Annotated in this window: 33 protein-coding genes and 7 tRNA genes; 18 read left to right on the top strand and 22 right to left on the bottom strand. The window is 58.5% G+C overall.

Features of this window, described 5'->3' with window-relative positions; all coding sequences use genetic code 11:
- Nucleotides 1–357: 357 nt before the first annotated feature.
- The 3 genes from JNM42_RS18075 to JNM42_RS18065 all read right to left on the bottom strand — a co-directional run bounded on the left by JNM42_RS18075 (nucleotide 358) and on the right by JNM42_RS18065 (nucleotide 4198).
- Entirely contained in the window at nucleotides 358–501 is a 144-nt protein-coding gene (locus JNM42_RS18075; protein ID WP_294273554.1) for a hypothetical protein, read from the bottom strand.
- 430 nt (nucleotides 502–931) lie between these two features.
- Nucleotides 932–2455, bottom strand: coding sequence for a DUF1254 domain-containing protein (locus JNM42_RS18070; protein ID WP_294273552.1), 1524 nt, complete (start codon nucleotides 2453–2455; stop codon nucleotides 932–934).
- A gap of 798 nt (nucleotides 2456–3253) precedes the next feature.
- On the bottom strand, nucleotides 3254–4198 hold the full coding sequence (locus JNM42_RS18065) for a helix-turn-helix domain-containing protein (protein WP_294273549.1): 945 nt from the start codon (nucleotides 4196–4198) through the stop codon (nucleotides 3254–3256).
- Nucleotides 4199–4454: 256 nt separating this feature from the next.
- Between JNM42_RS18065 and JNM42_RS18060 the strand changes: the two genes are divergently transcribed.
- Nucleotides 4455–6317, top strand: a complete 1863-nt coding sequence (locus JNM42_RS18060) for an arylsulfatase (protein WP_294273544.1) — start codon at nucleotides 4455–4457, stop codon at nucleotides 6315–6317.
- 228 nt (nucleotides 6318–6545) lie between these two features.
- A complete protein-coding gene (locus JNM42_RS18055) occupies nucleotides 6546–7778 on the top strand; it encodes a carbohydrate porin (protein ID WP_294273541.1) in 1233 nt (410 codons plus the stop codon).
- Between the two features lie 669 nt (nucleotides 7779–8447).
- Here the strand turns inward: JNM42_RS18055 and JNM42_RS18050 are convergent.
- Nucleotides 8448–8522 (bottom strand) — tRNA-Val (locus JNM42_RS18050).
- A gap of 95 nt (nucleotides 8523–8617) precedes the next feature.
- Here JNM42_RS18050 and gltX point away from each other — a divergent pair.
- The 5 genes from gltX (at nucleotide 8618) to JNM42_RS18025 (ending at nucleotide 12388) form a co-directional block, all read left to right on the top strand.
- The gene (gene gltX, locus JNM42_RS18045; RefSeq protein WP_294273540.1) at nucleotides 8618–10012 is read left to right on the top strand and encodes a glutamate--tRNA ligase; all 1395 of its coding nucleotides are present in this window, start codon (nucleotides 8618–8620) and stop codon (nucleotides 10010–10012) included.
- 81 nt (nucleotides 10013–10093) lie between these two features.
- Nucleotides 10094–10169 (top strand) — tRNA-Ala (locus JNM42_RS18040).
- 26 nt (nucleotides 10170–10195) lie between these two features.
- Nucleotides 10196–10271, top strand: a tRNA-Glu gene (locus JNM42_RS18035).
- A gap of 59 nt (nucleotides 10272–10330) precedes the next feature.
- Nucleotides 10331–10407 (top strand) — tRNA-Asp (locus tag JNM42_RS18030).
- A 214-nt stretch (nucleotides 10408–10621) separates the two neighbouring features.
- Entirely contained in the window at nucleotides 10622–12388 is a 1767-nt protein-coding gene (locus tag JNM42_RS18025) for a LysM peptidoglycan-binding domain-containing protein (RefSeq protein WP_294273537.1), read from the top strand.
- Between the two features lie 291 nt (nucleotides 12389–12679).
- Here JNM42_RS18025 and JNM42_RS18020 read toward each other — a convergent pair whose 3' ends face one another.
- The 4 genes from JNM42_RS18020 to JNM42_RS18005 form a co-directional block, all read right to left on the bottom strand.
- Nucleotides 12680–14713, bottom strand: coding sequence for an ABC transporter ATP-binding protein (locus JNM42_RS18020; RefSeq protein WP_294273534.1), 2034 nt, complete (start codon nucleotides 14711–14713; stop codon nucleotides 12680–12682).
- A complete protein-coding gene (locus JNM42_RS18015) occupies nucleotides 14710–16149 on the bottom strand; it encodes an ABC transporter permease (protein ID WP_294273531.1) in 1440 nt (479 codons plus the stop codon). The genes JNM42_RS18020 and JNM42_RS18015 overlap by 4 nt, the downstream gene beginning before the upstream one ends.
- A 164-nt stretch (nucleotides 16150–16313) precedes the next feature.
- Entirely contained in the window at nucleotides 16314–17291 is a 978-nt protein-coding gene (locus JNM42_RS18010; protein ID WP_294273528.1) for an ABC transporter permease, read from the bottom strand.
- Nucleotides 17292–17420: 129 nt separating this feature from the next.
- Entirely contained in the window at nucleotides 17421–19601 is a 2181-nt protein-coding gene (locus JNM42_RS18005; protein ID WP_294273525.1) for an ABC transporter substrate-binding protein, read from the bottom strand.
- A 193-nt stretch (nucleotides 19602–19794) separates the two neighbouring features.
- Here JNM42_RS18005 and fabI point away from each other — a divergent pair, with 193 nt between their 5' ends.
- Nucleotides 19795–20592 (top strand): enoyl-ACP reductase FabI, encoded by a 798-nt coding sequence (gene fabI / locus JNM42_RS18000; protein ID WP_294273522.1) that lies wholly within the window; start codon nucleotides 19795–19797, stop codon nucleotides 20590–20592.
- Nucleotides 20593–20661: 69 nt separating this feature from the next.
- Here fabI and JNM42_RS17995 read toward each other — a convergent pair whose 3' ends face one another.
- The 9 genes from JNM42_RS17995 to JNM42_RS17955 all read right to left on the bottom strand — a co-directional run bounded on the left by JNM42_RS17995 (nucleotide 20662) and on the right by JNM42_RS17955 (nucleotide 29279).
- On the bottom strand, nucleotides 20662–22566 hold the full coding sequence (locus JNM42_RS17995) for a SurA N-terminal domain-containing protein (RefSeq protein WP_294273519.1): 1905 nt from the start codon (nucleotides 22564–22566) through the stop codon (nucleotides 20662–20664).
- 69 nt (nucleotides 22567–22635) lie between these two features.
- Nucleotides 22636–22712, bottom strand: a tRNA-Asp gene (locus tag JNM42_RS17990).
- A gap of 53 nt (nucleotides 22713–22765) precedes the next feature.
- A tRNA-Val gene (locus JNM42_RS17985) sits at nucleotides 22766–22841 on the bottom strand.
- A 26-nt stretch (nucleotides 22842–22867) separates the two neighbouring features.
- Nucleotides 22868–23140: an HU family DNA-binding protein gene (locus JNM42_RS17980; RefSeq protein ID WP_294273513.1), complete on the bottom strand. Its 273-nt coding sequence runs from the start codon at nucleotides 23138–23140 to the stop codon at nucleotides 22868–22870.
- 158 nt (nucleotides 23141–23298) lie between these two features.
- Nucleotides 23299–25713, bottom strand: a complete 2415-nt coding sequence (gene lon / locus JNM42_RS17975; protein ID WP_294273508.1) for an endopeptidase La — start codon at nucleotides 25711–25713, stop codon at nucleotides 23299–23301.
- Nucleotides 25714–25806: 93 nt separating this feature from the next.
- Nucleotides 25807–27078 (bottom strand): ATP-dependent Clp protease ATP-binding subunit ClpX, encoded by a 1272-nt coding sequence (gene clpX, locus JNM42_RS17970; protein WP_294273505.1) that lies wholly within the window; start codon nucleotides 27076–27078, stop codon nucleotides 25807–25809.
- Between the two features lie 56 nt (nucleotides 27079–27134).
- Nucleotides 27135–27773, bottom strand: a complete 639-nt coding sequence (gene clpP, locus JNM42_RS17965; protein WP_294273502.1) for an ATP-dependent Clp endopeptidase proteolytic subunit ClpP — start codon at nucleotides 27771–27773, stop codon at nucleotides 27135–27137.
- A 24-nt stretch (nucleotides 27774–27797) separates the two neighbouring features.
- The gene (gene tig, locus JNM42_RS17960) at nucleotides 27798–29129 is read right to left on the bottom strand and encodes a trigger factor (protein WP_294273499.1); all 1332 of its coding nucleotides are present in this window, start codon (nucleotides 29127–29129) and stop codon (nucleotides 27798–27800) included.
- Nucleotides 29130–29194: 65 nt separating this feature from the next.
- A tRNA-Leu gene (locus JNM42_RS17955) sits at nucleotides 29195–29279 on the bottom strand.
- A 117-nt stretch (nucleotides 29280–29396) separates the two neighbouring features.
- Here JNM42_RS17955 and hpnC point away from each other — a divergent pair.
- From hpnC to hpnE, 3 genes are read left to right on the top strand one after another with little or no spacing between them, the layout of a single operon-like run.
- The gene (gene hpnC, locus JNM42_RS17950) at nucleotides 29397–30206 is read left to right on the top strand and encodes a squalene synthase HpnC (RefSeq protein WP_294273496.1); all 810 of its coding nucleotides are present in this window, start codon (nucleotides 29397–29399) and stop codon (nucleotides 30204–30206) included.
- Nucleotides 30207–30249: 43 nt separating this feature from the next.
- Nucleotides 30250–31083 (top strand): presqualene diphosphate synthase HpnD, encoded by an 834-nt coding sequence (gene hpnD / locus JNM42_RS17945; protein WP_294273493.1) that lies wholly within the window; start codon nucleotides 30250–30252, stop codon nucleotides 31081–31083.
- A 7-nt stretch (nucleotides 31084–31090) separates the two neighbouring features.
- Nucleotides 31091–32398, top strand: coding sequence for a hydroxysqualene dehydroxylase HpnE (gene hpnE / locus JNM42_RS17940; RefSeq protein ID WP_294273490.1), 1308 nt, complete (start codon nucleotides 31091–31093; stop codon nucleotides 32396–32398).
- A gap of 189 nt (nucleotides 32399–32587) precedes the next feature.
- On the opposite strand, the gene JNM42_RS17935 is transcribed toward hpnE, so the two are convergent.
- Both JNM42_RS17935 and JNM42_RS17930 read right to left on the bottom strand, forming a co-directional pair.
- Nucleotides 32588–33322, bottom strand: coding sequence for a hypothetical protein (locus tag JNM42_RS17935; RefSeq protein ID WP_294273488.1), 735 nt, complete (start codon nucleotides 33320–33322; stop codon nucleotides 32588–32590).
- Nucleotides 33323–33434: 112 nt separating this feature from the next.
- Complete coding sequence (locus tag JNM42_RS17930; protein ID WP_294273485.1) at nucleotides 33435–34121, bottom strand: ABC transporter ATP-binding protein; 687 nt, start codon at nucleotides 34119–34121, stop codon at nucleotides 33435–33437.
- On the opposite strand from JNM42_RS17930, the gene JNM42_RS17925 reads away from it, so the two are divergent.
- The 4 genes from JNM42_RS17925 (at nucleotide 34120) to JNM42_RS17910 (ending at nucleotide 39173) form a co-directional block, all read left to right on the top strand.
- On the top strand, nucleotides 34120–34737 hold the full coding sequence (locus tag JNM42_RS17925; RefSeq protein WP_294273483.1) for an arylesterase: 618 nt from the start codon (nucleotides 34120–34122) through the stop codon (nucleotides 34735–34737). The two genes, JNM42_RS17930 and JNM42_RS17925, sit on opposite strands and share 2 nt — an antisense overlap.
- A gap of 5 nt (nucleotides 34738–34742) precedes the next feature.
- On the top strand, nucleotides 34743–35807 hold the full coding sequence (gene mnmH, locus JNM42_RS17920) for a tRNA 2-selenouridine(34) synthase MnmH (protein ID WP_294273480.1): 1065 nt from the start codon (nucleotides 34743–34745) through the stop codon (nucleotides 35805–35807).
- A 6-nt stretch (nucleotides 35808–35813) separates the two neighbouring features.
- Nucleotides 35814–36248: an OsmC family protein gene (locus tag JNM42_RS17915; protein WP_294273477.1), complete on the top strand. Its 435-nt coding sequence runs from the start codon at nucleotides 35814–35816 to the stop codon at nucleotides 36246–36248.
- Nucleotides 36249–36479: 231 nt separating this feature from the next.
- Nucleotides 36480–39173 carry a bifunctional acetate--CoA ligase family protein/GNAT family N-acetyltransferase gene (locus JNM42_RS17910; protein WP_294273475.1) on the top strand — a complete coding sequence of 898 codons (2694 nt, stop codon included), beginning with the start codon at nucleotides 36480–36482 and terminating at the stop codon, nucleotides 39171–39173.
- A 66-nt stretch (nucleotides 39174–39239) separates the two neighbouring features.
- On the opposite strand, the gene JNM42_RS17905 is transcribed toward JNM42_RS17910, so the two are convergent.
- The 3 genes from JNM42_RS17905 to JNM42_RS17895 form a co-directional block, all read right to left on the bottom strand.
- Nucleotides 39240–39437, bottom strand: coding sequence for a DUF3460 family protein (locus tag JNM42_RS17905; protein WP_294273470.1), 198 nt, complete (start codon nucleotides 39435–39437; stop codon nucleotides 39240–39242).
- 72 nt (nucleotides 39438–39509) lie between these two features.
- Nucleotides 39510–39743: a DUF3567 family protein gene (locus JNM42_RS17900; protein WP_294273465.1), complete on the bottom strand. Its 234-nt coding sequence runs from the start codon at nucleotides 39741–39743 to the stop codon at nucleotides 39510–39512.
- Nucleotides 39744–39909: 166 nt separating this feature from the next.
- Nucleotides 39910–41142: an MFS transporter gene (locus JNM42_RS17895; RefSeq protein WP_294273463.1), complete on the bottom strand. Its 1233-nt coding sequence runs from the start codon at nucleotides 41140–41142 to the stop codon at nucleotides 39910–39912.
- A gap of 340 nt (nucleotides 41143–41482) precedes the next feature.
- On the opposite strand from JNM42_RS17895, the gene JNM42_RS17890 reads away from it, so the two are divergent.
- From JNM42_RS17890 to JNM42_RS17880, 3 genes are all read left to right on the top strand, one after another.
- Nucleotides 41483–41884: an Hsp20/alpha crystallin family protein gene (locus JNM42_RS17890; protein WP_294273461.1), complete on the top strand. Its 402-nt coding sequence runs from the start codon at nucleotides 41483–41485 to the stop codon at nucleotides 41882–41884.
- Between the two features lie 8 nt (nucleotides 41885–41892).
- Entirely contained in the window at nucleotides 41893–44301 is a 2409-nt protein-coding gene (lon, locus tag JNM42_RS17885) for an endopeptidase La (protein ID WP_294273455.1), read from the top strand.
- A gap of 511 nt (nucleotides 44302–44812) precedes the next feature.
- A complete protein-coding gene (locus JNM42_RS17880; RefSeq protein WP_294273453.1) occupies nucleotides 44813–45664 on the top strand; it encodes an amidohydrolase family protein in 852 nt (283 codons plus the stop codon).
- Nucleotides 45665–45990: the final 326 nt, after the last annotated feature.

Raw genomic sequence — 45990 nt, 5'->3', positions numbered from 1 at the left:
CGGGAACCGCCCGGGCGCGGGTGCCCGCCGCGCGCAGGCCACGGAAGGCGGCGAGGGCCGAGCGCCTGAGCAGGCGATCGGCAGGGACAGGAAGGGAAGGGGACAGCGGAATGGCTTTGGCTTTCATGATGAACTCCGGTGAATGAAGGAAACGATGGCAAGGCCATCGGCCAGTCATGGCACACGGGTTCTCGGCCGGGCCGCCTACGGCGGACCGAAACCCGGATCAGCAAATGGGGGGCTGTCCCCAAAAAACGAAAAACCGAAGTGGGGGTCCGGTTTGGGAGAACGGGGGGAGGGGGAGCCCGCCTGTCAGGGGCACAGGAATTTCAAAAAAAATTTGCAAAATTTTTAGCGTCACTTCGAGGGCGAGTGGATCACCTGATAGACGTCGTCGAGCGGGTGGAGATCGCCAAGGGGATCAACCTGGACGTCAGTTCCGTGCGGGAGCGGCTGCAAGGGCAGGGGTTGGCGTACGCGCTGGGAGCGCGGATGTGGCACCTTCGGTCCGCTGCGCAACGGTGAGGATCGTGCTTACGCGGCTCCAACTGAACGCTACTTGTCCTGGGGGCGGTTGACGGACTTCCGGGCATGCGCCGGGCGGGTGCGTCTTGGCTTGGGTGCGAAGCGATCAAGCCAACTCTTCTCGTGGGCTGATCTGCATCAGCCTGCCGGCCGGTTGAAGCGGTCAGATCTCCGAGCGCAGAGGGAGAGTCAGGTGTGCAGTGGTCAACTGACGCAGGCGCCAAACTGGGGTCGAACGTCAGCTTGCCAAGCTTGCGAACTCGCACTCCCGACCCGTTGCGGCCATTCAGACCTTTAGAAAGCGGTCGTTTGTTGAATAGCTGGATACGGCAGCTCCGGGAATGACAAAGGCGCCGTGAGACGCCTTTGTCGTTTGGGTTCTTCTTGAGCGGAAGATCTGGTGAGATTACTTGACCAACTCAATCTCGCCTGGCCGCCACGTCTTGTCAAACCACGGTTGTAGCGGACCATAGAGCCGTAGCAGCGTATTCCAGCCCTTGCCAGGGACAGTTTGCACCCAGTTACTTTCCTTGCCCTTCGGTGGAGTTGGCCCAAAATAGACATCCACCGAACCGTCCTGATTGACCATCAGTCCTTTGGTCTGGCTGCTCACCGCCGGCCAGTGCTGGTCGGTCTGGAGCATCGAGCGGGTCTGGTTGTCGTAGAGGATCACTGACCAGAAGTTGGCGACCGGGATATTGGGCGGCAGGTGGAGCCTGTAGTTCTTGCCGCCATCGAGCGGCTTGCCTTTGGAATCGACGAATGCCGCCATGTATTGCGACCCTTGCCCGACCATTTTTGAATCCATTGCCGGTGTTACACCGGTTGCATAGAACATGAAGCCCGCGTAGCCGTCCAGAAGGCGTGCACCGTTTTCCTCAAACTTGTAGCCGCCAATGAACCCCATGCGCCAAGCGCTCTTGGTGTCCGGATAGTAGTAGCCTTCCGGTGAGCGCCAGCGGTACATGGTGGCCCGCGCGGTGGCATCGCCGACCAGTGCAGCCTCGGTGAGGATCTTCTTCATCCGCGCATCGGGATTGAAGGGTTTGCCCTTCTGAATACCAATCGATGCCCAGAGGCCAAGTGTGGTTGGGTCGACCGACTCGGTCGGCTCCTCCTGAACCACCTGATTGAGATACTCCCAGAATGGATATTCAGCCGGGCCAACCGTATTGAAATCCCGTCCGGATACGTTAACAAAGTTCAGTTTCGGCGGATTGGCTTCCTGTCCCAGCGGGTAGATCTTGGTGTATTGCTTGACCCGATCCACACCGGGTTTCGGGTCGCCATTCTCGAGGAAGGTGCGCCATGCGATCCAGTTACTGAAGGTTGGCGAGCGCACCACGTGGTAGCCCTGTTGCGGAATTTCACCCTTGTAGTTGGGTGGGATGATCAGATACTTGCCGCCCTCACCCTTGTCCGGCCCGACCATGCCGATATCCGTAAGAAAGTGATACCACATGTCGTCGACCAGGCCGAGTACTTTGGGCGGCACCTCAACCACCAGCGGGCCATTTTTCAAGTCCAGCCAGAACCAGGTGTACGGCGTATTGTTGTTCGGGGTCAGGAAGAGCGAGCGGGCATTCATCATCGTTTCGAAGATCGGCACGGTGGTGTTGGCCGGCCCCACTTCGAGGATGCCCTTGCGGTTCGCCAACTGGCTTACTGGCGCCAGACCGAGCAGGTAGGCCTGCACGGCTCGCTGGAAGTCAAGATTGTCGTAAAGTTTTTCGACGGAGGCATCGTCAGGAAAACCGTCGAAGAATTTCAGGGTCCCCAAACGGGTGTCGATTTTGTCCGGCATTGCGATGCCAGCAGGGATTGCAGTCGTCATCTTCATCTTTGGCGGGTTTTCCGCCTGCGCGGTACCGGCAGCCAGCACGCAAACGAATACACCGGCGAACAATGCCGTCATGTGTTTAACGTTCATTCCTGTTTCCTGTCGAAATTTGGTGAGCAAAAGGAAGCGTCCTTTAAAACTACCAGCGGAACCCGACTCCGATCACGCTGCCATTCAAACGCCACATTATCAGCTTACACCTACCCCTCCTCAATGACTGGTTTTGGCTGATGTTATTAACGTCCGTTCATGGCCGATAGGGTGAGTAGGGCCCTGCGCCAGGAAGCCGACGTTCGCCGAAACCACGAATTTTTCAATGGCCGCAATGTGGCGCGTACCCCACTTAGTACTGTCGGCCACAACCCGCCGCTCGCCTGTTCTCTAAAGTTGTCATTCAAGTAACCGCTACACTCCGGAACCTGCCGGATGGCCTATACGTGCTAATCCGCCATTCCGGTTTTTCGCCCCAAGGTCAGCTACGCAGCGGTTGCTGCCGTTAGGCTAGACTGTGCGTCAGGCAAGTCCCGGCCAGGTTCGGCCGTTCGCTGTTTGCGCAGACCTACCGTTTGAAAGGCCGGTTTGCTTTAAAACCTGTCGGAGGAGCTACGCGAACTTGTCCGCGACAACGGCCGTTGGCCGAAGGCGCTCAATCGGGCAGCAATTAGGCTGCTTACCTGCCATTCACCCTTGAGCAGTCGCGGTCGGCAGCTTTCATACTTGGCGAAAGCGAACTCCGACCCAAAGTAGTCCTTTAGCGAACGCCTAAGCAGAACTTCGGGGTGCTCACACGACGGGCCACAAGGAGGTAGGTAGCGATTGGGCGTCTGATTGGTATTGCATTGCGCGTCCAACTACTGTTGATCAAATGGGTGCTTCGCCAATTTTTGGCTACTCTCTGTTTCGTTCGAGCGTTTCCGAAGGCAGTTCTCCAAAGCACTTTCTGAAGGCACGAGAGAATTCGCCGAGGTGCCAGAACCCCCAGCGTAGTGCTTCGTTTGCGACGGTGGTCGATCCCGAGGTTGCTGCTATCAGCGCCTGGCGAACCCGGTGCAGCCTAAGCTTTGCTAGGAAGGCGACCGGCGTCAATCCCATGACCTCCTTGAAGGCATACTCAAGGGCCCGCTCGCTGACGCCGGCAATTCGGCACAAGTCGGTCACGTAGAGGTTGGCACCGTTTTGCGCCAGGACATACTCCTCGGCAAGCTTCACGATGCGGCTCTGCCGCTGGCGAGTCCGGTCGCTCCGACTCGGCTTGAATACTTCGGCCACACCAATAGCGGCAAGTAGCTTCTCGAAAAATTCGATCTGTAGCGCAGCAAGCATCCTCTCACCGACATTGAACAATTCAGGCTGCTTTGCCGCAGTCTCCGCGAGTTGCCTACCCCAGGCGAAAAGTTTGTTCGCGACGTCAGGGGCGGCTGAGAGCATTACCGCCTCCCCCGGTGGGGGAAGCAAGCTGGAGCGTTTGCGGACGGACAGGTGCGCATCGAGATCCATTGCCGGTAAAAGAAATGTGATGCTTTCCCAGCCTGGCTCGACGACGAATCCGACCTCAGCCCCCAGCCCTGCGGACAGCAATTGGTCGGGTCTGACCGGCATTCCGTTGACCGTACCTGTAGAACTCGGCCCGAATACAACGTAGGCGACCAGTCCTTCACTGCATTTTGTACGCGTCCGCAAGCGGACATTGCTGGTATTAAGCGCTATAGCAGTTGTGCCGGCCCGTACAACCACGCGACGCGCCCTCAAGGAGCCTGCGTGGAGTTGCACCGCGTTCAGGTCGACCAGTTCGATTCCTTCGTTTGCCTCGGAAGGATCGGTGATTTCAATCACCGTAACGGCGGCTGTAGTTTCTTTGGCCAGGGAATTCACGATGGGGATTACTTGCGGAAATACGATAGACAGCGACTTTACTCAAGCGCAGACTTCCAACGGTCGCCTGTAAGGTCAACGGATGCCGTTGGCTGTTAGCCAGTTCATGAGTGTAACAGTAAAGAAGGATCCCTCTGCTGCTCCCCTACGCGAGTGCCGCGGTAACAGTATTTCGGGGGATGCCGTTGCGCATATGCAGCATGTACGGAGGAGCGAAATGATGAGGAAAATGGCCGCCCGGGGTTTGGGTAGAAGCACGCGCTTCGGATTCTGGCTCAGGGCTGGATTAAGCGCCCTCGGCTTCATGCTTGGCGCGCTTGCCTTGCCATCCACCGTTACAGCGGCGGACAACTCGCGCCGGCCCAATATTGTCGTCATTCTGGGTGACGATCTCGGCTATGCTGACCTGGGCGCCTTCGGCAGCGAAATCCGAACCCCGAATATGGATTCCCTTGCCAAACAAGGGGTGCGGTTCACGAATTTCTATACCAATCCGACATGTTCTCCGACACGGGCAACACTGCTGAGTGGCGTCGATACCCATCGCAATGGTCTGGGAAACATGGACGAGTGGACGGCACCCAACCAGCGCGGCGCTGTCGGTTATGAGGGCCATCTCAACGAGCGGGTCGCCACATTGCCGCAATTGTTGAAGGACGCGGGTTATCACACCTACATGGTGGGCAAGTGGCACCTCGGCAAGAGCCCGGACCAGATTCCCCGGGCGCGGGGCTTCGAGCGCGACTTCTCGCTGCTCGACGGTGCCGGCAGCTACTGGGACATGACCAACATGACCTCGGCCAGCCCCCTTTCGGTGTTCACCGAAGATGGTCGCTACCTGAAGGAACTGCCCAAGGATTATTACGCAACGCAGACATACACGGACAAGTTGATTCGCTTCATCGACGACCATCGTGGCGACGGGAAACCGTTTTTCGCCTATGTGGCCCATCAGGCACCGCACGATCCCTTCCATTTACCCGCCGACTGGCGCAATCGCTATGCCGGAGTGTATGAAAAGGGTTGGGACGCCGTACGAAAGGCACGCCTGAACCGGCAGATAGAACTCGGCATCATGCCAGCAGGAACGAAACTCGCCGAGCGCATGTGGTTCGTCCCCGACCCCATCGTGCTGGCGCCGGAAAAGCGGGCGTTGCTCGCCAAGAAGATGGAGCTTTATGCGGGCATGGTGGAAAATCTCGACCACCACGTCGGACGCCTCGTCGATCATCTCAAGAAAATAGGCGAATACGACAACACCATCTTCATCGTCTTTGGCGACAACGGTGCGGAAGGCACCGATCTCGCCGAATCGATTGCGGGAACCCCAGGCACGCGCGACGCACTTCACTTCGCGACAAAATGGCCGAATAACAAGCCCGAAAACTGGGGCGACCCGGGCTCGTATGTCGGCTATGGTCCGATGTGGGCACAGGTTTCGATGACCCCGTTCAGCCAGTATAAGGGCTGGGTTGCCGAAGGCGGCATCCGCAATGCCCTTGTCGTCAGCGGACCGATCATCCGTCGTCCGGCGGGCAGCATCAACCACGGGGTGATGCATGTTGCCGACATCATGCCAACCCTGTTGGAAGCCGCTGGAGTAACGTACCCAGCAAAGACTACCGCAGGCCAGCAACTACCACCACTGATGGGAAAATCCTGGGGGCCGATGCTTGCCGGGCGTGCGGAATCACCGCGCACGGCGCAGGATTATCTGGGCTGGGAGATTTTTGGTAACCGCGCGGTACGCCAGGGGGATTGGAAAATTCGTTGGCAGTACAAGCCATTCGGTAAAGGCGACTGGGAGCTTTTCAACCTGGCCAACGATCCGGCCGAACGGAGCAACCTCGCCACGGAATACCCCGAAAAGCTAGGGCACATGAAGGCGCTTTGGGTTGACTATGTCAAGGCCAACAACGTGATCCTGCCCAGCCGCTCACCTTTCGAGACGCTGGAGTTCAAGCTTCCACCACGGGTACCGGACGACGAAGGCTACCCGCCACTAATCTACAAACAGCAATTCGAGCCACCCAAAGATATGTGGGCCGATCCTGAGCCGAATCAAGGCCATTCCAGATAAGCAAAACGAAACTTGGCATTAGTTCACCACCAGCCGTGTGCTCAATGCATTGTCTGGTAAACAACGAGGTAATACATGAAATCGAAACTTCGGTTAGCCGCTTTGGCCACACTGTTCAGCGCCTCACTTCCTGCGCTTGCCATGCCAGAGGCCATTCCCGAAACCTGGGGTGGGGATTTGGCTACGCGTCCCAGGCTCACTGGCGACTGGGGTGGATTGCGAGATGAAATGGCCAAGAAAGGCATCGTGCTTGACGTTGATGCCTATTGGACACCACAAACCATCACGAGCGGCGGTCGGGATGCCGGCGGCAGTAACTGGGGCAACGCCATCGTTGCGCTGACGGTCGATACCGGGAAGTTGGGCCTGTGGCCGGGTGGCTATTTCAAGGTACAGACGATCAGCAGCTTCGGAAACAACCTGCTGTATGATTCCGGCGCCATGATTCCGGCAAACGAATTCTGGATGCTGCCGAACACCAAGCCCGATACCGGTATCCAGGAACTGACCTATACCCAGTTCTTCAGTCCGCAATTCGGCCTCCAGCTGGGCAAGATCAATACAATCGCCCCGACCAACCAGTTTCACGGCGACTATCGTACAGGGTTCCTGAATACCGCCCTCAATCTCCCGCTGGTAGCGGCACTGGTTCCGCTTTCGGCCTACGGCGCGTCTGTGCTGTACCTGCCCTCGCACGATATCACTGTAGCCGGGATGGTGCTTGATCCGAACGGCACCATTTTGGACGACAGTCTCAACAACGCCTTTAGCGATGGTGTCATGGCACTCTTGAGCGGCGATATCAAGATCAAGCCCTTCGGCCTGCCCGGCCACCAGAATCTGACATTTGCATGGAGCAACAAAGAGCGCCCCTCGCTGATCCAGGACCCGAGCAATATCGCGCGCTCATTGCTGACGGCGCGCTATCCCCGCCTGGGAAATCCCGGGCCAGTTCTGGTTGAGATACTCGAAAAGCAAGCGCCGGCGCTGCTCATTCCCACCCAGCCGCTGAACACGGAGAACGAAACCTGGGCCGCCGTCTATAGTTTCGAGCAGTATCTGTGGCAGCCGGAAGGGGAGTCGAAACGTGGTCTGGGGACATTTTTCAGCTTCGGCCTCAGCGACGGCAAGGCAAACCCGGTCAAATACAGTTATTCGCTGGGCCTCGTCGGCAAAGGCATCGTTCCCGGCAGACCCCATGACGAATTCGGGATCGGCTGGGCGCTCACTGAATTTAGCGACAATTTCATTCCCTATATGCGCGACACCTTTAATTTGGGGCTACACCGGGAAAGCGCTGTCGAGGTCTATTACAACTTCGCGGTGACGCCGTGGCTGAGCATAAGTCCGAGCTACCAGTACATCTCACCGGCGCTCGACAAGGTTCAAGATGGGAACGGCAACTTCAAGAATCTGGATAACACCCAGATTTTGGGCATTCGTGTTGGCCTGAGGTTCTGATTGTTGATTTTCACCAGACAAGGCTGATCGTCCAAGGGCAGATTGCTGCCGGATTCTGCACATTGAGTTAATGGCGGGATTGGCCGAGGACTTGTCATTGAGCAGTCGTCATGGACGGCTGCTCAACGCTGTTAGCTGCCATTTGACCTTCGAAACTTCCAGTGACCGCAAAGGGTCGATTCCGGAAGTAACCTGAAGTACCAACCGGACGTTCGAGCCGGCTTCCAGTGTTACGACCGCTGACCTCCCCATTGCAGCCGTTGGTAACACAGAGCCCCAATGACCGGATTGGCCGAAGAGCGGACCCGCCGATAAAAGCATCGAGCGACAAGTTTGAGGTCAGTTACCTGACGTTCGTGTCACCGCGTTTCACGTGCCTTGATGACTTCAAGTGGACAGCACTCATTCCGATGCTAGACAAGAATGGCGGATTACGTTTTGTATAGAGGCCAATGGTTTCATTTGTTGCGACAGTCAACCAGCGAGATACTCTGACTGGCTGGAATGGCTGATTATTTCGCTTGGAAATTGCTATGTATTCTGGACTGTGGCTGGCCGGCCTGGATTGCTTGGCATCAGTTTTGCTCGACGACAGAACGCTGATTTCCGTATATTTTCCGTACGGCAAGAAAATGGCAACTCGTATTCTTCTTAACTCTTTGATTTTTATGGTGGGCGGTACTGGGATCGAACCAGTGACCCCTGCCGTGTGAAGGCAGTGCTCTACCGCTGAGCTAACCGCCCGACAGAGGGACAGGATTTAACCACAACAGCGCCATACGGTCAATTTGCGTGCGCTTACCTTACAATACGCCCTTTCCGCTTTTCGGCCAGTGAACATGATCCGCACCCGTTTTGCCCCCTCCCCGACCGGCTTCCTGCACATCGGCGGCGCGCGTACCGCCCTTTTCTCCTGGGCCTTTGCCCGGCACCACGGCGGACAGTTCATTCTGCGCATTGAAGACACGGATGTTGCGCGTTCGACGCCGGAGGCAGTGCAGGCGATTCTCGACGGCATGCAGTGGCTCGGCCTGGCGCACGACGAAGGCCCGTTTTACCAGATGCAGCGCATGGATCGTTACCGGGCGGTGATCCAGACCATGCTGGCCGCCGGCACCGCCTACCCCTGCTACACGACGCCGGACGAACTCGAGCACATGCGCGAGGCGCAGCGCGCCAAGGGACTCAAGCCGCGTTACGACGGCACCTGGCGCCCGGAGCCCGGCAAGACGCTGCCGACGCCGCCGGCCGGCGCGCTGCCGGTGGTACGCTTCAGGAATCCGCTCGACGGTGTGGTGGCCTGGGATGACCTGGTCAAGGGCCGCATCGAGATTGCCAACGCCGAGCTCGACGATCTGGTGATCGCCCGTGCCGACGGTACGCCGACCTACAACTTCTGCGTCGTCGTTGATGACTGGGAGATGGGCATCACGCACGTCATCCGTGGCGACGACCATGTGAACAACACGCCGCGTCAGATCAACATCCTTACCGCGCTCGGCGCGCAGGTTCCGCTTTACGCGCACCTCTCGATGATTCTCGGCGACGACGGGCAGAAGCTGTCCAAGCGCCACGGTGCGGTGAGCGTGATGCAGTATGACGACGAAGGCTATCTGCCGGAAGCGGTGCTCAACTATCTGGCCCGCCTCGGCTGGTCGCACGGCGACGAGGAGGTGTTCTCGATGTCGCAGTTCTGCGCGTGGTTCGACCTCGACCACATCACGCCCTCGGCGGCGCAATTCAACACCGAGAAACTGAACTGGCTCAATGCCCACTACCTCAAGCAGGCCGACAACGAGCGTCTGGCGGCGCTGGTGCAGCCACGGCTCACCGCGCGCGACGTAAAGGTCAGCGCCTCGCCCTCGCTGGCGGCCATCAGCGGCCTCTACAAGGAGCGCGTGAGCAATCTGAACGAACTGGCCGATGCCGCCGAAGTGTTCTACATCGACCTGCACCCGAAGGCCGAGATTCTGGCGCAGCACCTGACGTCGGAAGCGCTGCCGGCGCTGGCCGATTTTGTCGCCGGCATCCACGAGGTGGCGTGGGATGCGGCAGCCATAAGCGCGCTGATCAAGACGTGTATCGGCAAGCACGGACTGAAGATGCCCCGGCTGGCGATGCCGCTGCGCGTGTTGCTGACCGGGCAGACGCAGACGCCTTCGGTCGACGCCCTGCTGGCCCTGTTTCCGCGCGAACTGGTGCTCAAGCGTCTGGCGGCGGCAGCGAGCAACTGAGCGGCTCCGGATACACTCTATCAAGGAAAAAGCGCTTTACAAGAGTTGGCCGTCTCCCTATAATGCGCCCTTCTTTCGAGCGGGGGTATAGCTCAGCTGGGAGAGCGCTTGCATGGCATGCAAGAGGTCCGCGGTTCGATCCCGCGTACCTCCACCAACAGGCCGAAAGAGAAATTAGTCCGGGTCCCCATCGTCTAGAGGCCTAGGACACTACCCTTTCACGGTAGGTACCGGGGTTCGAATCCCCGTGGGGACGCCAAGAACAGGCAGGGGTTGCCTGGCGCAACACGCCGCAACCCCTTGCTTTTGAGCAGTACTGGAGTGGTAGTTCAGTTGGTTAGAATACCGGCCTGTCACGCCGGGGGTCGCGGGTTCGAGTCCCGTCCACTCCGCCAACATAAAAAAGCCCTGAGTTTCAGGGCTTTTTTTATTCCCGCCAAACCTCAGAGGCCTGCGGCTGAAAAGACTCTGAAATTGCCGCCAGCCTCTGATGCGCTTACGAGCGTGCGCTATAATCGAGCGCTTGAATTCGGAACATTCGATCAGGCGATCCCGGCTAGTGCGGGACTGCCGCCCCGCTCTCCAGGCGGGCAAGCACAGGAATAACCGATGTTGCAAGGAATCAATTGTGTACTAGTTCGCATCGCGCGTATCGCCTGTATTGTTTTCCTGATGGCTGGTTGCGCAAGCGTTACGAAGGAAGCTGATCGTTCGCCCTCGGCGTCCTTTCCTGGCTCCGGAGCCGCTACCGACAGCACTCAATCGGGCACAACCGGATCGCGCTCTGGCAGCCAGGCGCAGGCAAAACAGACTTTTAGGCGCCAAACGCCTCTGCAGATACCGACGCCTGCCGACGGCAGCCTGCCGACCGTCGAACTCTCCGCGCCCGCCCAGTGGGCGCAGGCCATCGACCTGACCTACGAGTCGGACGATCTGTTTCAGCGGATGCGTAACGGGTTTTCGATGCCCGACATCAACAGTGATCTCGTTCTTTATCACCAGCAGTGGTATATGAACCGCCCGGAGAGTCTGCGCCGCATGGCCGATCGCAGCAGTCTCTACCTTTTCTATATTGTCGAGGAAATCGAAAAGCGCGGCATGCCGATGGAACTGGCGCTGTTGCCGATGGTCGAGAGCGCCTACAACCCGATGGCCTATTCGCGTGCCAAGGCTTCCGGTCTGTGGCAGTTCATTCCCTCCACCGGCAAACGCTACAACCTCGACCAGAACTGGTGGAAGGATGAGCGGCGCGACATTCTGGCCTCAACGACTGCGGCACTCGACTACCTGCAATCGATCTACGACATGCATGGCGACTGGCATCTGGCTCTGGCCTCTTACAACTGGGGAGAAGGCGCCGTTGGCCGGGCGGTCAACAAGAACGTGGTACTCGGTCTGCCCACCGATTACCTGAGCCTGACCATGCCGGGCGAAACCCGCAACTACGTACCCAAGCTGCAGGCCCTGAAGAATATATTCAGCAATCCGGCCCTGTTGATCGAACTCAAAATACCAAGGATTCCCAACCGCCCCTATTTCGGTACCGTCACCAAAACCTCAAATATCGACGTCAAGGTTGCCGCCAGGCTGGCGGACATGCCGGTTCAGGAATTCGTTGCACTCAACCCGGCGCATAACCGGCCGGTCATCAAGTCCGAGACGCCGATGGTGATTCCGGCGCACAAACTCGAAACTTTTATCACCAATCTCGAAGCGCATGAAGAAAGCAACAAACCGCTTTCCTCCTGGCAGTCCTACACCGTGCGCCCGGGCGACAAGCTGGAAAAGATCGCTCCACGCTTTGGCATGACGGTCGCCAATCTCAGGGAAGCCAACGGCATCACGGGGCGCATCAAGGTCAGTCCGGGACATACCTTGCTGGTCGCCGGACACGAAGGGGGAGAACCACTCAACATGGCCGCGCTGCCCGAGCAACCGCGACTTCCACAAGCAGACCCGGCACCGTCCAGTACAGCGAGTGCCGCAACTGTCCGCACGCATACGGTGCGCAAGGGCGAAACGCTGCCGGTTATCGCCAGGCGTTACGGCACGTCAGTCGCCGACCTGAAGCGCATCAATCATCTGCGCTCCGACAGGATCGCCGCAGGCACCCGTCTGGAGGTGGCTACGGCAAACAAGACGGCGGCAAAAAGCGAGGCCAGCCCGGCAAAGGCCGCTGACTCGCCGAAAAAATTGGCCAGCGCCCAGAAATCACCCAAGGTTATCCACTACACCATTCGTCGCGGCGACACGCTGGCCTCGATTGCCAGACACTTCAAAGTCGGCAAGGACGATCTGCTGCGCTGGAACCGCATCTCGCCCAACGCACTGACGCCGGGCAAGTCGCTGACCATCCAGCTTTCTCAAAATCCCTGATTATCCGGGTTCATTCAAAACAGATATTGCGAGCGGATCATGCGCTGTGCGGTCAAACGTCGGGTTACGCCCGTTGGGCTAACCCGACCTACGGACTTGCTTGCAGCATGTTGACGGTTTGCATGTGAGTGCTCTTGGCTGGAAAGCACTTAGGGAGCCGCTGAACAAGTGTAAAAACGTCTTTCCGACGGAAGCCGGAATCCAGAAAAATCAAGACACTGGATACCGGCTTCCACCTTGAAATTCATAGCCGGATTGCCGGCGTAGCGCAGCATCCTGCCCAGCGCGAAATTACCGATACAGGTGACAACGTACCGTATGGGACGCCGTCACGCGGCTCGTTTCGGGATAGCTGGCGCGGCAGGCTTCGCTGGCCTGCGGGCAACGCGGATGAAAGTGACAGCCGCCTGGCGGATTGGCCGGCGACGGGGTTTCTCCCGCCAGCCGGATGAATTCCGGCTGCGAAGTTTTGTTCTCTGCGAGGCGCGGGCTGGGTACGGCGGAAAGCAGCGCCTGCGTGTACGGGTGCTTTGGCGAACGCAGCACTTCATCCACCTGGCCGCGCTCGACAATGCGGCCGAGATACATGACCGCCACTTCATGCGCCAGATACTCGACCACCGCGAAGTTGTGGGTGATGAACAGGTAAGCCAGTCCGAGATCGTCCTGCAGCGTCTTGAGCAGATTGAGAATCTGCGCCTGTACCGAGACGTCGAGCGCCGAAGTAGGTTCGTCGCAAACGATCAGTTCCGGCTGTACGGCCAGCGCACGGGCAATCGCGATGCGCTGCCGCTGGCCACCGGAGAACTCGTGCGGATAGCGCAACGCGGAGGCCGGGTCGAGACCGACCTGTTGCAGCAACGCGGCGATGGCCACTTTCTTGTCCGTGACCTTATCCTGCGCTTTGACAGCGAGCGCACTCATGCCTTCGCCGATGATTTCGCCGACTGAAAAGCGCGGATTGAGCGAGGCAAACGGATCCTGAAAAATCATCTGCATTCGCCGACGCAGCGGACGCAGTTCGCTGCGCGTGAGGCCGTTGAGCTCGCGCCCCTCAAGCCGGACGCTGCCGCCAGTGGGCTGGATCAGTTGCAGGATCGCCTTGCCGACCGTGGTCTTGCCGCAACCCGACTCGCCGACCAGCGCCAGCGTGCGGCCACGCAGCAGTTCCAGCGCAACGGCGTCGACGGCCCTGACATGGCCCACGGTGCGTTGCAGGACACCGCGCCGGATCGGGAAGTGGACGAGTAGATTTTCTACGGTGAGGATTGAGGCGTCTGGAGTAAGGCGTGGTGAAGCAGGCGCATCGGCCTTTGCTTGACTGACGAGCGCCCGGCCTGGCTCGGCGAGCAGGTGACAGCGCACGCGGTGTCCGCCTCCGGCGTCATGCCAGCCCGGCGATTCGTCGCGACAGCGCGCCCAGGCGTACGGGCAGCGTTCGGCGAAGCGGCAGCCGCTCGGCATCGCCGACAGCGCCGGCACCTGACCGGCGATCGTTTCCAGCCGCCCGCCGCGCCGTGACATATCGGGCAGCGCGGCAAACAGTTTCTGCGTGTAGGGATGCAGCGGCGCGGCAAAGAAGGTGTAGCGCGGCGCTTCCTCGACGATCTCACCGGCATACATGACACCGACGCGATGCGCCATCTGCGCGACGACGCCGAGGTCATGGGTGATCAGCAACAGGCCCATCCCGCGCTCGGCTTGCAGGCGGCGCAAGAGATCGAGAATCTGTGCCTGGATGGTGACATCGAGCGCCGTTGTCGGCTCGTCGGCAATCAGCAGGCGCGGGTTGCCGGCCAGCGCCACGGCAATCATCACGCGCTGTTTCATGCCGCCGGAGAGCTGGAACGGGAACTCGTCGAGACGGCGCTGCGCGTCGGCAATGCCGACCGCATTGAGCAGCTCGAGCGCGCGCTGGCGCGCCGCTGCGCCGGTGAGCGCCACATGGCGCTCCAGGACCTCGCCGATCTGCCGGCCGACGGTGAGCACCGGGTTGAGACTGGTCGCCGGCTCCTGGAAGATCATCGCCATGCCGCCGCCGCGCACAGTGCGCATTTCGGATTCGGGCAACTGCAACAGATCGCGGCCGGCAAAGTTCACCTCGCCGCCGAGAATGCGCCCGGCGGCCGGCAGCAGACGCAGCAGCGACAGGGCGGTGGCCGACTTGCCGCAGCCCGACTCGCCAAGCAGCGCCAGCGTCTCACCGGCGCGCAGCGAAAAGTCGATGACGTCGACCGCCGCCAGCACCGTTCGCGTGCGCGCAAAGCCGCTGGCAAAGCCCATGCGCAGGCCGCGCACGCTCAGAATCAGTTCGCCGCCGCTCATGCCGCCCCCGCCAGTCGGGGATCGAAGGCGTCACGCACGGCGTCGGCAAGCATATTGGCAGCCAGCACCAGCGTGAACATGAAAACGAAAGCCGCCGCCAGCGACCACCAGACCATCGGCTCGCGCGCCAGCTCCATGCGTGCGTTGTTGATCATCGTGCCAAAGCTGATCATTGTCGGGTCGACGCCGATGCCGACATAGGAGAGCACCGCCTCGGCCAGCACCAGACTCGAAAAATCCATGACCAGCGCGATGATCACGATATGCATCAGGTTGGGCAGGATGTGACGCAGGATGATGCGCAGGTCGGAAACGCCAAAGGCCTGCGCGGCCTGGATGTATTCGAGCTCGCGCAGCTTGAGCGACTCGCCGCGCAGCAGGCGGCAGAGACCGGTCCAGCTCGTTACGCCGAGGATGAAGCAGAGGGCCAGCAGGCGCAGGTCGGCGCGCTCGGCGGCAGTGGCAAACCATTGCGGGTGGGTATCGATGACCACCTGCATCATGAGCACGGCTGCGGCGATCAGCAGCACGCCGGGAATCGAGCTGAGCGTGGTGTAGAGATACTGGATCAGGTCATCGACCCAGCCGCGAAAATAGCCGGCCAGGATGCCGAGCAGGATCGACAGCGGCAGCATCACCAGCGTCGTCACCAGCCCGATCACCAGCGCCGTGCGCACGCTCTTGAGCACCTGATAGAAGACGTCCTGCCCGACCTTGTCGGTACCGAACACGTGGTAATCGACACACAGCGCCAGCAGCACCATCGTCAGAAGCATCAGCACCCCCAGTGCGGCGAGCACGGCATTCCAGGCAAAATCCGTGTGGCCACGCCACAGACCGCGCCACACCTTGCGCACCAGGCAGGCCTCGCGGCGCGCCAGCCAATACGCGCAGCCCAGGGCCATGCTCCCCCACAGCACGCCGCCAAGCGCTACGGCGACCAGTACGCGACGGCCGACATCGGCATTGCGCTGAACCTCGTTATCGCCCAGATGCGCACCGCCGTGCTTCAGGCGCGGGAAATCGCGACTCTGCCTCATGACGCCATCGGCATCGCGCACATCGATCGATTCTTTGGCGTAGGCGCGCGTCGCCAGGGGTTCGGAATAGGTTTTTTCGTTGCGCGTGCGCAGCGGCGCCGCCACGGCATCGAGCAGCGATAACACTTCAATGGCATAGGCCAACGGCTGTTGTCCGACGTCCCCGTTCTCCCGGCTTTCGAGGCGGGGCCGGAAATGAATAGAGTCGAGCAGGCCGACCAGCACGAAGGCGATCAGCACCGTCGCCGCCGCCATTCCCGGTCGGCTGCGCCCAACCCGCTGCCAGGCCGCACGCAAGGGCGGGCTGCGCGACGACAGGACGCCGAGCCCGATCGCGGCCACCACCAGCAGCCAGATCAGCACGTCGGACCAGAGGATGACGGGGAGGAAACTCATGGAGGCCGCATCAGAACGAGTACGTCCACCGCAAAGGCGCAAAGCGGCATAGGGATCGCAAAGAAAGGCAGAGCAAGGTCAAGTCGAGAGACCCATGCGAATTTTTGAATGCCTTTCTTTGCGAAGCCATCGCGCCCTTTGCGTCTTTGCGGTAGATGTTGTGTTTATTCAAAGCGTATCCTCGGATCGACGAAGGTATAGGAGATGTCGGTGAGGATCAGACCGACGATGTAAAGCACCGAGCCGATGAAGACCATGGCGCGTACCACGGCGAAATCCTGCGCGTTGATGGCGTCGATGGTATAGCTGCCGAGCCCCGGAATGCCGAAGAAGGACTCGGTGAGCAGCGAGCCCATGAAGAGCAGCGGGATGACGACGACGACGCCGGTCAGGATCGGTATCATGGCGTTGCGCAGCACATGACGGAAGAGTACGGTCAGTTCGGAAAGCCCCTTGGCGCGCGCCGTGCGCACATAGTCCTTGCCGATTTCCTCAAGAAAAATGGTGCGGTACCAGCGCGCCGAGGTACCGATGCCGGAAATGACGCCGATCAGCACCGGCAGCAGCAGGAACTTCCAGGCATCCAGACCGCCACTGAAACCCGAGATCGGCACCAGTCGCCACAGCTTGCTGATCAGATACTGTCCGCCGATGATGTAGAAAAGCCCGGAAACCGACATCATCGCCACGCACAGCACGACGCCCCAGAAATCGAGCGGAGTGGCGCGGAAGAAGGCCAGCAGCAGGGCAAAGCTGATCGTCACGAACAGGCCGAGGATGAAGGTCGGCAGCGCGATGGCCAGCGACGGTCCCATGCGCGAGGTGATTTCCCTGGCGATGTCGCGCCCGTCCTCGGCGCGTCCGAAATCGCCGACAAACATGCGCGCCGACTTGGTGAACAGGATGGTGTCGGTCAGCACCCCGGCGCCTTCGGCCTGCGCGTTGATGAGCAGCGGCTTGTCGTAGCCGCGCTCGGCCTTCCACTTGGCAATGGCCTCGGGCGTGACGCGCTTCACCCCGAGTTGCATGCGCGCCATGTCGTCGGGCGTATTGACGACGAAGAACAGCGCAAAGGTGATGAGATTGACACCGATCAGGATCGGAATGGCATATATCAACCGGCGCAGGAGGTAAGCGAGCATGGAAGGGATTCTAGTTTTCGGTCATCAAGAAACCAATTGATTCGGAACGCCGTCATTCAAGCGCAAGCTGGAATCCAGTCGCCTGACATTTCTGGATTCCGGGTCAAGCCCGGAATGACGATTCTTCATTTAATCTACCTTTCCCTGGCTGCGTGCCGTGCCGCGTTCGCGGCGACGATAGCTGATCACTGCCGGCAGGAAAACCGATACCAGCAGTAGTGCACCGACCGCCAGCGGCCAGAGTACCGGATCGTTCCATTCCCGCCGCCGCTTTTCGCGCTCGGCCACATCAATGCGCTGGTACTTCAGGATGTTGTTGCCGACATCGGTCGGCTTGCGGTTATGCAGCCAGGACTGGCCCAGCGTATAGCTCTTCGGGTGAAAGCCGAAAATCCATGGCGCATCGTCCTGCAAAATCCGGTTCATGCGGGTGATGATCGACAGCCGCCGGGGAGAGTTTTCCATGTTCTTCATCTCGGCAAACAGGCTGTTGAAGGCGGGGCTGTCGTAGTTCGATGCATTTTCGCCGCCATGCGCGACCTTGCCTTCGGAACCGGCGAGCAGGAAAAAGAAGTTTTCCGGGTCGGGATAGTCGGCATTCCAGCCGAGATAGTAGAGCTGCACTGCGCCCTTGCGCAGCTTCTCCTGAAAGCGGTTGAAGTCGGTCGAGCGCACGACGAGCTGGATGTCGAGTCGGGCAAACTGGCGCGTCAGCCAGTCGAGCCGCGACTTGTCGCCCATGCCGCCGCTCGTGGTATCGAGGTTGAGCACCAGCGGTTCGCCGCTTTTGGCGTCACGGCCATCGGGCCAGCCGGCTTCGGCCAGCAGTTTTTTCGCCAACTCGATCGGTCGCCGCTGCGCCCGGCCATCGACCCAGGCGTAGACCACGGGATTGATTCCCGCCTCGCCTTCAAGAAACCCGAAGATACCGGGCGGCAAGGGGCTCATCGCGGCGATGCCGCGCCCGTTCATGAAGATCGAGATGAACTCCTCCTGATCGATGGCGATCGACAGCGCCTGACGCAGCTTGCTGTTGCGTTCAGCGTTTTTCCCGTCATTGCCGCCGACGACGGTATCGAGCATGTTGAAGCCCATGTAATACGTCGAGGCACGGACACTGGTCAGCAGGCGGATTCCCTTGCCACGCATTTCGTCCGATAGCATGACGTCGCCGCCGACGTTGACGCGTACCGCCTGGTCGAAACTGTCCGACGAAATACCCGAGGCGTCGTAGTAGCCCTGCAGGAACTTGTTCCAGTAGGGAATGCTTTCCTTCTCACGCGAGTAAATGGCCTTGTCGATCAGCGGCAGCGCCTTGCCGCAGTCGTCGAGCAGGCCGGCCGCCCGGTCTTCGGGTTCGCCGCTGCACGGATACGTTTCGCCGTGGAAATTGGGGTTGCGTTCCAGCACCATGCGCCGGTTCGGGTTGTTCTCGGTGAGCATGAAGGGGCCGGTACCGACCGGATACCAGTCGAGCGTGAGGTTCTTTTCGGCCATCCCCGGCAGCGCGTAGAAGCGGTCAGCCTCGCGCGGCACCGGGGCGAAAAAGGGCATCGCCAGCCAGTACAGGAACTGCGGATATTTGCCGCGCACCTTGATGCGGAAGGTATAAGGGTCGACGCGCGTGACACCTTCAAGCGCAAAGCGGTCAAGGTCGATCCAGTCGCCGGCAGGCAGGGTTTTGGCTTCGCGTTGCAGCGCTTCGCCAAGCTCCTTCAGACCGACGATGCGTTCGGCCATCATGCCGAAGATTGGCGAATGCAGGCGCGGATGGGCGAGCCGCTTGATCTCGTAGATGTAGTCGTCGGCAAGCAGTTCGCGTGTTCCCGTATGCGCGAAATCGGCAATCGTCTCGATTCCGCGCAGACTGCCTGGATCAGTACCGGAATAAATCGGCTGGCCGCTGTCATCGACGGCAAACGCCGGATGCGGCTGGTAGCGGATTCCTGGGCGCAGGCGGATCTCGTAGACGCTGTAGGCAATGTTTTCCGCTGCTGCATCGGCCGGCAGCGCCTTGCCCCTGGCGTCAAGATAGAGCGGCTCAGGAACCTGCTCGACGGTTGATGGAATCAGCGCATAGGGGCGCTTCAGATAGTGGTATTGCAGCGGCGGCTCGTAGATCTGCGCCGTGAAGGTGATCTCGTCCTCGGTGTACGACTGCACCGGGTCGAGGTGCTTGGGGCGATCGGTAAATGCCGAGTAGAGAATGTTCTTGCCGCGTTCGCTGGCCGGATAGGGGTCGTTCTGTTCGCTGCTGCAAGCGGCAAGCAGAATGCACAGGGACAGAAAGGCAAGGCGGAAAACGGACATAGGACGAAGTGTAACGCGAAGCAGCAGAAGCTTGATGGTTGCGGGCAATTTCAGAAGTTAAAATCAACGCAGAGGCACAAAGCTGAGGCGAAGAAAAACGAGGGTCGGTATTTGCGGGAAATTCACCTATAATGCATGCTCTTGCTGACCTTAAGCGTCATACCCAAAAACAAGTAAAGCTACGGAAAAACCCATGGGATTCCTCACAGACAAGCGCATTCTGATAACCGGAGTGCTGTCGAAGCACTCGATCGCCTACGGCATCGCCAAGGCCTGCCATCGTGAAGGTGCAACGCTGGCCTTTACCTACCAGAACGATCGTTTCCTTGATCGCATCAACAAATTCGCCGCCGAATTCGACAGCACCCTGGTTTTCAGGTGCGACGTCTCCGACGATGCCCAGATCGACAAACTCTTTGCCGATCTGGCGACACACTGGCAAGGCCTTGACGGGCTGCTGCATTCGATTGCTTATGCCCCCACCGAGGCCATCGAGGGTGACTTTCTCGACGGCATCTCGCGCGAATCGTTCCGCATTGCCCACGATGTTTCTTCCTACAGCTATCCGGCACTGGTCAAGGCCGCACGCCCACTGCTGCTGAAAGGCAACAAGGCGGCCGTGCTTGCGCTTTCCTACCTGGGTGCGGAGCGCACCATGCCGAACTACAACACCATGGGGCTGGCCAAAGCCAGCCTCGAAGCGGCGACGCGCTATCTGGCCTTCTGCCTCGGGCCCCAGGGCATTCGCGCCAATGCCATTTCAGCCGGTCCGATCAAGACGCTGGCGGCTTCCGGCATCGGCAATTTCGGCAAACTGCTGGCCTATAACGCCCACAATGCCCCCTTGCGGCGCAACATAACGATCGACGAAGTCGGGAACGCGGCAGCGTTCATGCTCTCCGATCTGGCCAGTGCCATTACCGGCGAAATCATGTACGTCGATGGCGGACTGAATACCACCGCACTCGGCAACGCCGATCCTCTGCCCTGAGATTTATCAAGACGAAACCGGCGATTTTTCCCGCCGGCGTTGGTAGGTTTGTATCGTGCTCCAGTTTTTTTACTGTCGCTCTTTTGAGGCTAGTGCTGCCGTGTTGATATTGATCTTGTAGCGCATGCGCAGTCCAGCAAGATACGCCGCCAATTCCTCCTGGCCAACCAGCGCACCATATTCACGCTGCATCTCATGGCGCGCTTTCTCATCGATTTTTTCCGGATGGCTGACCTTTACAATCTTGTAGAGCATGTAGCTGCCGTCATCCCCGGCGCCGACATACGCCGGCAGATTCTGGACATCGGCCTTGAACAGGGCCTGCAAGGCCGCCGGTGGCAACTGGCGACTCTGCATGCGTGAAGCGCTCTTGACCGGCGACCAGGCCAGTTTGTCCTCGCCACCTTTTTTCAACTCGGCCAGCCTGGCTTCGCCGGAACTCCTGGCCAGTGCGGCTACTTCCCGCAACTTCAGCAGCTTCTCTATATCGGCTTTGACGGTATCGAATGGCTTGCTGGCCGCCGGCACGTACTCAAGCACGCGCGCGGCGAGCAGCGTGTTAGGCGCAATTTCGACGGCTTCGGTATTTCGCCTGTTCTTCACGGCATCCTCGGCAAAGAGCGCGGAGAGTATTTTTTCGTTGGCCAATGGTCCGAGTGTGGCCATGACTTTCGGATCAGGTTTTTTTGGCAACCAGGCGGACTGCTGGATTTTCAGCTTGAACTTCTCGGCCACCGGCTGCAGGCTGTCCGACTGCTCGTAGACCATGTTGGTGAACACCTCGGCCGCCTCGGCAAATTTTCGCGAAGCGGCCTGACGTTTCAGTTCCGCCTCGATTTCGGGGCGAGCCTCCTCGATCGAACGCAGCTTGCCGGCCTTGATGCCGGTAACCTTGATGATGTGATAGCCGAATTCGGATTGCACCAGACCGGAAATCTCACCTTCCTTCTGCTTGAAGACGCTGTCGTCAAAGGCCTTGACCATCATGCCGCGGCTAAAGAAACCAAGGTCACCGCCCTTTTCGGCGGAGCCGGGGTCCTGCGAATACTGTTTGGCCAGTTCGGCAAATTTCATGGGTGATTTGTTTACCTCCTTGAGCACTTCTTCCGCCTTGGCTCTTGCTTTTTTCTTGTCCGTGTCCGCATCGGTCATGATCAGAATATGGCTAGCCCGCCGCTCCTCGGCCTGCTCGTAGCGCTCCTTGTGGCTGTCGTACCAGGCCTTGACCTCGCCATCAGCGAGCGTGACCTGCCCAAGGATCGTGTCAAGCGACAATACCAGATACTCGGCCTTGACCTGTTCCGGCACTTCGAACAGGGCCTTGTTGTCTTCGTAGAAATTCTGCACCGCCGAGGTCTCGATCTTGACCTTGTCGGCAAATTGCTCGGGAGCAATCCGGAACTCGCTGAACTGGCGCTCCTCGGACTGCATGCGCAACATGGCATCTACCTGGGTCTGTGAAACAAAAGCTGCATCGCCGACGGCCCCGATCAGTTGCTGAAGCGTCAAATCCTGTCGCAGTCTGGCCTCGAACTGCGGCCGTGACATGCCCTGGGCACGCAATGCCGATTCGTAGCGCTCCATTGAAAACTGACCGTTCTCCTGTAGCGAGGGGATTTTGCTGATGACTTCGCGCAAGACATCGTCACTGGTCTGCAAGCGGTTCTTTCCCGCCTCAAGCAGCAACAGGCGTTGATCAACCAGCGAGTCAAGGACAGCCAGCTTCGCTTCAGGCGAATTCATCATTTCCGGCTTGTAATTTGCGCCAAGCGCCTGACGCATTTGATCCTGGCGCTCACGCAAGGCCTGCTCAAACTGGGGAATGGTGATTTTCGTATCACCGACGCTGGCCAGGTCACTCCCCGCCCCCGAGTTCCTGACGTAGGAATCAACACCGAAGAAGGCAAATGGCAAAGCAATGAGCGCAAGAAATATTTGAACGATTTTCTTGTTGTTGCGTATGGCGTCGAACATGGTGATTGCCCGCTAGGTCAATTGGAATATCAAAACAAAAAAGGCGAACTCTCGTTCGCCTTCCGGTAGTGGCGGAGTGGACGGGACTCGAACCCGCGACCCCCGGCGTGACAGGCCGGTATTCTAACCAACTGAACTACCACTCCCAAGGTGTCATCAGGAAATATTTTACGAAAGAAAGCACATTGATCTACATCTCTGGTGGGTGCTGACGGGCTCGAACCGCCGACATCCAGCTTGTAAGGCTAGCGCTCTACCAACTGAGCTAAGCACCCAAACGGCTACTGAAGCACAAAGCCTGTCAGTTTACAGCATCCTTGAGGCCTTTGCCAGGGCGAAACTTCGGCACTTTTGCTGCCTTGATCTTGATTGATGCGCCAGTGCGCGGGTTACGTCCACTCCGGGCCGCGCGCTTGCTCAGATAAAAAGTCCCGAATCCAACCAGTGTTACCATGCCACCCTTCTTGAGGGAGGTCTTCACGGCAGCAATGGTTGCATCGAGTGCGCGACCGGCGGCAGCCTTGGACAGATCAGCAGACTTGGCGATTTGATCAATCATTTCAGATTTATTCACGATGTCCCCTTGGATTGATTATGGAAGAACAGGAAGCCCTGTACCGCTCTTATAACAAGGCTGAAAACCTTGTGTCAAGGGGATTCTGGAAGATTTCGCTGCACCCGAAAAGGTGTAAGCATGCCGTAAGTTTTATTCAATCGTACTTTTATATTTAATCAATGGGTAACGATGGATTGTGCAGACGCGTTCTCGCTTCCTGCACCAACTGCGGGCGTGGTTTCTTCTTCCGGCAAGGCCACAGGCAAACGCTCAAGCGCCAGTTCAAGCACCTGATCAATCCACTTGACCGGGATGATTTCCAGTTTGTTCTTGATGTTGTCCGGAATCTCGGCGAGATCCCGCACATTCTCCTCGGGAATCAGCACACGTCCGAGGCCGCCACGTACAGCGGCCAGGAGTTTTTCCTTGAGCCCGCCAATCGGCAGGACTTCGCCGCGCAAGGTTATCTCGCCGGTCATCGCCACATCGCAACACACCGGTATACCCGACAGCACCGAGACCATCGCCGTGCAGATACCGACCCCCGCCGAAGGACCATCCTTGGGAATGGCACCTTCCGGCAAGTGAATGTGAATGTCGCTCTTCTGATAAAAATCGTCGGCAATGCCCAATGAGCGTGAGCGCTTTCTGACCACCGACAATGCGGCCTGAATCGATTCCTGCATCACCTCACCGAGCTTTCCGGTGGTAATCGTCTTGCCCTTGCCGGGCAGCACGACCGCTTCGATGGTCAGCAACTCGCCGCCCACTTCGGTCCATGCCAGGCCGGTAACCTGCCCGATCTGGTTTTCACGTTCGGCCATGCCGAAATTGTAACGGCGAACACCAAGGAACTTGTCTAGATTGCGCGCACTGACCGCAAGCCGCTTCTGGCTCTTTTTGAGCAGTAGGGTCTTCACGACCTTGCGGCAGATCTTCGAGATATCCCGCTCAAGAGCACGCACCCCGGCTTCGCGGGTGTAGTAGCGAACGATGTCCCGCAAGGCGCTTTCGGCCACCGTCAGCTCGGTCTTTTTCAGGCCGTTGCTCTTCATCTGCTTGGGCAGCAGATATCGATGGGCGATGTTGATCTTCTCGTCCTCGGTGTACCCGGAGAGGCGAATCACTTCCATTCGATCAAGCAGGGGAGCCGGGATATTCAGCGTATTGGCCGTGGCCACGAACATTACTTCCGAGAGGTCGTATTCGACTTCTACGTAGTGATCGACGAAAGTTGAATTCTGCTCGGGATCAAGCACCTCGAGCAGCGCCGAACTCGGGTCGCCACGGAAGTCCTGGCCCATCTTGTCGACTTCGTCGAGCAGGAAAAGCGGATTCTTGACCGCCACCTTGGTCATGTTCTGCAGGATCTTTCCCGGCATCGAACCGATGTAGGTGCGACGGTGACCCCGAATCTCGGCTTCGTCACGCACGCCACCGAGGCTCATGCGAACGAACTTGCGCCCGGTCGCGCTGGCGATCGACTGGCCAAGGGAAGTCTTGCCAACTCCCGGAGGCCCGACCAGACAGAGAATGGGTGCCTTCAACTTGTCCACGCGCTGTTGCACGGCGAGATACTCGATGATGCGTTCCTTGACCTTCTCCAGTCCCCAGTGATCCCGGTCGAGAACCTTGCCGGCCTCGGCCAGATCCTTGCTGATACGCGTCTTCTTGCGCCACGGCAGGTTGATCAGCGTCTCGATGAAATTGCGCACGACGGAGGCTTCGGCCGACATCGGTGACATCAGTTTGAGTTTCTTGAGTTCCGACTGCGCCTTGGTCAGACCTTCCTTGCTCATGCCGGCGGCTTTGACCTTCTTTTCAAGTTCGTCGAAATCGGCTCCCTCTTCGCCTTCGCCCAATTCCTTCTGAATCGCCTTGACCTGCTCGTTGAGGTAATACTCGCGCTGGCTCTTTTCCATCTGGCGCTTGACGCGACCACGGATGCGCTTCTCGACCTGCAGAATGTCGATTTCAGTTTCAAGTTGTGAGAGCAGTTGCTCGATACGCGGGCGAATCCCGAACATCTCAAGCACTTCCTGCTTCTGCTCAATCTTGAGCGGCAAGTGTGCAGCGATGGTGTCGGCCAGGCGACCGGCTTCTTCGATACTGGCAATCGAGGTCAGGATTTCCGGTGGAATTTTCTTGTTGAGCTTGACGTACTGGTCAAACTGCGAGATCACCGCGCGGCGCAGGCCTTCGACTTCGTGATCGACCCCGTCTTCTTCTGCCAGCGGACGCGCCGAAGCGACAAACATTTCATCGCGGGATTCAATAGAGTCAACATGCGCACGCTGCGTGCCCTCGACCAGTACCTTGACGGTGCCGTCGGGCAACTTCAACATTTGCAGAATATTGGCCACACAGCCGATGCTGTAAAGATCCTCGGCTTCGGGCTCGTCCTTGACGGCCGACTTCTGCGCGACCAGCAGGATCGCCTTGCCGGCTTCCATGGCGACTTCAAGCGCCTTGATCGACTTGGGCCGCCCGACAAAGAGCGGGATCACCATGTGCGGAAAAACCACCACGTCGCGCAGGGGCAGCAAGGGCAGTTCAACGGGCTCGGCAGAGAGGGGAAGATTGGTGGGCATCAATTTGCTCGATTGGTGAGATTCAATTCCCGAAATGGGGGCATGAAGCAATATTTCAAGCCGCAGGTGGCGGCCACACGCTTCAGTTGGAAATCAGTTGGAACCCGAAACCTTGGGCTGATCGGCGTAGATCAGAATCGGCTTGGCATCACTGCTGATCATGTTCTCGTCAATGACCACCTTTGAGACATTCTCCATGCCCGGAAGTTCGTACATGGTATCGAGCAGCACCGATTCAAGAATCGAACGCAGGCCGCGCGCGCCGGTCTTGCGTTCAAGCGCACGCTTGGCTATGGCGGTCATCGCGGCCGGACGAATTTCGAGCTCGACGCCTTCCATCGAGAACAGCTTCTGATATTGCTTGACAAGAGCATTCTTCGGTTCGATGAGAATTTGTACCAGGGCCTCGGTGGATAGTTCCTCCAGCGTGGCAATCACCGGCAGACGGCCGATCAGTTCGGGTATCAGACCGAATTTGATCAGGTCTTCAGGTTCGACCGTGCGCAACACTTCGCCGATCGCCTTCTTGTCATCCTTGCTCTTCACCTCGGCGCCAAAGCCCATGCCGCCGCGCTCGGAGCGATTGCGGATGACTTTCTCCAGTCCGTCGAAGGCACCACCGCAAAGAAAGAGAATATTGGTCGTGTCAACCTGCACGAAATCCTGATTCGGATGCTTGCGCCCGCCCTGCGGCGGCACCGAAGCGACCGTTCCTTCGATCAGCTTGAGCAAGGCCTGCTGCACGCCTTCGCCTGACACATCGCGCGTAATCGAGGGGTTATCCGACTTGCGCGAAATCTTGTCGATCTCGTCGATATAGACGATGCCCTGCTGTGCTTTTTCGGTGTCGTAATCGCACTTCTGCAACAGTTTCTGGATGATGTTCTCGACATCTTCGCCGACATAACCGGCTTCGGTCAGCGTCGTTGCATCGGCCATCACGAAAGGCACATTGAGCATGCGCGCCAGCGTTTGCGCCAGCAGCGTCTTGCCGGAACCGGTCGGCCCGATGAGCAGAATGTTGCTCTTGGCCAGTTCGATGTCGTCGTTTGCCTTGCCGCGATGACGCAGCCGCTTGTAGTGGTTATACACCGCCACCGACAGAATCCGCTTGGCCGGTTCCTGCCCGATCACGTACTGATCAAGCAAGCCTGAAATCTCTTTCGGTGTCGGCAGATCGCTCTTGGCGACCTTGCCGCCCTGGTCGGCGGAAATCTCGTCGCGAACGATATCGTTGCACAGCTCGATGCACTCGTCACAGATAAACACCGACGGCCCGGCGATGAGCTTTTTCACCTCATGCTGGCTCTTGCCGCAGAATGAACAATAGAGCAATTTTTCGCTGCCGCTTTTCTTTTCAGCCATCTCGGCCTACCTCATTTCAAGTGGCGATTGATTCAATCCTGAAACCAAACCCGAAGTCAGATTGCTTCACGGCTGACCAACACCTTGTCGATCAACCCGTATTCTGCCGCTTCCTGAGCCGAAAGGAAATTATCACGGTCGGTGTCCCGTTCGATTCGCTCAATCGGTTGCCCGGTATGATGCGCCATGATCTCATTGAGTTTGGCGCGCAAGGCGAGAATCTCCTTGGCGTGAATGGCAATATCCGAGGCCTGCCCCTGAAAACCACCCATCGGCTGATGAATCATCACGCGAGAATTGGGCAGAGCGAAACGCTTGCCTTTCATTCCGGCCGTCAGCAGGAAGGCCCCCATCGAGCAGGCCTGCCCCATGCACAGTGTCGACACATCGGGCTTGATGAACTGCATGGTATCGTAAATCGACATTCCAGCCGACACCGACCCGCCCGGCGAATTGATATAAAAGTGGATGTCCTTGTCCGGATTCTCGGCTTCGAGGAAGAGAAGCTGCGCAACGACCAGATTGGCGGTGATGTCATTGACCGGCCCAACCAGAAAAATGACGCGCTCCTTGAGCAGGCGCGAGTAGATGTCGTAAGCCCGCTCGCCACGTCCGCTTTGCTCGATAACCATCGGCACCATACCCAGCGCCTGCGGATCCCAGCCGTTTTCGAATTCCGAATGATTCTGTTTCATGCGAGCTCCTTGTAATGCCTTCGATCAGGACTTCTGACCCATCAGTTCGTCAAAGGCGACCGTCTTATCGACAACCCGTGCACGGGATAGTGCCCAGGCCACGACATTATCCTCGATCGCCACGCCTTCAATCTCGGCAAGACGCTGCGGTTGAGCATAGTACCAGCGGATGACTTCCTCAGGATGCTCGTAGCTTTGCGCCGCGTCCTCGACAATCGTCCTCACCTGATCCGATTTGGCATGCAGTTCATTAACCTTGACGATCTCTGACAGAATGAGACCCAGGCTGACCCGACGCCTGGCCTGGTCGACAAACCACTCGCGCTGCATCGGGAAGTCCTTCATCTTGATGCCTCCCCGCTGCTCCATGTCCTGGCGAGCGGCCTGCATCAGGCGTTGAATTTCCAGTTCAACCAGTGCGCCTGGAACGTCGATCGGGTTGGCCTTGAGCAGCGCCTCCATGACCTGATCCTTGACCTTGCCCTGCAAACGCTTCTTGACCTCGCGCTTCAGATTGGTTTCGACCTCGGCGCGCATCTTGACGATGTCGCCGTCCTCAACGCCAAGCGCCCTGGCGAAATCGGCATCCAGCTCCGGCAGGATGGCCTCGCGAACTTCCTTGACGCTGATCGCGAAAGTCACGCTCTGACCGGCCAGATCTTTGGCCGAATAGTCCGCCGGAAAAACCATGTCGAAGGATTTGGCTTCGCCGGCCTTAAGGCCGATCACCGCATTTTCGAAGTCAGCCAGCATGGCGCCCTCGCCGAGCACGAAGTGATAGTCATTGGCCTGACCGCCATGGAAAGGCTCGCCGTCCTTCTTGCCGAGAAAATCGATCGTCACCCGATCCCCCACGGCGGCGGCGCGATCAACCGGCTCGTAACGCACGCGTTGCTTGCGCAGGACCGCCAGCGTGCTCTCCATTTCAGCGGCGCCGACCTCAAGCACCGGGCGCTCGATTTCAACGTCCTTCAGCTCGCCCAGCGTGATCTCGGGATAAACCTCGAATACGGCCGAAAACTCGATATGCGTCGAACTTTCGCTGGTCTTCGGCTCGATGTTCGGGTAGCCGGCAACGCGCAGTTGCCGGCTCTTGACGGCCTCGCCAAAGGCACGTTCAAGCGCTTCGTTCAGCGCTTCGTGTCGCGCCTGATCGCCGTGCTGCTGCTTGACGATGGACGCCGGCACCTTGCCGGGACGGAAGCCCGGCATCTTGAAGCTCTTGCCCAGCCGCCTCAGGCGCTGATCAATCTCCCGGTCGAGATCGGCGATAGCCACCGTCAGATCCAGACGACGCTCGAGCGCGTTGGTTGGCAGCGCCGCTTCGGGGAGGTTAGTTGTTGCGTTGGTTTCCATTCAAATTCCTTGAAGTCTTGAAAATTCGGGCTGATAATCTGCCGCTCAGTCGATCAGTCAGGCCATGGTGCGAGAGAAGGGAGTCGAACCCCCACGCCTTGCGGCGCTGGAACCTAAATCCAGTGCGTCTACCAATTCCGCCACTCTCGCGCTTAATCGGCCATTTTAACCGAGATGTACCTATACTGTCAGCCGCTGCCGCTGGAACGCTTGACCGAGAGCAAACATCACCACTACCCATCCAGCGCGCTATCCACGATATCTGCAATGTCCGTAGATCATTACGAAAACTTTCCCGTCGCGTCTGTCCTGCTGCCCAAACGCCTGCGCCGCCCGATCGAGGCGATCTACCGTTTTGCACGCGGAGCCGACGACATTGCCGACGAGGGGGAAGCCGGCGATGCAGAACGCCTCCAGGCGCTGGCGGTGTATGGCGCCGAACTTGAGCGCATTGAACGTGGACAACGCCCGGCCGATCCAGCGTTCAACGAGCTGGCCGAGGTGATCGGCGAGTGGCATCTTCCGCTGCAACTATTCCGCGACCTGCTTGCCGCTTTCGCCCAGGATGTTGTCAAGAAGCGCTACACCGATGAGGCCGAACTGCTCGACTACTGCCGACGCTCGGCCAATCCGGTCGGTCGCCTGCTGGTGCATCTTGTCGACCGTGCCGGCAACGAGAACCTGCAGCGCTCGGATTGCATCTGCACGGCGCTGCAGTTGATCAACTTCTGGCAGGACATTGCCATCGACTGGGAAAAGGATCGCGTCTACCTCCCACAAACCGATCTCGCCCGCTTCGGCATCGACGAAGCACAGATCGCCGAACGGCGTTGGAGCGCCGGGTGGGCGGCGCTGCTTGATTACCAGACCGATCGTACACGCCGTCTGCTGCTTGAAGGCGCACCGTTGGTTCATCAACTGCCGGGGCGCATGGGCTGGGAAATCCGTTTGACCGTCCAGGGCGGCCTGCGCATCCTTGAAAAAATCCGCCGCGTGCGCGGCGATGTTTTCCGTCACCGCCCACTGCTGGGCGCGAGCGACTGGCTGGTCATGAGCGGCCGCTCGCTGTTTATGTAAAAATCGCGACATGCCAACCCCTATGCAAAGTCCGGAACAGCGAATGACGCCCGACGAGTACTGCCAGCAAAAAGCGGCCCAGAGTGGCTCCAGCTTTTATTACAGCTTTCTGTTTCTCCCGCCCAACCGGCGACGCGCGATTACCGCGCTCTACGCGTTTTGCCGCGAGGTCGACGATGTGGTCGATGAATGCCAGGACCCCCAGATCGCCGCCACCAAGCTGGCCTGGTGGCGACAGGAACTGGCGAAACTCTACGCCGGCCAGCCGGAACATCCGGTCACCCGGGCACTGCTGCCGGTGCTTGCCGAATTCAATCTGCCGCAGGAGCAACTGCTCGAGATTATCGACGGCATGGCCATGGACCTGCAGCAGACGCGCTACCTTGACTTCAAGTCGCTGTCGCTCTACTGCTACCGCGTCGCCGGCGTCGTCGGTCTGCTCGCCGCAGAAATTTTCGGTTATCGGGAACGCAAGACACAGAAATACGCACACGATCTCGGCATGGCTTTCCAGTTGACCAACATCATTCGCGACATCGGCGAAGATGCCCGCCGGGGCCGCGTCTACCTGCCGGTCGATGAGCTGAAGCGCTACGACGTTTCCGTCGCCGACATCCTCAATGCCCGCCATTCGGACAACTTCCGTCGCCTGATGGAGTTCCAGATCGAACGCGCGGAACACTACTACGAGCAAGCCATGAGCGAACTGCCTGCCATTGACCGCAAAGCGCAGCGCCCCGGTCTGGTCATGGCGGGGATCTACCGCACCCTGCTCGACGAGATCAAACGCGATGGTTGCCAGGTTCTCACCCAGCGCACCTCGCTGACGCCGGTGCGCAAACTGTGGATCGCCTGGCGCACCTGGATCAAGGGTTGAATCAGGTTTGAAAGCGCGCCTGAATGTCGCTGTCATCGGCGGTGGCTGGGCCGGGCTGGCCGCCGCCGTTGAGTTGGTCACTGCCGGAGCCGAGGTCACCGTATTCGAGGCGGCAAAACAGCTCGGCGGTCGCGCGCGCAGTGTCGAGACGCACGGCCATCGCCTGGACAACGGCCAGCACCTGCTGATTGGCGCCTATCGCGAAACGCTGCGCCTGATACAAACCGTCGGTGCCAATCCCGAACACCTGCTCAGGCGGCTTCCACTCGATTTGCACTACCCCGGCGCCGGCTTCCGCCTGCGCCTTCCGCGCCTGCCGGCTCCACTGAATCTGGCCATCGGCCTTTTTGCTGCGCAGGGTGCCGGCCTCGGCGAGAAATTCGCTACCGTCCGTTTCATGCGCTACCTGCAAGGATGCAACTATCGGCTGGCAACCGACGGCACGGTGGCCGAACTGCTCGACCGCCATGGCCAGCAGGGCAAGCTGCGCCGCTACCTGTGGGAACCGCTGTGCCTCGCCGCGCTCAACACGGCGCCGCAACACGCCTCGGCGCAAATCTTTGCCAACGTCCTGCGCGACAGCCTCGGCGCTCGCCGCGCCGACACCGACCTGCTGCTGCCGGCCACCGATCTTGACCGAGTGTTCCCGAGTGCGGCGGCTGATTACGTCCGCGCCCACGGCGGGAAAATCAGGCTGACGACCCGCGTCGAGCAGATTCGCCCGCAGCTTCACATTGAGGGCGAACTATTCGATCGCGTCATTCTCGCCCTTGCCCCTCAGCACGCTGTAAGTCTGCTCGCCGGACAGCCGGAAACCGCCGCCATCGCCGACATGCTCGCCGAATACACCTACGAGCCGATCGGCACGGCCTATGCCGGCTATCCGCCCGAAGTCAGTCTGCCCTGCCCCATGCTCGGGCTCGACGGTGGACGCGAAGGAGGACTGGGGCAATGGGTTTTTGACCGCGGCACGCTGTGCGCTACGCCCGGCGTCATGAGCTTCGTGCTGAGCGCGCAAGGCGCCTGGGACCAGCGCAACAACGAAGTGCTGGTCGCCATCCTGCACGGCGAGCTTGAAGAAGCCCTGGCCAGGCCATTGCCTCAGCCCTTGTGGCATTGGGTCATCCGCGAGCGCCGCGCAACCTTCTCCTGCCGCCCCGACCTGCCGCGCCCCACGGCACGGACCCCGCTCCGTGACCTGTGGCTGGCCGGCGACTACACCTGCGCCGACTACCCGGCAACACTCGAAGGCGCAGTGCGCAGCGGTATTACGGCGGCCAGGGGGGCGCTGAGGAGCAGGCTGGCCAGCCAGTGAATACGGGCATTTTTAGTCTCTGTGCCCGCTCAAGGGCTGTAGTGCCGGGATCGTTTATTGACGTGCTTCCCGGACACATGCTGTCAGGAAGCTTGTAGAAGAAAGGTGTCCCTTGTTGTCACTCTGACCTTCTCTGTCCGATGGCCAGGAATTTGCTGCCAAAGTCAGCGACGGTCAGTGCAGGGGTAGTCATTTGCTTGTCTCCTTGTTGGCGTTGTAATAGGCGAATCCGAAACTTTGGGCGCAGGTTTGATACTCGAATGTGAACGTGATTCCGGATGCCGGATAGAATGGCGTTCGCAGCCCGGAAAAGGTCAAGCCTCCAGTTTCATGCAAGGGCTTTGGGCGTGGCCCGGAATCAAGAACTATGATCGGCTCGCTGGTAATTGTGGTGGCTATCGGCTCCAGCACCCGGCGCGCATCGTCCATCGTTACGCAGGTTTCGCTAAGTGCAAATCTAGCAGAAAACCTGGCAACGACTGCACCTGGGCGAGGGTTTTCAATCCTCGGCTGCACAGAAATCGCCGTAAATCCTGTCCCTGCCAGTTCATCTGGTTGTGCGAATTTGAACACCTTGCCCTTGGGGCGAACCCACACATGGTCTGGATACTCAACTTGCTTGAGTTCGGTGAAGCCGAAGACCTTGAGCACGGCAGGTGCGTCCGAAAGCGACACGCTGGTAATGACATAGGCAATCTTGTCGAGTAACTCGCGCCCGCGTTGCAGTTGCGCCTCGGTCGGCATTGGCAACGGCGGGTCGGGTTCCTGTTGCGCCAACACCGTGCTGCATATCAAGGTCGCAACGCACAGAAGCGCTACCCGCTTGGGTCTGGCACGATTCGTTTGCCAAGCAGAAAATTCTGCCATCGGAGTCAGTGCCATCGAGCCATCGGGCTTCGGATTCTTTTTTTGCTCCAAAGTCATATTTATTTCTCCTACCCGCTTCAAGCTAATGCAAACGCCTATCGCGAACAAGTGGCCGGGATCGCAATGGGCAAGTTTCGCGAATGTCCGCCACGAAGTTCAGCGCAAGCCGTTAAATGACTTCCTCGATCTGCCCGGCGTGCATGCGCAGCCGGCGGGCGCAGCGTGCGGCAATTTCCTCGTCGTGTGTGACCAGAATCAGCGTCGTTCCGCGTTCGGCATTGATTGCAAACATCAGTTCGATGATCTGGTGGCCGGTTGCGGCGTCGAGGTTGCCGGTCGGCTCGTCGGCCAGTACCAGCCTGGGTCGGGGGGCAAAGGCACGCGCCAGCGCGACGCGTTGCTGCTCGCCGCCGGACAGGTGCTTCGGGTAATGGCGCAGCCGATGCGACAGCCCGACCCGATCCAGCCAGAATTCCGCCTCGCTGCGCGCATTGGCCGTCCCCGCAAGTTCCAGCGGCAGCATCACGTTCTCGATGGCGCTCAGTGAAGGAAGCAACTGAAACGACTGAAAGACGAAGCCGAGCAGACGGCCGCGCAATACGGCGCGCGAATCCTCGTCGAGCTGTCCAAGCGGCTCGCCGGCCAACGTTACCGAACCACTGCTCGGCAGATCGAGGCCGGCCAGCAGTCCGAGCAGGGTCGATTTGCCCGACCCGGAGGCGCCAACGATAGCCACCGTTTCCCCGGCCGCTACGGAGAACGAATTGTCATGCAGTATAGTCAACGCTTCGCCACCGTTATCAACGCATTTGGTCAGCCTGCTGACTTCAAGCACATTCGAGATTGCCGAATTCATGTTTCGCATTCCATTCATCCATGGTCTGTTGCTGATCGGACTGGCACTGCTCGCCCCAACGGCTCAGGCGGCCAGAACCATCCTGGTTTTCGGCGACTCGCTCTCGGCCGGCTATGGAATCCGGCAGGACGCAGCGTGGCCGGCTTTGCTGGCCAGACGGCTGCACGAGAAGCAGCTTGATTATAACGTCGTCAACGCCAGCATCTCGGGAGAAACCACCAGTGGCGGTCGCACCCGCCTCGATGCGGCACTCGCCCGACATGCACCACACATCGTGATCATCGCGCTCGGCGCCAACGATGGCTTGCGCGGTCTGCCGGTAGCCACCATGCGCGACAACCTGCTGGCGATGACCGCCAGCGCGCAAAAGCAGAAAGCCAGAGTGCTCATCGTCGGCCAGCGCCTGCCGCCGAATTACGGTGCCTACGCAGTCCAGTTCCACAACACCTTCAGCGAAGTGGCGAAGTCCCGACAGACCGCGTTCGTTGACTTTCTGCTAGAGGGCGTGGCAACGCAGGCGCAGCTTTTCCAGGCGGACAACCTGCATCCGACCGCCGAGGCGCAGCCGCGTCTGCTCGACAATGTCTGGCGAGGGCTTGAGCCGCTGTTAAAATAACCGCCATGACACACGGCATCACCCGCGTTGAGCACATCGAAGACTATCGTTTCTTTGACGAAATCATCGATGTCCGGACGCCCGCCGAGTTTGCCGACGACCACATCCCCGGCTCGATCAACTGCCCGGTGCTCGACAACGATCAGCGCATCGAGGTCGGCACGCTTTACAAACAGTCCTCTCCTTTTGAGGCCAAGAAAATCGGCGCGGCCTACGTTTCCATGAACATTGCCCGCCACCTGCGCGAAACTTTTCTTGAGCGGCCAAAAAACTGGCGTCCGCTGATCGTCTGCTGGCGCGGCGGTCAACGCAGCGGCGCGATGACCTATGTCTTCCGGCGCATCGGCTGGGATGCGCAGCAACTGGAAGGCGGCTACAAGATCTACCGCCGGCAGGTGCTCGACGAGCTCGCCGAATTGCCGCGCCGATTTACCTTCAAGGTGATCTGCGGTGCCACCGGCAGCGGCAAGAGCCGCCTTCTTCAGGCCCTGGCCCAGCGCGGAGAACCGGTACTCGACCTTGAGGCGCTTTCCTGTCACAAGGGTTCGGTACTTGGCGTGCTGCCCGATTCGCCGCAACCTTCGCAAAAGATGTTCGAGACCAGGCTACTCCTTGATCTGCAATGCCTTGACCCATCACGCCCGGTGTATATCGAGGCCGAGAGCCGCAAGATCGGCACTATCCAGGTGCCCGACGCGCTGCTCGAAACCCTGCGTGCAGGCACGTGTATCAACATCGAGGCGTCATTCGCGGCACGCGTTGAATTCCTGCTGCGCGATTACGCGTACTTCCTGAAGGCTCCGGAGTGGTTCAATTCGCGACTTGACGTACTCGACCGGCAGCAAAGCCGAGTGACGATCAATCGCTGGCAGGCTTATGCCAGAAACGGCGAATGGCAGGCGCTGGTCGGCGAACTGCTCGAACTGCATTACGATCCGCTCTACCGACGTTCCCAGAAGTACAATTTCACCGGCTTCAGTACCGCGCAAAACCTTGCCACCGACGATCTGAGCCCGGCCGGCATCAAGACACTGGCCGACCGGATCGTCGGCCATTCACCCAGCGAATAAGACGCCATGCAAAATAATGAAACCCCAATCCCCCCAACTTCCCTGATCGTCAGCGAAAACGGCCAGGGGCGTTACCAGCAGACGGTACGCGTCGGCCGTCACTCGCTTATCGCCGATGAGCACGTCGCCGCGGGTGGCGCCGATGCCGGCCCGGCACCTTCCGACTTCCTGCTCGCCGCGCTGGGTTCGTGTACCTCGATGACGCTACGCATGTACGCCGAACGCAAAGGGCTCGCGCTGACCCGGATCAGCGTTGCCTTGACGCATGAAAAGATCAGTATTCAAGGACTCGGCAAGGTTGACCGCATCGAGCGGACCATCACGCTGGAAGGCGACTTGCAGGTGGAGCAACGCAGTCGCCTGCTCGAAATCGCCAACCGCTGCCCGATGTATCGCACGCTCTGTTCCGACATCCGGATCGATAGCACCCTTGCCGGATGAACAGGCCTGCCCTGCCCTCGCTTTGGATGCTGCGCCGCACAAGACGTGACGGGCTGCGCACCTGTGAAAAAATCCATTGCACAGCTTGCGCAAAACGGCCTCATGGCAAACCAGATAACGAAATGCACGAGTGGATTTAAATGATTTTTTATACAAGCGCATTAGTGATCAGTGATATAATATTGCAGTGCAGCATTAATTGCGGCCATCTCACCACCAGAGTGAATTACGATGATCGAACAACACTATCTCACCACGCTTTTTGAACCCGAATCGGTTGCCGTGATCGGCGCCTCTGACCGCGAGAATTCGGTCGGCAACGTCCTTTTCAAAAACATGCTCGAATCGGGTTTCAAGGGACGCCTTTATCCGATCAACCCGCAGCACGAGACCGTACAGGGCCAGCAGGCCTACAAGTCGATTGAGGACATCGGTGCGCGCGTTGAACTGGCCATCATCGCCACGCGTGCGCAGACGGTTCCCAACATCGTTGAACAATGCGGTCGCAGCGGCATCAAGAACATCATCATCATCACCGCCGGCTTTTCGGAAGCCGGCCATTCAGGCGCAGCGCTTGAGCGAAAAACGCTGGAAATCGCCCGCAGCTACAACGTCCGCGTTCTCGGCCCCAACTGCCTGGGCATCATACGCCCCGAACTTGGCCTCAACGCCACCTTCCTGCGGGTCGGCGCCAGTGTCGGAAATCTGGCACTTGTTTCACAGTCTGGGGCCATCTGTTCCGCCGTTCTCGACTGGGCAAAAAGCAACCGGATCGGCTTCTCCAGCGTCATCTCGCTCGGCAGCACCGCCGATGTCGACTTCGGTGAAATTCTCGATTACCTGGTCTACGACAATCGCACGCATTACATCCTGCTCTATATCGAAGGCATACGGAACTCACGTCGTTTCATGAGTGCGCTGCGCTCGGCAGCACGGATCAAACCGATCATCCTGCTCAAGGCCGGGCGCCACGCCGCCGGCTCGGCGGCGGTGATGGTGCACTCGGGAATGATCGCCGGTTCCGACATCGTTTTCGATGCAGCCGTGCGCCGCTCGGGCGTTGTGCGCGTGCAAAACATCGGCCAGTTGTTCTACGCCTCGAAAGCTCTGGCGTCCAGGTTCCGCCCGCTCGGCAAACGACTGGCCATCGTCACCAACGGGGGCGGGCCGGGCGCCATGGCCGCCGATCGGGCTGGCGATATGGATATTCCGCTGGCCGAGCTTTCTGTGGACACGATAAAGGCACTCAACACCAAGCTGCCAGCCACCTGGTCGCACAGCAACCCGATTGACATCCAGGGCGACGCGACACCCACCCACTATCGCGACGCGCTCGTTGCCGTTGCGCAGGACGAAGGGGTTGACGGCATACTGATCATGCTCGCACCACAAGCCATGACCGAGCCGATGGCCGTTGCGCAAGTCGTCATCGAAGTCTGCGAGCTGACTTCGAAGCCCATGCTCACCTGCTGGATGGGCGAGGAACAGGTCGCCGCCGGGCGTGCCGCGCTGGAGCATGCCGGCATACCGGCATTCCGCCAGCCCGAAACAGCGGTCGAGCTCTACTATCACATCTCGACGTACTACCGCAACCAGATGCTGCTGCTGCAAACACCTGAAGGCTCCTCAAAGCGCACCCAGAAGGAAACCGAGGGCGCCAAGATGCTGATTGAAGCGGTATTGCAGGAGCACCGGAAAGTGCTCTCTGAAATGGAGTCGAAAGCGGTATTGCGTGCCTTCCGCATACCGGTGGCGCAAACCATGGTAGCTCGTACTCCGACCGAGTCCTTGTTGCTTGCCGAGCAGATCGGCTTTCCGATCGCCATGAAGGTCGATTCGCCGGATCTTGTGCGCAAGACAGAAGCCGGCGGGGTGCGCCTCAATATCACCAGCGCGGCAGCGGTACGCAACGCCTATCACGACATCATCGAAACGGTTCAGAAAAAGCACCCGTCCGCACGCGTCAACGGGGTTTCGATCGAGCCTTATCTATCACGACCGAATGGACGCGAACTGATGGTTGGCGTGGTGCGCGATCCGACGTTCGGCCCGATCATCACCTTCGGCGCCGGCGGCAGCGAAGTCGAAATTTTCAGCGATCGTGCCGTTGCGCTACCGCCGCTCAACCGCTTCCTGGCCCAGGATCTGATCCGCTCGACACATGCCGCGCAACTGCTTGGCGAATTCCGCAACATGCCCGCAGTCAACATGGAGGCGCTGGAAGAAGTCCTGCTTAACATCTCCGAGATGGTGTGCGAACTTCCCTGGCTGCAGGAACTCGATCTCAACCCGCTGATCGTCGATGAGCACGGCGCCATCGCCGTCGACGCGCGCATTGTCATCGATTTCGCGGCGACCAGCGGCGACCGCTATTCGCACATGGCCATCCATCCCTATCCGGTGCATCTGATCCAGAACTGGGAACAGCCGGATGGGCGTACCATCACCATCCGTCCGATCCGCCCGGAAGACGCCGAGATGGAGCAGGCCTTCGTCAAGAACCTCTCCGACGAAAGCAAGTATTACCGTTTCATGGACACCCTGCGTGAACTCACCCAGTCGATGCTGGTGCGCTTTACTCAGATCGACTACGACCGTGAAATGGCGCTGATCGCCACCCTGCCTGACGCAGACGGCAAGGAAGTACAGATCGGTGTGGCGCGCTACGTCACCAATCCGGACGGAGAAACCGTGGAGTTTGCACTCGCCGTTGCCGACGAGTGGCAGAAGCACGGCGTTGGCCGCCGGCTGATGAGCGCGCTGATCGAAACGGCGCGCCAGAAGGGCTACCGGGCCGTCGTTGGCGACGTTCTTTCCCAGAACACCAAGATGTTCCGCCTGATGACCATCCTCGGCTTCACTATCCACCCGCACCACGAAGATCCGGCAGTCAAACGTGTCGTCTGCCCCCTGCATGCCCAATAGTCAGACCAACGACCCGAAAAAACGGCCAGATATCGATCTGGCCGTTTGTTGACCAAGACAAAAAACTCAAGGCAGGTCGAAATTCACATCGTAGGGATAGGACCGATTCGGCTCGCTCGACTCGCGGAGGGTCTTTTGTTCTGCAAGATCAACCTTCCTGTCCCACAACAGGGCGCGACCGACGAGTTGATCCTCGACCCATTCCGGGTGCTTGGCCATCATTTCGCGCATGAATTTTGTATGTTCCGATTCGTAAATGGCCATGGGCCGGGTTCCTGAAAAATGGGGTTAAGGTGACCACCAAGTCCACCAAGTGATGATTATACCCTTGCGCGATCAGTGATAAACAATCGGTCGCGCCGCGCCAACACAATAATCGTCAAGCAACGAATCAATCGATTCTTCATCGCGTTCGGCGTAAGGTATCCTGTCTATCGCCTCACGCAAGCCAGTGGCCACCGAGCCCTGAACAAACAGGCTCCGGCCCCCCAGCTTATCGACCAACTCAAAGCCCTGCTGCACCGGGTAGGCGACAATGGCATAATTCACGCTGTTATAAACAACATTCATGACGACTCCCTTCTGTACTGTTGCGCAATCAAACTGAAACATACCGTCTCCAGTCATTGCAAAACGGACCCGCTTTGCTCAATAACAAGGTGCGTCCGCTTTGCTCTATTTCAAGACAACAGGGTTGCTCTATCAGCTTGTCCGACCGGCAAGCTGTAAACTAAGTTCAAACCCTGTCGGGATCGGCCTGACGCCCGACCAGCAAGGCCGAGAGCACGGCAAGGCCCTGCAACAAGGCGACAGCCACCCACAGCGTACTGAAATGACCGCCATCCATGATCGGGCCAAAGATCAGCGGTGCCGACGCCAGACCGGCGTCGAGACCGGAATAGACAAAGCCATAAACCCTGCCGAACGAGGCTTCGCCAAACCCCTGCGTTGCCGCCCTGCGCACCAGCAGGTCACGCGACGGACCGGCGATGCCGATGCCAAACCCCATCACCGCCATCAGCGGAAGAACCACCCAGCCGACCACCACGCCACTGGCCAGCAGCAGGCTGATCAAGGCGCCGAAGGAGATGCACAGCGCGATAACCTGCTCCTGGGCGCGCCGGTTTGCCACAAAGCCACCGACAGCGATGCCGGCCGCACCACCGAGAAGGTACGCCGACAGGCAGGAAGCGGCGCTGGCCAGCGACAGATCGTACATCGCCTTCAGGGCCGCCGCAGAGAAGTTCTGCAGGGCGCCAAAGGCAGCAGTAATCAGGAAGAAAAAGACAAAACAGAGCAATACCGCCGGCGAACGCAGAATACTCCAGGTTGAAACCGAGCGGCGGTCTGCCTCCGTTTTACCGGTGATACACACCGCCTGTGCATCGTCGAGCTCTCCGCGCAGAGCGAACAGCAGAGCGAAAGAAATTAGCGCCAGCGCGGTTGCGGTAAAAGCCGCCACGCGCCAGCCCGCCTGGGTGGCAACGAGGGTCATCACCAGCGGGGCGAACGCCCAACCCAGATTCCCCGACAGCCCATGCACCGAAAACGCATGACCAAGGCGGGCTTTGGCTACCCGTCGATTGATTATCGTGAAATCGGCCGGATGAAAAACGCTGTTGCCGGCACCGGCCACCCCCGCCGCAAGCATCAGCATCGCGTAATTTTGCGCCAAGCCAAGCAACACGCCGGAGAGGGCGAGCAGCAAAACGCCACAGAAGAGGACGGGTTTCGATCCAATCCGATCGACCACCAGTCCGGCCAGCGCCTGTCCGACTCCGGAAATGACAAAAAAAACGCTCATCAGCGCTCCGGCCTGCGTAAAGCTCAGGCCGAACGCCGGCATCAGCCACGGAAAAAGCAGCGGAATGACCAGATGAAAGAAATGCGAAACGGCATGGGCAAAACCCACCAGCGCAATCACCGCCACATCGCTGCGAATTGGCGAAGCTTCGATTGATGCGGACATGCCACTCTCCCCTGGAACGATCCGTCATTCTACGCCCACAGCGGCAAGCACCCGAACCGGCAATCGGAAGCAGGGGAGAACTCATGCCAGGCAATCGATCTGTAACGCCATGCCACAGGCGATCATGGATGGGGTGTAGCCATGAAAAGTGCGTCAGCCTGTTTCGCGCTGCTGCAACCACCTGCAAGCAAAACTAGCTAAGGCTGGCTGAAGATCAGCGCAAGTCAGGTTCGAATCAATGGGCGAATGATAATATTTGACTGATGCGAGTATGTTGGTATCAAATTAGCATAATCTAATCGAGTAGCCTATTACTGCTTTAATGATTTGGAACGATCTTATGCCATTACATGATCTTGAATCCTGGATGTGGGCAGAAGCCTGTGCAATGATAGATAGAGCAGAGCGCTTGCATCGTCAGTTTTTCAGGCCGGCCTCCATGCAGTCCAGACCGCTAACCTGGGAGCCGCCGATTGATATTTATGAAACCCGGCATGAATTCAAAATCATGATCGCCCTACCCGGCGTTTCCCCCGAGCATTTGAAGGTAATACTTGAAAATGACCAGCTGCTTATTAGTGGCAAACGTAATTTTCCGGTTAGCGAAGAAGCGGAAATAAGGCGGGTGGAAATACCTTACGGACGATTTGAACGCAGTATTGAGCTTCCAGTCGGGCATTTTGAGATAGGTCACCGTGAACTTGTGAACGGTTGTTTATTAATTACACTGCGCAAATTTTAAGGACACCTATGAACATCAAGGCCCTTAAAAAAATATTCCCCGGGTCGGCGGATGACAATGAAAAATCGTTATCCGAAACACCACAGGTTGATTCGCCTGAACTCCCTCAGCTTCCTGAAGATGCACTGATTATTTTGCCCATGAGCGGAACTGTGTTGTTTCCACAGGTTGTTTTGCCGCTGGCTATTGGTCGAAAGCTATCGGTCGCAGCCGTGCAGCAGGCGATTCGTTCGGAAAAACCGATCGGATTACTCATGCAGCTGCATGACATTGACTCCGATCCAAGCCCGGATGAACTTTACATCATAGGTACCGTAGCGGAAATTTTGCGCTACATAACCATGCCTGACGGCACACATCATATTGCGTGTCAGGGCGTGCAGCGCTTTCGTGTCAAGGATTTCATGCAGGGCTATCCTTACCTTGTCGCGCGAGTGGAACGTTACGAAGAGCCTGAAGTGAACTCCAGGGATATTGATGCACGAGTAATTACCGTCAAACAAAAAGCACTGGAAGTTCTTAATCTGACGCGACAGGCGCCAATCGAGCTGGTTAACGCTATTCAATCTGTCACCTCCCCATCCCTGCTTGCCGATTTGATTGCCAGTTATCTCATTTCGAAACCTGAAGAAAAGCAGGAAATACTAGAGTTATTCGATATTCAGGAACGGTTCGACAAGGTATTGGCATTACTCAATTATCGTATTGAAGTCTTGAATCTCTCCAATCAGATTAATGAGCAGACCCAGGAAAGCATGGGACAACGCCAGCGCGAGTTTATGTTGCGTGAACAAATGAAAGCCATTCAGAAAGAATTGGGCGAGGATATTGGGAATGCCGCCGAAATTGAAGAAATCAATAACGCCATCACGGCGGCCCAGATGCCAGAAGAAGTCGAAAAACAGGCGCGCAAGGAACTGAATCGTTTGCAGCATATGTCCGACGCCAGCGGCGAGTATTCCATGGTGCGCACTTATCTTGACTGGCTGACTGATTTGCCTTGGTCAAAAGCCAGTGCAGGCCTTATTGATATTGCAAAAGCCAGGAAAATACTTAATGAAGACCATTTTGGCCTGGAGAAAATCAAGCAGCGCATTCTGGAATTTTTGGCGGTTAGAAAATTGAATCCAAATGGAAAAAGTCCGATTCTGTGTTTTGTCGGCCCTCCCGGGGTCGGCAAAACGTCATTAGGGCGCAGTATTGCCCGTGCCAGCGAGCGTAAATTTGTGCGCGCCAGTCTTGGCGGCATGCATGACGAAGCCGAGATTCGTGGCCATCGACGCACCTATATCGGCGCATTGCCGGGCAATATTATTCAATCGATACGTAAAGCCGGGACCAATAATCCGGTATTTATGCTCGATGAAATGGATAAACTCGGCTCCGGCATTCAGGGCGATCCTTCCTCAGCTTTGCTGGAAGTGCTGGACCCAGAGCAAAATTCAACTTTTCGCGACAATTACCTGGGCGTTGCCTTTGACTTAAGCCATGTCATGTTCATCGGCACGGCGAATGTGCTGGACAGTATCCCCATCCCATTACGCGACCGCATGGAAGTGATCGAGTTAACCGGCTACACCTTTGATGAAAAAGCCCAGATCGCCAGGCGTTATCTGGTGGGCAGGCAGCTTGAAGCGAATGGCCTGACACCGGAACAATGCACCATCAGCGATCAAGCGATTCTGTTAATCATTCAGGATTATACCCGCGAAGCGGGTTGCAGAAATCTGGAACGCGAAATCGGCACGGTGTTTCGCCGGGTAGCCATGCGCATTGCCGAAGGCCAGGTACTTAATGAGAATATCGATGTTAAGCATATTCCGGAAATCCTGGGGCCTCGCAAGTTTGACAGCGAAGTCGCCATGCGCACTAGCATTACGGGTGTGGCGACAGGTTTGGCCTGGACACCGGTCGGCGGCGACATCCTGTTTATTGAAGCGACCAAAGTTCCAGGCAACGGCAAGCTAATTCTCACCGGTCAGCTCGGCGATGTTATGAAAGAAAGCGCACAAGCCGCACTAAGTCTGGTGAAATCGCACGCCGCGGCGCTGAATTTAAATCCGGAAATATTCGAAAAAAACGACATTCACGTACACGTTCCGGCGGGCGCCATTCCCAAAGACGGCCCGAGCGCCGGCGTCGCCATGTTTACTGCGCTCTATTCGGCGTTTTCCGATCGCATTGTTCAGAACGATATTGCAATGACCGGAGAAATCAGCCTGCGCGGTTTAGTGCTGCCCGTCGGTGGAATTAAAGAAAAAGTGATCGCCGCGGCCAGGGCCGGGATAAAAACTGTCATGCTTCCGGCGCGTAATCAACGAGACTTTGAAGAAATACCCGAAACGGTCAGAAACCAGCTGAATTTTATCTGGCTTGAAAAGGTTGATGATGCATTGAAGATTGCTGTGATAATTTAATAGGGCGCTTTTTTGCATAGTCGCGACGGCTTGCTGGATGCAAAGATCGGAATATGACTTCTTGTTTCACGGGCAGACTGGCAGGTGTGCACAGCCGGTGACCCTGAGGCCGCGCTCTACACCGATGCCTCGGAAGAACAACTGGCCGCGTTATTGCACCTGACTGCAGCGTCGTGCTCAACTCCTGGCTTGCCAACGGCCCAAGTGCCGTCGGGGTCAGCATCGGTTTTTTTCGAGTGGGAATAATGCGATGCTGAGCCTTTTCGCTTCCTATTTTTAGTTCCCTTTAGGTTTCTTTTTGGTTCTCTATTGGTTGGAACAGTGATCATCACTTTCGGCACAGGTACGCTCAAGCTGACGCTACAGCCCTGAACCCTTTCACGATATGAGCGGTTTGCTTGACGTACCGGCCCCTGAGAGCAGGTCGATGTAAACCCCGAAAGCGCGATGAACGTAGGAACAATCCCGGAATCGCCCGGTCGGACGTTTTCCGCCGTCCGGAATCAACGCCATGACCCGTGCTCTGTTGTTCATTCTTTTGTCAAGCCTTGGCCTGGCGGGCAAAACCCACGCCGCACCGCCCGAGCCAATGCTGCCTCTCTTCGACGCGCATCTCCACTACAATTGGGAACCCTCGCCTCGGATACCACTCGACCAGGCACTTGAACTCTTCAAGGTTACTGGCGTACGCGGAATCCTGGCCAACAGTCGGCCGAATGCCGGAACTCATGCCCTGTATGCCGCACGCTCCGAGGCGCTTCAGGTTGTTCCCTTCCTTCGCCCGTACCGGGTCCTTGCCGATGTCACAAGCTGGTTCAACAATCCGGAGACCATCACGCTGATCGAGGAGGAATTCCGGAGCGGCTATTTCGTCGGGATCGGCGAATTTCATCTTCACGGCGAGGAAGCCCGCCGCCCGCTCGTAGCACAGATGGTGCGCTTTGCCCGCAAACACGGTTTGCTGCTGCATGCCCATAGTGATGTACCCGCGCTGAAAATTCTCTTCGAACTCTATCCCGAAGCCCGAATCATCTGGGCGCATACCGGTTTCTCATTACCGGTCGAAGAAGTCGAGCACATGCTCAGTACCTACCCCGGGCTGATTGCCGAGCTCTCGTACCGTAGCGGGATCAGCGGCGCCTCGGCAGGCAAACTGGACAAACCCTCCGACGAGTGGCTCCGCTTGTTCGAGCGTTTCCCGGATCGTTTCCTGCTCGGTTCCGACACCTGGATCAACGAACGCTGGGACCAGTATCAGCAAATCATGGGCAGCTACCGCCCCTGGCTGCATCAACTGCCACCGCTCGTGGCACAGAAGATTGCCTGGGGCAATGCCGTACGCCTCTTTGGCCTGAAACCGTAACCCGGTTCTTCCGGCAACCTGAGACGTTTGCCGGTCTGACTGTCTCGAAGCGCAACACGCCGCCCTCACAGACAACCTTGATCGTTTCGCCGACACCAAAACACCCTTCGAATATCGCCTTGGCCAACGGATTTACCCAAATGCGCGATAAGCCTCGTCCAAACGATCTGGTTGCGAAGCAACCGTTAGGCGAAGCCGTCGAGTTTGGTCGGGGATGGATAGCGCGGACGCCGTAGGCGTCGTTGCCCTTGGTTGTTAATCGGGTGTTGCCTGGTGCTCAATGTATTGCCGGATGATGCTAATCGGTGCGCCGCCACAGGAGGCGG

It is taken from the genome of Propionivibrio sp. (assembly GCF_016790145.1).
Taxonomy (GTDB): Bacteria; Pseudomonadota; Gammaproteobacteria; order Burkholderiales; family Rhodocyclaceae; genus Propionivibrio.
This window is presented reverse-complemented; position numbering and strand designations above follow the sequence as displayed.

Bases quoted from the DNA above. Each gene is read 5' to 3' on its own strand.
- JNM42_RS18070 (WP_294273552.1), bottom strand. From the start codon at position 2,455: ATGAACGTTAAACACATGACGGCATTGTTCGCCGGTGTATTCGTTTGC.
- JNM42_RS18060 (WP_294273544.1), top strand. From the start codon at position 4,455: ATGATGAGGAAAATGGCCGCCCGGGGTTTGGGTAGAAGCACGCGCTTC.
- JNM42_RS18055 (WP_294273541.1), top strand. From the start codon at position 6,546: ATGGCCAAGAAAGGCATCGTGCTTGACGTTGATGCCTATTGGACACCA.
- gltX (WP_294273540.1), top strand. From the start codon at position 8,618: ATGATCCGCACCCGTTTTGCCCCCTCCCCGACCGGCTTCCTGCACATC.
- JNM42_RS18025 (WP_294273537.1), top strand. From the start codon at position 10,622: ATGTTGCAAGGAATCAATTGTGTACTAGTTCGCATCGCGCGTATCGCC.
- JNM42_RS18020 (WP_294273534.1), bottom strand. From the start codon at position 14,713: ATGAGCGGCGGCGAACTGATTCTGAGCGTGCGCGGCCTGCGCATGGGC.
- JNM42_RS18015 (WP_294273531.1), bottom strand. From the start codon at position 16,149: ATGAGTTTCCTCCCCGTCATCCTCTGGTCCGACGTGCTGATCTGGCTG.
- JNM42_RS18010 (WP_294273528.1), bottom strand. From the start codon at position 17,291: ATGCTCGCTTACCTCCTGCGCCGGTTGATATATGCCATTCCGATCCTG.
- JNM42_RS18005 (WP_294273525.1), bottom strand. From the start codon at position 19,601: ATGTCCGTTTTCCGCCTTGCCTTTCTGTCCCTGTGCATTCTGCTTGCC.
- fabI (WP_294273522.1), top strand. From the start codon at position 19,795: ATGGGATTCCTCACAGACAAGCGCATTCTGATAACCGGAGTGCTGTCG.
- JNM42_RS17995 (WP_294273519.1), bottom strand. From the start codon at position 22,566: ATGTTCGACGCCATACGCAACAACAAGAAAATCGTTCAAATATTTCTT.
- lon (WP_294273508.1), bottom strand. From the start codon at position 25,713: ATGCCCACCAATCTTCCCCTCTCTGCCGAGCCCGTTGAACTGCCCTTG.
- clpX (WP_294273505.1), bottom strand. From the start codon at position 27,078: ATGGCTGAAAAGAAAAGCGGCAGCGAAAAATTGCTCTATTGTTCATTC.
- clpP (WP_294273502.1), bottom strand. From the start codon at position 27,773: ATGAAACAGAATCATTCGGAATTCGAAAACGGCTGGGATCCGCAGGCG.
- tig (WP_294273499.1), bottom strand. From the start codon at position 29,129: ATGGAAACCAACGCAACAACTAACCTCCCCGAAGCGGCGCTGCCAACC.
- hpnC (WP_294273496.1), top strand. From the start codon at position 29,397: ATGTCCGTAGATCATTACGAAAACTTTCCCGTCGCGTCTGTCCTGCTG.
- hpnD (WP_294273493.1), top strand. From the start codon at position 30,250: ATGACGCCCGACGAGTACTGCCAGCAAAAAGCGGCCCAGAGTGGCTCC.
- JNM42_RS17935 (WP_294273488.1), bottom strand. From the start codon at position 33,322: ATGACTTTGGAGCAAAAAAAGAATCCGAAGCCCGATGGCTCGATGGCA.
- JNM42_RS17925 (WP_294273483.1), top strand. From the start codon at position 34,120: ATGTTTCGCATTCCATTCATCCATGGTCTGTTGCTGATCGGACTGGCA.
- JNM42_RS17930 (WP_294273485.1), bottom strand. From the start codon at position 34,121: ATGAATTCGGCAATCTCGAATGTGCTTGAAGTCAGCAGGCTGACCAAA.
- mnmH (WP_294273480.1), top strand. From the start codon at position 34,743: ATGACACACGGCATCACCCGCGTTGAGCACATCGAAGACTATCGTTTC.
- JNM42_RS17915 (WP_294273477.1), top strand. From the start codon at position 35,814: ATGCAAAATAATGAAACCCCAATCCCCCCAACTTCCCTGATCGTCAGC.
- JNM42_RS17910 (WP_294273475.1), top strand. From the start codon at position 36,480: ATGATCGAACAACACTATCTCACCACGCTTTTTGAACCCGAATCGGTT.
- JNM42_RS17905 (WP_294273470.1), bottom strand. From the start codon at position 39,437: ATGGCCATTTACGAATCGGAACATACAAAATTCATGCGCGAAATGATG.
- JNM42_RS17900 (WP_294273465.1), bottom strand. From the start codon at position 39,743: ATGAATGTTGTTTATAACAGCGTGAATTATGCCATTGTCGCCTACCCG.
- JNM42_RS17895 (WP_294273463.1), bottom strand. From the start codon at position 41,142: ATGTCCGCATCAATCGAAGCTTCGCCAATTCGCAGCGATGTGGCGGTG.
- JNM42_RS17890 (WP_294273461.1), top strand. From the start codon at position 41,483: ATGCCATTACATGATCTTGAATCCTGGATGTGGGCAGAAGCCTGTGCA.
- lon (WP_294273455.1), top strand. From the start codon at position 41,893: ATGAACATCAAGGCCCTTAAAAAAATATTCCCCGGGTCGGCGGATGAC.
- JNM42_RS17880 (WP_294273453.1), top strand. From the start codon at position 44,813: ATGACCCGTGCTCTGTTGTTCATTCTTTTGTCAAGCCTTGGCCTGGCG.